Source organism: Amycolatopsis sp. NPDC049253 (assembly GCF_040678995.1).
GTDB lineage: Bacteria > Actinomycetota > Actinomycetes > Mycobacteriales > Pseudonocardiaceae > Amycolatopsis.
This window is the reverse complement of the sequence record NZ_JBFAQX010000039.1, coordinates 1-57,671: the sequence shown is the minus strand read 5'-3', so window position 1 is coordinate 57,671 and position 57,671 is coordinate 1. Positions and strand designations below refer to the sequence as shown.

The 57,671-nt window shown below is 70.8% G+C and carries 51 protein-coding genes (1 of these 51 running past the window's edge); 35 read left to right on the top strand and 16 right to left on the bottom strand.

All coding sequences use genetic code 11. The features are described 5' to 3' along the window. The 9 genes from AB0K15_RS43520 to AB0K15_RS43480 form a co-directional block, all read left to right on the top strand. On the top strand, positions 1-317 hold the 3' portion of the coding sequence (locus AB0K15_RS43520; RefSeq protein ID WP_364065665.1) for a VWA domain-containing protein. 799 nt of this gene lie to the left of the window's left edge; only the last 317 of its 1,116 coding nucleotides appear in the window; its start codon lies beyond the left edge, outside the window; its stop codon occupies positions 315-317. Then, positions 310-1,422 (top strand): XdhC/CoxI family protein, encoded by a 1,113-nt coding sequence (locus AB0K15_RS43515; RefSeq protein ID WP_364065662.1) that lies wholly within the window; start codon positions 310-312, stop codon positions 1,420-1,422. Before AB0K15_RS43520 ends, AB0K15_RS43515 begins: the two co-directional genes overlap by 8 nt. 382 nt (positions 1,423-1,804) lie before the next feature. After that, positions 1,805-2,320, top strand: coding sequence for a (2Fe-2S)-binding protein (locus AB0K15_RS43510; protein ID WP_364065659.1), 516 nt, complete (start codon positions 1,805-1,807; stop codon positions 2,318-2,320). Next, positions 2,320-4,758 (top strand): molybdopterin cofactor-binding domain-containing protein, encoded by a 2,439-nt coding sequence (locus AB0K15_RS43505; RefSeq protein WP_364065656.1) that lies wholly within the window; start codon positions 2,320-2,322, stop codon positions 4,756-4,758. Before AB0K15_RS43510 ends, AB0K15_RS43505 begins: the two co-directional genes overlap by 1 nt. Next, the gene (locus tag AB0K15_RS43500) at positions 4,755-5,609 is read left to right on the top strand and encodes a xanthine dehydrogenase family protein subunit M (RefSeq protein ID WP_364065653.1); all 855 of its coding nucleotides are present in this window, start codon (positions 4,755-4,757) and stop codon (positions 5,607-5,609) included. Before AB0K15_RS43505 ends, AB0K15_RS43500 begins: the two co-directional genes overlap by 4 nt. A 99-nt stretch (positions 5,610-5,708) precedes the next feature. Then, complete coding sequence (locus tag AB0K15_RS43495; RefSeq protein WP_364065650.1) at positions 5,709-6,491, top strand: SRPBCC family protein; 783 nt, start codon at positions 5,709-5,711, stop codon at positions 6,489-6,491. A gap of 546 nt (positions 6,492-7,037) precedes the next feature. Next, a complete protein-coding gene (locus tag AB0K15_RS43490; RefSeq protein WP_364065647.1) occupies positions 7,038-8,333 on the top strand; it encodes a GGDEF domain-containing protein in 1,296 nt (431 codons plus the stop codon). A 44-nt stretch (positions 8,334-8,377) separates the two neighbouring features. After that, entirely contained in the window at positions 8,378-9,436 is a 1,059-nt protein-coding gene (locus AB0K15_RS43485) for an NAD(P)-binding domain-containing protein (protein WP_364065644.1), read from the top strand. A gap of 73 nt (positions 9,437-9,509) precedes the next feature. Beyond that, positions 9,510-10,310: an alpha/beta fold hydrolase gene (locus tag AB0K15_RS43480; protein ID WP_364065638.1), complete on the top strand. Its 801-nt coding sequence runs from the start codon at positions 9,510-9,512 to the stop codon at positions 10,308-10,310. A gap of 42 nt (positions 10,311-10,352) precedes the next feature. Here the strand turns inward: AB0K15_RS43480 and AB0K15_RS43475 are convergent, their stop codons facing one another. Next, positions 10,353-11,069: a zinc-binding dehydrogenase gene (locus tag AB0K15_RS43475; protein ID WP_364065635.1), complete on the bottom strand. Its 717-nt coding sequence runs from the start codon at positions 11,067-11,069 to the stop codon at positions 10,353-10,355. 35 nt (positions 11,070-11,104) lie between these two features. Here AB0K15_RS43475 and AB0K15_RS43470 point away from each other — a divergent pair, with 35 nt between their 5' ends. The 3 genes from AB0K15_RS43470 to AB0K15_RS43460 are packed head-to-tail and all read left to right on the top strand — an operon-like array spanning position 11,105 to position 14,017. Next, a complete protein-coding gene (locus AB0K15_RS43470; RefSeq protein WP_364065724.1) occupies positions 11,105-11,563 on the top strand; it encodes a hypothetical protein in 459 nt (152 codons plus the stop codon). A 46-nt stretch (positions 11,564-11,609) separates the two neighbouring features. After that, positions 11,610-12,044, top strand: coding sequence for a MarR family transcriptional regulator (locus AB0K15_RS43465; RefSeq protein WP_364065632.1), 435 nt, complete (start codon positions 11,610-11,612; stop codon positions 12,042-12,044). Further along, positions 12,041-14,017, top strand: coding sequence for an MFS transporter (locus AB0K15_RS43460; RefSeq protein ID WP_364065629.1), 1,977 nt, complete (start codon positions 12,041-12,043; stop codon positions 14,015-14,017). Before AB0K15_RS43465 ends, AB0K15_RS43460 begins: the two co-directional genes overlap by 4 nt. On the opposite strand, the gene iolD is transcribed toward AB0K15_RS43460, so the two are convergent. From iolD to AB0K15_RS43420, 8 genes are read right to left on the bottom strand one after another with little or no spacing between them, the layout of a single operon-like run. Further along, on the bottom strand, positions 14,014-15,852 hold the full coding sequence (iolD, locus tag AB0K15_RS43455) for a 3D-(3,5/4)-trihydroxycyclohexane-1,2-dione acylhydrolase (decyclizing) (protein WP_364065626.1): 1,839 nt from the start codon (positions 15,850-15,852) through the stop codon (positions 14,014-14,016). The two genes, AB0K15_RS43460 and iolD, sit on opposite strands and share 4 nt — an antisense overlap. Then, positions 15,849-16,739, bottom strand: coding sequence for a 5-deoxy-glucuronate isomerase (gene iolB / locus AB0K15_RS43450; protein ID WP_364065623.1), 891 nt, complete (start codon positions 16,737-16,739; stop codon positions 15,849-15,851). Before iolB ends, iolD begins: the two co-directional genes overlap by 4 nt. After that, on the bottom strand, positions 16,736-17,632 hold the full coding sequence (locus tag AB0K15_RS43445) for an aldolase (RefSeq protein ID WP_364065620.1): 897 nt from the start codon (positions 17,630-17,632) through the stop codon (positions 16,736-16,738). The genes iolB and AB0K15_RS43445 overlap by 4 nt, the downstream gene beginning before the upstream one ends. Then, complete coding sequence (iolC, locus tag AB0K15_RS43440; protein WP_364065617.1) at positions 17,629-18,558, bottom strand: 5-dehydro-2-deoxygluconokinase; 930 nt, start codon at positions 18,556-18,558, stop codon at positions 17,629-17,631. Before iolC ends, AB0K15_RS43445 begins: the two co-directional genes overlap by 4 nt. Further along, complete coding sequence (locus AB0K15_RS43435; protein ID WP_364065614.1) at positions 18,555-19,337, bottom strand: ATP-binding cassette domain-containing protein; 783 nt, start codon at positions 19,335-19,337, stop codon at positions 18,555-18,557. Before AB0K15_RS43435 ends, iolC begins: the two co-directional genes overlap by 4 nt. Next, entirely contained in the window at positions 19,334-20,368 is a 1,035-nt protein-coding gene (locus AB0K15_RS43430; RefSeq protein ID WP_364065611.1) for an ABC transporter permease, read from the bottom strand. The genes AB0K15_RS43435 and AB0K15_RS43430 overlap by 4 nt, the downstream gene beginning before the upstream one ends. Next, the gene (locus AB0K15_RS43425; RefSeq protein ID WP_364065608.1) at positions 20,365-21,381 is read right to left on the bottom strand and encodes a substrate-binding domain-containing protein; all 1,017 of its coding nucleotides are present in this window, start codon (positions 21,379-21,381) and stop codon (positions 20,365-20,367) included. The genes AB0K15_RS43430 and AB0K15_RS43425 overlap by 4 nt, the downstream gene beginning before the upstream one ends. A 37-nt stretch (positions 21,382-21,418) precedes the next feature. Further along, complete coding sequence (locus AB0K15_RS43420) at positions 21,419-22,303, bottom strand: sugar phosphate isomerase/epimerase (RefSeq protein ID WP_364065605.1); 885 nt, start codon at positions 22,301-22,303, stop codon at positions 21,419-21,421. Positions 22,304-22,452: 149 nt separating this feature from the next. On the opposite strand from AB0K15_RS43420, the gene AB0K15_RS43415 reads away from it, so the two are divergent. Genes AB0K15_RS43415 through AB0K15_RS43405 form a run of 3 tightly spaced genes read left to right on the top strand, consistent with a single transcriptional unit; the run spans position 22,453 to position 25,974 of the window. After that, on the top strand, positions 22,453-23,451 hold the full coding sequence (locus AB0K15_RS43415; RefSeq protein ID WP_364065721.1) for a LacI family DNA-binding transcriptional regulator: 999 nt from the start codon (positions 22,453-22,455) through the stop codon (positions 23,449-23,451). A 9-nt stretch (positions 23,452-23,460) separates the two neighbouring features. Then, the gene (locus AB0K15_RS43410) at positions 23,461-24,945 is read left to right on the top strand and encodes a CoA-acylating methylmalonate-semialdehyde dehydrogenase (RefSeq protein ID WP_364065602.1); all 1,485 of its coding nucleotides are present in this window, start codon (positions 23,461-23,463) and stop codon (positions 24,943-24,945) included. A gap of 27 nt (positions 24,946-24,972) precedes the next feature. Further along, positions 24,973-25,974, top strand: a complete 1,002-nt coding sequence (locus AB0K15_RS43405; protein WP_364065599.1) for a Gfo/Idh/MocA family oxidoreductase — start codon at positions 24,973-24,975, stop codon at positions 25,972-25,974. Between the two features lie 255 nt (positions 25,975-26,229). Here the strand turns inward: AB0K15_RS43405 and AB0K15_RS43400 are convergent, their stop codons facing one another. Continuing rightward, the gene (locus AB0K15_RS43400) at positions 26,230-26,733 is read right to left on the bottom strand and encodes a GNAT family N-acetyltransferase (protein ID WP_364065596.1); all 504 of its coding nucleotides are present in this window, start codon (positions 26,731-26,733) and stop codon (positions 26,230-26,232) included. A 174-nt stretch (positions 26,734-26,907) separates the two neighbouring features. On the opposite strand from AB0K15_RS43400, the gene AB0K15_RS43395 reads away from it, so the two are divergent. Beyond that, positions 26,908-27,885, top strand: coding sequence for an aldo/keto reductase (locus tag AB0K15_RS43395; protein ID WP_364065593.1), 978 nt, complete (start codon positions 26,908-26,910; stop codon positions 27,883-27,885). A gap of 190 nt (positions 27,886-28,075) precedes the next feature. Further along, entirely contained in the window at positions 28,076-28,324 is a 249-nt protein-coding gene (locus AB0K15_RS43390) for a hypothetical protein (protein ID WP_364065590.1), read from the top strand. A gap of 6 nt (positions 28,325-28,330) precedes the next feature. Here the strand turns inward: AB0K15_RS43390 and asnB are convergent, their stop codons facing one another. After that, entirely contained in the window at positions 28,331-30,169 is a 1,839-nt protein-coding gene (asnB, locus tag AB0K15_RS43385) for an asparagine synthase (glutamine-hydrolyzing) (protein ID WP_364065587.1), read from the bottom strand. Positions 30,170-30,599: 430 nt separating this feature from the next. On the opposite strand from asnB, the gene kdpF reads away from it, so the two are divergent. Genes kdpF through AB0K15_RS43355 form a run of 6 tightly spaced genes read left to right on the top strand, consistent with a single transcriptional unit; the run spans position 30,600 to position 38,366 of the window. After that, positions 30,600-30,701 (top strand): K(+)-transporting ATPase subunit F, encoded by a 102-nt coding sequence (gene kdpF, locus AB0K15_RS43380; protein ID WP_364065584.1) that lies wholly within the window; start codon positions 30,600-30,602, stop codon positions 30,699-30,701. After that, positions 30,701-32,362 carry a potassium-transporting ATPase subunit KdpA gene (kdpA, locus tag AB0K15_RS43375; protein WP_364065581.1) on the top strand — a complete coding sequence of 554 codons (1,662 nt, stop codon included), beginning with the start codon at positions 30,701-30,703 and terminating at the stop codon, positions 32,360-32,362. The genes kdpF and kdpA overlap by 1 nt, the downstream gene beginning before the upstream one ends. Next, complete coding sequence (gene kdpB / locus AB0K15_RS43370) at positions 32,359-34,455, top strand: potassium-transporting ATPase subunit KdpB (RefSeq protein WP_364065578.1); 2,097 nt, start codon at positions 32,359-32,361, stop codon at positions 34,453-34,455. Before kdpA ends, kdpB begins: the two co-directional genes overlap by 4 nt. Positions 34,456-34,460: 5 nt before the next feature. Then, positions 34,461-35,072 (top strand): potassium-transporting ATPase subunit C, encoded by a 612-nt coding sequence (locus AB0K15_RS43365; RefSeq protein ID WP_364065575.1) that lies wholly within the window; start codon positions 34,461-34,463, stop codon positions 35,070-35,072. 4 nt (positions 35,073-35,076) lie between these two features. Next, positions 35,077-37,671, top strand: coding sequence for a sensor histidine kinase KdpD (locus AB0K15_RS43360; protein ID WP_364065572.1), 2,595 nt, complete (start codon positions 35,077-35,079; stop codon positions 37,669-37,671). Then, positions 37,668-38,366 (top strand): response regulator, encoded by a 699-nt coding sequence (locus AB0K15_RS43355; RefSeq protein WP_364065569.1) that lies wholly within the window; start codon positions 37,668-37,670, stop codon positions 38,364-38,366. Before AB0K15_RS43360 ends, AB0K15_RS43355 begins: the two co-directional genes overlap by 4 nt. 127 nt (positions 38,367-38,493) lie before the next feature. Here the strand turns inward: AB0K15_RS43355 and AB0K15_RS43350 are convergent, their stop codons facing one another. Beyond that, on the bottom strand, positions 38,494-39,162 hold the full coding sequence (locus AB0K15_RS43350) for a hypothetical protein (RefSeq protein WP_364065566.1): 669 nt from the start codon (positions 39,160-39,162) through the stop codon (positions 38,494-38,496). Positions 39,163-39,437: 275 nt separating this feature from the next. On the opposite strand from AB0K15_RS43350, the gene AB0K15_RS43345 reads away from it, so the two are divergent. Further along, on the top strand, positions 39,438-39,725 hold the full coding sequence (locus tag AB0K15_RS43345; protein ID WP_364065563.1) for an acylphosphatase: 288 nt from the start codon (positions 39,438-39,440) through the stop codon (positions 39,723-39,725). 189 nt (positions 39,726-39,914) lie between these two features. Continuing rightward, positions 39,915-43,517 (top strand): chromosome segregation protein SMC, encoded by a 3,603-nt coding sequence (gene smc / locus AB0K15_RS43340; protein ID WP_364065560.1) that lies wholly within the window; start codon positions 39,915-39,917, stop codon positions 43,515-43,517. A 63-nt stretch (positions 43,518-43,580) separates the two neighbouring features. Here smc and AB0K15_RS43335 read toward each other — a convergent pair whose 3' ends face one another. The 3 genes from AB0K15_RS43335 to AB0K15_RS43325 all read right to left on the bottom strand — a co-directional run bounded on the left by AB0K15_RS43335 (position 43,581) and on the right by AB0K15_RS43325 (position 47,097). Then, on the bottom strand, positions 43,581-44,192 hold the full coding sequence (locus tag AB0K15_RS43335) for a DUF3455 domain-containing protein (protein ID WP_364065557.1): 612 nt from the start codon (positions 44,190-44,192) through the stop codon (positions 43,581-43,583). A 120-nt stretch (positions 44,193-44,312) separates the two neighbouring features. Beyond that, positions 44,313-45,881 (bottom strand): sodium:solute symporter, encoded by a 1,569-nt coding sequence (locus AB0K15_RS43330; protein WP_364065554.1) that lies wholly within the window; start codon positions 45,879-45,881, stop codon positions 44,313-44,315. A 10-nt stretch (positions 45,882-45,891) separates the two neighbouring features. Beyond that, entirely contained in the window at positions 45,892-47,097 is a 1,206-nt protein-coding gene (locus AB0K15_RS43325; RefSeq protein WP_364065551.1) for an anhydro-N-acetylmuramic acid kinase, read from the bottom strand. 150 nt (positions 47,098-47,247) lie between these two features. Between AB0K15_RS43325 and ftsY the strand changes: the two genes are divergently transcribed. The 8 genes from ftsY (at position 47,248) to AB0K15_RS43285 (ending at position 53,793) form a co-directional block, all read left to right on the top strand. After that, positions 47,248-48,600, top strand: coding sequence for a signal recognition particle-docking protein FtsY (gene ftsY, locus AB0K15_RS43320; protein ID WP_364065548.1), 1,353 nt, complete (start codon positions 47,248-47,250; stop codon positions 48,598-48,600). 67 nt (positions 48,601-48,667) lie between these two features. Beyond that, positions 48,668-49,255, top strand: a complete 588-nt coding sequence (locus AB0K15_RS43315) for a hypothetical protein (RefSeq protein ID WP_364065545.1) — start codon at positions 48,668-48,670, stop codon at positions 49,253-49,255. After that, on the top strand, positions 49,255-50,652 hold the full coding sequence (locus AB0K15_RS43310) for a putative T7SS-secreted protein (RefSeq protein ID WP_364065542.1): 1,398 nt from the start codon (positions 49,255-49,257) through the stop codon (positions 50,650-50,652). The genes AB0K15_RS43315 and AB0K15_RS43310 overlap by 1 nt, the downstream gene beginning before the upstream one ends. 29 nt (positions 50,653-50,681) lie before the next feature. Beyond that, positions 50,682-51,182, top strand: a complete 501-nt coding sequence (locus tag AB0K15_RS43305) for a hypothetical protein (RefSeq protein ID WP_364065539.1) — start codon at positions 50,682-50,684, stop codon at positions 51,180-51,182. After that, complete coding sequence (locus tag AB0K15_RS43300; RefSeq protein ID WP_364065536.1) at positions 51,179-51,655, top strand: YbaB/EbfC family nucleoid-associated protein; 477 nt, start codon at positions 51,179-51,181, stop codon at positions 51,653-51,655. Before AB0K15_RS43305 ends, AB0K15_RS43300 begins: the two co-directional genes overlap by 4 nt. Before the next feature lie 228 nt (positions 51,656-51,883). After that, the gene (locus AB0K15_RS43295) at positions 51,884-52,186 is read left to right on the top strand and encodes a DUF4333 domain-containing protein (protein WP_364065533.1); all 303 of its coding nucleotides are present in this window, start codon (positions 51,884-51,886) and stop codon (positions 52,184-52,186) included. A 112-nt stretch (positions 52,187-52,298) separates the two neighbouring features. Then, a complete protein-coding gene (locus AB0K15_RS43290; protein ID WP_364065530.1) occupies positions 52,299-52,796 on the top strand; it encodes a GNAT family protein in 498 nt (165 codons plus the stop codon). 199 nt (positions 52,797-52,995) lie between these two features. Beyond that, a complete protein-coding gene (locus tag AB0K15_RS43285) occupies positions 52,996-53,793 on the top strand; it encodes a hypothetical protein (RefSeq protein ID WP_364065527.1) in 798 nt (265 codons plus the stop codon). Positions 53,794-53,795: 2 nt separating this feature from the next. On the opposite strand, the gene AB0K15_RS43280 is transcribed toward AB0K15_RS43285, so the two are convergent. Further along, a complete protein-coding gene (locus AB0K15_RS43280; protein WP_364065524.1) occupies positions 53,796-54,560 on the bottom strand; it encodes an IclR family transcriptional regulator in 765 nt (254 codons plus the stop codon). A gap of 120 nt (positions 54,561-54,680) precedes the next feature. On the opposite strand from AB0K15_RS43280, the gene aceB reads away from it, so the two are divergent. Both aceB and AB0K15_RS43270 read left to right on the top strand, forming a co-directional pair. Continuing rightward, positions 54,681-56,255, top strand: coding sequence for a malate synthase A (aceB, locus tag AB0K15_RS43275; RefSeq protein WP_364065519.1), 1,575 nt, complete (start codon positions 54,681-54,683; stop codon positions 56,253-56,255). Next, positions 56,255-57,451, top strand: coding sequence for an aldolase (locus AB0K15_RS43270; RefSeq protein ID WP_364065516.1), 1,197 nt, complete (start codon positions 56,255-56,257; stop codon positions 57,449-57,451). Before aceB ends, AB0K15_RS43270 begins: the two co-directional genes overlap by 1 nt. Positions 57,452-57,671: the final 220 nt, after the last annotated feature.

The window sequence follows — 57,671 nt, the reverse complement described above, 5'->3', positions numbered from 1 at the left end:
CCGGTGGCACACGCCTCGGCGAGACGCTGCGGGTGTTCCTCGACCGCTGGGGCCAGCGCGGGATCGCGCGCCGCTCCGTGGTCACCGTGTTCTCCGACGGGTGGGAGCGCGGCGACGTGACGCTGCTGTCCGAGCAGCTCGGCAGGCTGCGCCGGCTCGCGCACGCCATATTCTGGGTGAATCCGCACGCGGGGCGGGAGGGGTACGCTCCGGTCCAGTCGGGCATTGTGGCCGCCCTGCCCCACATCGACCGCTTGCTGGCCGGGCACAGCCTGGCGACTTTGGAACGACTGCTCGGGGAGATTGCCGATGCGTGACGTACTGGACGACGTGTACCGCCGCTGGCTGGCGGGCGAGACAGTGGGCCTGGGCACGGTCGTGGCCACGTTCTCGTCGGCGCCGCGATCACCGGGAGCGTCGATGGTGGTGGCGCCGGACGGCACCGTCGCCGGCAGCGTGTCCGGCGGGTGCGTCGAGGGTGCCGTGTACGAGCTGGCCCAGGAAGTGGTCGCCGACCGCAAGCCCGTGCTGCAGCGCTACGGCGTGACCGATGACGACGCCTTCGCCGTGGGCCTGACCTGCGGCGGGATCATCGACATCTACGTGGAGCACCTCGACCGCGAGTCGATGCCGGAGCTGGACCAGGTCGTGGCCTCGGTGCGCAGCGGCGAGCCCGTCGCCATCGTCACGATCGTCGAGCACGAGACGCCCGGGCTGATCGGCGAGCGCATGATCGTGTGGCCGGATCGCGTCGAGGGCTCGCTCGGCTCCTCGCGCATGGACGACGCCGTGGCCGACGACGCACGCGGCCTGCTGGCCAGCGGCCGCACCGGCACCCTGCGCTACGGACCGGACGGCCAGCGCCGCGGCGAGGGCATGGCCGTGTTCGTGAACTCGTTCGAACCGCCGCCGCGGCTGCTCGTGTTCGGCGCCATCGACTTCGCCGCCGCCATGGCGCGGATGGGCGCCTACCTCGGCTACCAGGTCACGGTGTGCGACGCGCGGCCCGTGTTCGCCACCAGCAGCCGTTTCCCCGACGCGCACGAGGTCGTGGTCGACTGGCCCCACCGCTACCTCGCCGCCGAGGCCGAGGCCGGCCGCATCGACAGCCGGACCGCGATCGCCGTGCTCACGCACGACCCGAAGTTCGACGTGCCGCTGCTGGAGATCGCGCTGCGGCTCGACGTCGGCTACGTGGGCGCCATGGGTTCCCGCAAGACCCACGACGACCGGTTCTCCCGCCTGCGCGAAGCCGGCATCACGGAATCCGAGCTGGAACGGCTTTCGTCGCCGATCGGCCTGGACCTGGGCGCACGCACGCCCGAGGAGACCGCGGTGTCGATCGCGGCGGAGATCATTTCGCTGCGCTGGAGCGGAACCGGACGGCGATTGACCGCTTTGTCCGGCCGGATCCACAACTGAGCGTTTTTCAAGAAGTCCCGCACGCCCGGCGTGCGGGACTTTTTGCTGAATACGCCGACTCGGCCCGCGGTGGGCGAATGGCCGGAAATCCCCAAGCCCAGGCGGAAGTCGACCATGTCGCGACCGTCCACCTGAGTCTCGGACGAGTTTTGCCGCCGGGTGGAAAAATCACCCTAACGGAGGTCCGCACCTGCGGAATGGGGCTGCATATAAGCGTGCAAATGCGGGAGCGTGGCCGGGATGTGCGACATCAGGACTTGTCCGCGCGCGAAAGGAGTAGCAGGCTCCCCTGTGAGGCCGATCACGATCGACCTTGGCCGTTCCCGAACCGGCCCGCCGGCCCCACCCGGGTCAGGCGGGCATTTGCTCTTGGAGGCCTTTGATGCGCATCACCGTCACCGTCGACGGCACGAAGTACACCGATGAGGTGGAGCCCCGCACACTTCTCGTTCATTACCTGCGGGAACGCGTCGGGAAGGTGGGCACGGTCGTCGGCTGCGACACGAGCAACTGCGGCGCGTGCACCGTCCACCTCGACGGCCACAGCGTGAAGTCCTGTTCCGTGCTCGCCGTCCAGGCCGACGGCAGCGAGGTCACCACCGTCGAAGGGCTCGCCCGCGACGGGCAGCTCCACCCCGTGCAGCAGGCGTTCCACGACAACCACGCCCTGCAGTGCGGGTTCTGCACGCCCGGCATGATCATGGCGTCGATCGACCTGCTGGCCGACAACCCCGACCCCGACGAGAAGGCCGTGCGCGAAGGCCTCGAGGGGAACCTCTGCCGGTGCACCGGCTACCAGAACATCGTGCGCGCCGTGCGCGACGCCGCGCAGCACATGAGCCCGGGCGCCGGACCCGAGGCCGAGCAGATCAAGCACGTCGGCGTGGGTGGTGAATGATGACCGCGACCATCGAGCCGGAGGTCGGGAAGTCCCGGCGCCGCAAGGAAGACGAGCGGCTCATCACCGGCCGCACCCGCTGGACCGACAACATCACGCTGCCGGGCATGCTGCACCTCGCCGTGCTGCGCAGCCCCATGGCGCACGCGAAGATCGTGTCGCTGGACGTTTCGGCGGCCAAGGACGCACCCGGTGTCGTCGCGGTCTTCACCGCGAAGGACCTGGACCCGGACGGGTCGATCGGCATGCCGTGCGCGTGGCCGATCACGCCCGACATGAAGTCGCCGCGCCGCCCCGTGCTGGCGGACGGCCAGGTCAACTTCGCCGGCGAAGGCATCGTCGTGGTCGCCGCGCGCTCCGCGGCCGAAGCCCATGACGCGCTCGAAGCGATCGAAATCGAGTACGAAGATCTGCCCGTCATCCTCGACATGGAGGCCGCGCTCGCCGAGGGCGCGCCGCTCGTGCACGAGGACCTGGGCACCAACGAGAGCGCGGTCTGGAAGTTCGACTCCGCCGAGGCGGGCACCGGCGGCAACGTCGAGGACGCCATCTCGTCGTCGGAGATCGTCGTCAAGCGCCGGTTCCGCCAGCAGCGGCTGATCCCGGCGTTCATGGAGCCGCGTGCGTGCGTGGTCGACCCCACTGGCGCGCAGCTGACGATGTGGTCGGCCACGCAGATCCCGCACATCCTGCGGGTGATGACGGCACTGACGCTGGGCCTGCCGGAGCACAAGGTGCGCGTGATCGCACCCGACGTCGGCGGCGGCTTCGGCGGCAAGATCGGCGTGCTGCCCGAGGAGATGATGAGCGTCCTCGTGGCGCAGAAGCTCGGGAAACCGGTGAAGTGGAACGAATCGCGGTCCGAGTCGATCCTCACCGCGCACCACGGGCGTGATCAGATCCAGGACATCACGATCTCCGCGAACGCCGACGGCACCGTCACCGGCCTCAAGGTCGAGCTGCTCGCCAACATGGGCGCCTACATCGGGCTCGTCGGGTCGGGTGTGCCGATCCTGGGCGCGTTCATGTTCAACGCGATCTACAAGTTCCCGGCCTACCACTTCGCGTGCACCAACGTGTTCACCACGACCACGCTCACCGACGCCTACCGGGGCGCCGGCCGCCCCGAGGCGACCTTCGCCGTAGAGCGGATCATGGACGAGCTCGCCGACGAACTCGGCATGGACCCGCTGGAGCTGCGCGAGAAGAACTGGATCAAGCACGAGGAGTTCCCGTTCACCACGGTGGCCGGGCTGACCTACGACTCGGGCAACTACGAGGCCGCCACCGCGAAGGCCAAGGAGCTCTTCGACTACGACGGCCTGCGGCGCGAGCAGCAGCAGCGGCGCGATTCGGGTGACCCGGTGCAGCTCGGCATCGGCATCTCCACGTTCACGGAGATGTGCGGCCTGGCGCCGTCGCGGGTGCTCGGCTCGCTGGACTACGGGGCCGGCGGCTGGGAGTACGCGCAGATGCGGGTGCTGCCCACGGGCAAGATCGAGGTGACCACCGGAGCCTCGGGCCACGGCCAGGGGCACGAGACGGCGTGGAGCCAGATCGTGGCCGACCAGCTGGGTGTGCCGTTCGAGGACGTCGAGGTGCTGCACGGCGACACGCAGTCGTCCCACAAGGGCATGGACACCTACGGCTCGCGTTCGCTGGTCGTAGGTGGCATCGCCATCGTGAAGGCGGCCGAGAAGGTCGTGGCGAAGGCGAAGCCGATCGCGGCGCACATGCTCGAATGCGCCGAGGAAGATCTGGAGTTCTCGAACGGCAAGTTCACGGTCAAGGGCACGGACTCGTCGACGACGATCCAGGATGTCGCTTTGGCCGTGTTCGCCGCGCACGATCTGCCCGACGGAGTCGAGCCCTCGCTCGACTCCGACGCCACGTTCGACCCGGAGAACTTCTCCTACCCCCACGGCACGCACCTGTGCGCCGCCGAGGTGGACACGGAGACGGGCCGGATCAACCTGCGCTCGTACGTGTGCGTGGACGACGTCGGTGTGGCGGTGAACCCGCTGATCGTGGAGGGCCAGGTGCACGGCGGGCTCGCGCAGGGCATCGCGCAGGCGCTGTTCGAGGAGGCCGTGCACGACGAGAGCGGCACGCTCACCACGGGCACGTTCGCCGACTACCTGCTGCCCTCGGCGGCCGATCTGCCTTCGTTCACGACGGCGCGCACCGAGACGCCGTCGACCACGAACCCGTTGGGTGCCAAGGGCGTCGGCGAGGCGGGCACGATCGCCTCGACGCCGGCCGTGGTCAACGCCGTGATCGACGCCGTGCGCCACTTCGGCGTGAACGACATCGAGATGCCGTTGACACCCATGCGTGTGTGGCATGCCGTGCAGCACGGAACCACCGCCGCCGGCGGAGTCGGCTCGGAGTCCGGCGGTGGCCTCGGTTCGATCGACGCCTCCGGAGGTGCCCAGTGATCCCGGCCCCGTTCGAGTACGTGGCTCCGTCCAGCGTGGACGAAGCCGTGCAGGCGCTCGCGGCCGCGGGCGAGGACGCGAAGGTGCTGGCGGGCGGGCAGAGCCTGCTGCCGGTGCTGCGGATGCGCCTGGCCGCGCCGACCACGCTCGTCGACCTGCGCAAGGTCGCCGAGCTGCGCGGCGTGCGCGAGGACGGCGGCGACCTCGTGATCGGCGCGATGACCACGCACTACGACGTGCAGCGCGACCCGCTGGTCGCCGAGCACGCCGCGCTGCTCAAGGCGGCGACCGACACCGTGGCCGACCCGCAGGTGCGCCACCGCGGCACCTTCGGCGGCGCCATCGCGCACGCCGACCCGGCGGGTGACCTGGCGGCCCCGGTGCTGGCGATGGACGCTTCGCTGGTGATCGCCGGCCCCGGCGGCCGGCGCACGGTCGCGGCGGCGGACTTCTTCCAGGACTTCTTCACCACGGCCCTGGCACCCGACGAGCTGCTCGTGGAGGTGCGCCTGCCCAAGCACACGGGCTGGCGCGCGCACTACGAGAAGTTCACCCGGGTGGCGCAGGCGTGGTCGATGGTCGCGGTCGCGGCCACCGTCCGCACCGAGGGTGGCGTGATCGAGGAGGCCCGCGTGGCGCTCACGAACATGGGCTCGACGCCCGTGCGCGCGGTCGCCGTGGAACAGGCGCTGGTGGGCGCTTCGGCCAACGCCGACGTGATCCGGGCGGCCGCGGCGCACGCCGCCGACGGCACGAGCCCGGCAGCGGACGGCAACTCCGACGTCGAGTACCGGCAGCACCTCGCGCGGGTGCTCACGGGCCGTGCCCTGACGGCTGCGGTCGGAGCCTGATTGCCGACGAGGCCCACCTTTCGGCCGTCGCGGCCGTAAGGTGGGCCTCATCGGTTCTTGGCTTTTGGTTCTTCGGTTCGAAGGAGAGGAGGTCGGCCCGTGCGGCTCGACCACGAATTCACCGTCCCCGCGCCTCTGGAGGAGGTCTGGCAGGCCGTCATCGACCCCGAGCGCGTCGCCCCGTGCATGCCCGGGGCAGCGCTCACCAAGGTGGAGGGCGACTCCTTCACGGGCACGGTGAAGGTCAAGCTGGGCCCGATCTCCCTGCTGTACAAGGGATCCGGCGAGTTTCTCGAAAAGGACGAAGCGGCCCGCAAGGTCGTCATCAAGGCCGCCGGCAAGGACTCCCGCGGCGGCGGCACCGCGGCGGCCACCGTGACCGTCACCCTCAGCTCGACCGCCGACGGCGGCACCCACGGTGACGTGGCCAGCGACATCGCCATCACGGGCCGCCCGGCGCAGTTCGGCCGCGGCCTGATCTCGGAGGTGGGCGGCAAACTGCTGGACACCTTCGCGGGCAACCTGGCCGAATCGCTGCGCACGGACTCCGGGGCGGGTGCCGCGCCCGGTTCGGCCGCGGCGTCCGCCGGCTCGGGCTCGGTGTCGACCGCGCCGGCGACTGCGGCCGCCCCGGCCACCGAGGCCGCCGCGAAGGGTGACCTCGCCGAACAATCCGCCGCCGACAGCGCCGAGGCCGGCTCGTCGGCCTCGAAGCCCCAGCTCCGCAGCGTCCCCTCCGGCGGCTCGACCGGCGAAACCGAAGCCATCGACCTCCTGGACTACGCGGGCCAGTCCGTGGCCAAGCGCCTCATCCCGGTCGCCGCGGGCGCCGCGGTGCTGTTCGTGGTCTTCATGATCATCCGGGCCCTGCGCCGCCGCTGACCCACTCGCGCCGGCGGGTCCGCGGTCGCCCCGCGCGTCCCGCCGGCGATCTCTTCCCGGGCGGCAGGCACGCCGGCAAGCCTCATCCGGCGTGCCGTGGGGTTGCGCCGCGCCCCCCGCCGGACGACAAACCCTGCCCTCCCAAGGGGCGTGCCCATGTCCATGCTATCGGCCCAACCCCGACAAACCTGGCGAAAGCGGCGCGGAGCGCCTGGTTGTCCACAACTCGGCTGGGCTGTGGACAACCAGGGCGCCAGCGCGCGGAATCTGGCCGAACGGTCGGCCGCGAGCCCGGCGGACCGGGGGTCCAGAACCTGGCGAAGCACCCGGCCGAGCGGTTGGGCAGGCAAGTCGGCGCGGCGCCCGCCCGAACTGGCAACCCAGCCAAGCGCCCGGCCACAGCGTCACCCGACCCGGAAATTGCCCACCCGCTCTACTTTCGCCATGTCCGCGGGGCAGAGGACCTCCGGGAATTCCCCCGGTCCGGCGACGGCGGAGGGTTGACCGGCTACTCTGGGCCACCTCGTCGGCCGAAGGGGCGTCACGATGCTGGGTGCGGGTCCCCGGGGTGTCCGGGGTGCGCTGGCGGCGTGGCGGGAGTGGGACGGCCTGCCGTCGCGGTGGGGGATGTGGGTGGCGGCGCGGCGGAGGTGGATCGCGTACGCCGTGGTGTGTGAGCTCGCCGCCGTGGCGGCCGTGGCGGTCGGGTTCGCGACCACGTTCGGCGGCCGGGTCCAGCTCGGGTGGTTCGCGGCGCTCGTCGTGCTCGGCATCGCGCAGGCGGAGATGTCGCGGCGGATCGAGCGGCTGCGGCGGTGGATGAGCGGCCAGACGCACATCAACGTCACGTCCGTCTGGTACCTCGCGGGCGCTTTCCTGTTGCCGCCGGCTTGGGTGGCGTTGCTGGCGCTCGTGCTCTACCTGCACCTGTGGCTGAGGGTCTGGCGCAGCGTGCGTACGCGGCCCGCGCACCGGTTCCTCGCCAGCATGGCGTGGGCGATGCTCAGCTGTTTCGCGGCGTCCTCCGTGCTCACCGTCGACCACCTCAACGACGCGACCCTCAACACCGGGCACGGCGTGCTCGCCCTCGTCGCGGCGGCGGCCGTGTTCGAGGTGGTCAACATGGCGCTCGTCGCCGCCGGGATCTACCTCTACACGGGCAGCCGCCAGGCCGCGGACCTCGTCGGCACGTGGGAGGACAACGCCTTCGAGATCGCGACGCTGTGCCTCGGCGGCCTCGCCGCGCTCGCGCTCGTGGCGCAACCTGTGCTCGTCGTCTTCGTGGTGGCGCCGCTGCTCCTGCTGCACCGCTACCTGCTCCTGAAGCAGCAGCTGCAGGTCGCCGCGGTCACGGACGAGAAGACCGGGCTGCTCAACACCGCCGGCTGGCACGACCTCGCCACGCGCGAGTTCACGCGGGCCCGGCGAAGGGGACCGGGCAGCGAGTTCGCCGTCCTGATGATCGACCTCGACCACTTCAAGCGCATCAACGACACCTACGGCCACCTCACCGGCGACGAGGTCCTCGCCGCCGTCGCCGTGGCGATCGCGGACGCCGTGCGCCAGAGCGACACCGTCGGGCGCTTCGGCGGCGAGGAGTTCGTGGTGCTGCTGCCGGCCACCGGAGGCACGCCAGTACTCGCCATCGCCGAGCGCGTGCGCGTCGCGGTGGGGGAGCTGAGCGTGGTGGTCGGCGGGACGGTGCGGGTCAGCGGTCTGTCGGTGTCCGTCGGGGTCGCCGGGTACCCCGAGGCGGGCGACACGCTCGACCAGGTGCTGCGCTCGGCCGACGCCGCCCTCTACCGAGCCAAGGACGCCGGGCGCAACCGCGTCGCCGTGTGAGTCACCGCTCGAAATAGGTGCTCGGCCAAGTTGTTGAACGTTTTATGAGTGCGGATCACGAGACCGACGTCGTGGTGATCGGGGCGGGACAGGCGGGGCTGTCGGCGGCGTACCACCTGCGCCGCGCGGGCCTGGCCAACGAGCGCGGCTTCGTGGTCCTCGACCACGGCAAACGCCCCGGCGGCGCGTGGCAGTACCGCTGGCCCTCACTCGTCGTCGGCAAGGTCCACGGCATCCACGACCTGCCCGGCATGGCCTTCGGCACGCCCGACACGACCAAGCCCGCCAGCGAGGTCGTGTCCGAGTACTTCGGCCGTTTCGAGAAGACCTTCGACCTCCCCGTGCACCGCCCGGTCGACGTCACGGCCGTGCGCAAGACCGGCGACCGACTGCTGGTCGAGACCCCCGCCGAGACGTGGGCCGCGCGCGCCGTGGTGAGCGCGACGGGCACGTGGGACCGCCCGTTCTGGCCGCACTACCCGGGGCAGGAGACGTTCGCCGGCCGCCAGCTGCACACCGCCGACTACACCGGCGCCGGGGAGTTCCGCGGCCGCCGCGTGGTCGTGGTCGGCGGCGGGACCTCGGCCGTGCAGCTGTTGATGGAGATCGGGCCCGTCGCGAAGTCCACGACCTGGGTCACGCGCCGTCCGCCGATCTGGCGCGACCAGGACTTCACCGAGGACTGGGGCCGCAAGGCCGTGGCGAAGGTGGAGCAGCGGGTGCGCGAGGGGCTGCCGCCGCAGAGCGTCGTGAGCGTCACCGACCTCGCCGTGACGCCCGAGGTGCGCGCCGCGGAGGCCGCCGGGTACCTCGACCGCAAGCCGATGTTCGACCACCTCGTGCCGGAAGGTGTCGTCTGGGCCGACGGCACCTTCGAATCCGCGGACATCATTCTCTGGGCCACCGGCTTCCGCGCCTCGATCGACCACCTCGCACCCCTGCACCTGCGCGCGCCCGGTGGCGGCATCCGCATGGACGGCACGCGCGTGGTCGCCGAACCGCGCCTGCACCTCGTGGGTTACGGACCCTCGGCCAGCACCGTCGGCGCCAACCGCGCCGGGCGCGCCGCCGTGCAGGAGATCCGCCGGTACCTCGGCCTCTGAACTCGACAACTCCATACGACGTAAAGTATCGTCGCCGCCAATCGTTTACGACGTAAAGAGAGAGGGGGCCGACATGGTCACGCTGCCCGGCGGAGCCACGATCGACGTCGAGGTGCACGGCGACGGGCCGGCGTTGCTGCTGCCCGTGAACCCGCGCCCGCTGGAAGGCGCGCAGGCCGAGTCCGTGCGCCAGTGGGGCGGCGACCCCGCGCTGGGCCGCTCGCTCATCGACGGCCTCGTCGGCTTCCGCGTGATCGCCTTCGATTACGAGGGTCACACCCTCGCCCACCCGCGCCCGGAAACCTTTACCCCGGACGAAATCTCGGCCGACCTGCTGGCGATCGCGTCAGCCGTGAACGCCGAACGCTTCGCCTACTACGGCTACTCCTGGCTCGCCCTCGCCGGCCTGCAGCTCGCCCTGCGCACCGACCGCCTCACCGCGCTGGTGATGGGCGGCTACCCGCCGCTCGACGGCCCGTACGACGCGATGCTCGCCGTCACCCGGGCGACGCACGCGATGCCCCGCACCGAAGGCGGCGACGCGACGCCGGGCGACTGGGACTCCGTCGGCTTCACGATGTCCATGGCGCAGACGCGCCAGTTCGTCACGCTTTACGAGGCCCTGCAAGGCTTCGACGACCACGCGGTGCACTTGACGTGTTCCCGCCTGTGCTTCGCGGGTACCGAAGACCGCATCGAATACGGCGAACGCTGGGGTGGCGTCACGGTCGACATCGCGGGTCCGCTCGTGCGCAATCGCGCGGTGCTGGAACGCGACGGCTGGATCGTCGAGCTGCTCGACGGTCTCGACCACATGTCCGCCATGCAGGCCAAGGCCGTGCTCCCGATGATCTCGGCCGTCATGTCAAGCTGAGTCTCCGCCGGCCGGAGTTCTCGCGCGGGTGTCCGGTGGTGGTCACGCGCCGGGCGTCAGGACGATCCGGCCGGCCGGCTCACGGCGTTCCATCCGCTCGTGTGCGGTGACGGCCTCGGCGAACGGCAGCACGTCGATCTCGGTCTCACCGAGTCCGGCGGCGACCGCCGCCAGAGCCGCCTCCAGTGCCGGCCGCACGACTTGCGGGTGAGCGGGCAGATAGGCGCCCGCATTGAAACCGGCCACGGTGGTGCCCGTCAGCCACAGCTGGTTGGTGTCGACCTGGTGAGCCCAGTCGCCACTGGCATTTCCCGCCACGAGCACCCTGCCGCCCGCCTTGAGCAGAGCCAGGCTGTGGGTCCGGACGTCGCCGCCGACCGGGTCGACGATCACGTCGAACTTCTCCCCGCCCAGCGCGTCGGGCAGACCGGCGGAATCGACGATGGTGTCGTAGGGCAGCTTGGTCACGGCGGCCGCGGCGAGCTTGCGGCTGCGGACGGTGCCCACGACGCGGGCGGCGCCGAGCCGGCGCGCGATGCCGGGGAACGCCGCGGAGAACCCGCCCAGTGCACCCTGGACCAGGACGCTCTCGCCCTCGGCGAGGTGGGCGACGTGGGTCAGTGCCACGTGGGCCATCGCCGCGTTCGGCACGACCGCGACCGCGACGGCGGGGTCGATGCCGTAGCGCCGCGTCGAGGCCACGAGCGCCGCGTCCGCGACGTAGACCGAGGCGTAGCCGCCGGCGCCGGTGGCCGACATCGAGACGACCGGCTCACTACGCGAACAAGGAGGAACTGCTGCTGGAGCTGGCCGAACGCGGGTGGAGGCAATGGTGTGACGCCGTCACCGCTGCCGTTCGCGACCGAGCCGGACTGGGGCCGCACCAGGTCGCGGCCGTTCTCGCCGACACCATCTCGGCGTTGTCGGTGTTCTGCGACCTGCTCGGCCACGTGGCCCTGCACCTCGAAGGCGACGTCGACCTCGAACGGGCCCGCATCTACAAGACCAACGCGTTCGCCGCCGCCGGCAGGATCGTCGACGCGTTGGATCGGGCGGGCACCATGACCGCCGGGCAGCTCCGGAACCTCATCACCACGGCGATCTCTCTCGCGGCCGCCCTGTGGCAGGCCTCGCACCCGACGCCGACGCTGGCGGCGCTGTACGAGCAGGAACCGAGCTGGGCGCATGTCGCCCTCGACTTCGAACCCCAGCTCGGCCTGCTTCTGCGCGCGACGGCCGCGGGGCTGGCGTAGATCAAGAAAATAGACAGCCAAGGCTGATCAGTATAGGCTGTCTATCGTGACCGACCAGAGTTCTCCCGATGCCGTGGCCCAGCGGCTGCGGATCGTCTTCGGCCGGCTGCGGCGAAGGTTGCAGGACGCGTCCTCCGTGCGTGGCCTGAGCGCGCCGCAGGCGTCGGCGCTGGCTCGGCTGGCGATTTCCGAACCGTCGTCGGCCAGCCAGCTGGCGGGCGCGGAGCGGGTCCGGCCGCAGTCGATGGCCAAAACGGTCGCGGCGCTGCACGAGCAGGGCCTGATCCGGCGTGAGGCCGACGCCGAGGACGCGCGACGCCAGCTGCTCTTCCTGACCGACGAAGGCCGCGCCGTCGCTCAAGGGGCCCGTGCCACCAGGGAAGAGTGGCTGGCCAACGCGTTCGAGCAGCGCTTCACCGAGGCCGAGCGCCAGGTCCTGGACCAGGCGCTGACCTTGCTGGAGCGCGTGGTCGAAGAATGAGCGCACCCGTGAAGCCGCGCGAGCGGTCCGGCACGGGCGACGGGTTCGACCGCAAGCTCATCGCACCACTCGTTTCCGGTGCGATCCTGAACCCGATCAACTCCACGATCGTCTCGGTCGCGCTGGTGCCGATCGGCGTCGCGTTCGGTGCGCCGCCCGCGGAGACGGCGTGGCTGATCTCCGCGCTGTACCTCGCGACGGCGGTCGGCCAGCCCGTGGTCGGGCGCCTGATCGACATCTACGGCCCGCGCCGGCTGTTCCTCCCCGCGACGGCACTGGTCGGGGTCGCGGGCGTGATCGGTGCCCTGGCCCCGAACCTGGCGGTGCTGATCGTCGCCCGCGTGATCCTCGGCTTCGGCACCTGCGCCGGGTATCCCGCGGCGATGCGGCTGATCCGCGACGAGGGCCGCCGCACGGGCAAGGACAGCCCCGCCGGCGTGCTCACCATCCTGGCGATCGCTACGCAGACGATCGCCGTGATCGGCCCGCCGCTGGGCGGGCTGCTGATCGGGCTCGGCGGCTGGCGCGCCACGCTGGCGGTCAACATTCCCATCGCGATCGTGGCGTTCGTGCTCGGCCGGCTGCGCTTCCCGCGCGACGAACGCGCCCCGGGCAAGCTGAACCTCGACTTCCCCGGCATGACCTTGTTCGCGACGACGCTGGTCGCGCTCCTGCTGTTCCTGATGAACCCCGACGCCGGCTCGTGGTACCTGCTCGTGATCACCGTGCTCGCCGCGGCGGCCTTCACGGTGCACGAGCTGCGCCACCCCAGGCCGTTCATCGATCTGCGCGTGCTCGGCGGCAACGTCCCGCTGCTGCTCACGTACGGCCGCGCCTTGCTCGCGTACGTCGTGTCCTACAGCTTCGTCTACGGCTTCACCCAGTGGCTCGAGGACGGCCGCGGACTGTCGGCGAGCACCACGGGCCTGCTCACGCTGCCGATGTTCGCCGCCGGCATCGTCGTCTCGGCGCTCACCGGACGCCGGCAAGGCTTGCGCGGCAAGCTGTTCGTCGCCGCGGTCGCGCAGCTCGCCGCGTGCGTGCTGCTGCTGGCCCTGGGGCCGGCCAGTCCGTTGTGGACGATCGTCGGGATCGTGCTGATCTTCGGCATCCCGCAAGGGCTCAACAGCCTCGCGCTGCAGAACGCGGTGTACCGGCAGGCGAACCCCGACGACGTCGGCGCGTCCGCGGGTCTGCTGCGCACCTTCGGCTACCTCGGCGCCATCGTCTCCTCCGCCGCCCAAGGCGGTTTCTTCGGCCAACGGGCCGATACTGGCGGCCTCCATCACCTGGCGTGGTTCCTGGTGGTCGCGAGCGTCGTCTTCCTGCTCGTCAACGTCCTCGACCGGACGCTGGCGCGATCCACCCCTGGAGAAAGGCACCCGGAAATGACCGAACAGCTCGACCCGGCCCGCACCGCCCTGCTCGTCATGGATTACCAGGCCGGCATCGTGAGCCGCGTCGCCGACGACGAGGCGCTGGTCGATCGCGTCGGCACCGCGATCTCGGACGTGCGCGCCCACGGCGGCCACGTCGGCTGGGTCCGCGTCGGCTTCGACGACGCCGAGTTCGACGCCATCCCGTCCACCAGCGTGTTCGCGCGCATGGTGACACCCGAAAGCCGCGCGGTGATGCACGCCGACGCCCCGGCCACCCAGATCGACGAGCGGCTCAGCCCGCAGCCGCAGGACGTCTCGGTGCGCAAGATCCGCGTCGGCGCGTTCACCACCACCGACCTCGACACCCAGCTGCGCGGGCGCGACGTCGACACCCTCGTGCTGGCCGGCATCAGCACCAGCGGCGTGGTGCTCAGCACCGTGCGCGAGGCGATGGACCGCGACTACCGCATCCTCGTGCTCGACGACGCCAGCGCCGACCCCGAGCCCGGCACCCACGAGTTCCTCACCGGCACGATCTTCCCGAAGTTCGCCACCGTCCTCGACGTCGACGCGCTGGCGAAGCTCTGGGCCTAGCGGCTCAGGTAGCGGACCTGCCCGGGCTTCGCGGCGTCGAAGTCCGGGCGGCCCGCCAGGTGCTCGGGCACGCCGACCTCCCACCACGCGCCGGCTTCCGTCCACGCCGCGGGCAGCGTGCGCACCACGACCACCGCGGGCCGGCGCTCGGTGACGGCGGCCGCGCGCGCCTGGGCGTAGGCGTCGCGAAGATCGTCGACCGACGAAGCCGAGAACACCACGCAGCCCAGGGACTCCGCGTGGCGCGCGAAATCGACGCGGGGCGGCTCGGCGTGGGAGGTCCGGCAGTCGGCGTAGAAGTTGTTGAACGGCTTGCCGCCCTGGCCCTGCTGCAGGCGCGCGATCACGGCGTACCCGTCGTTGTCGCAGACCACCGCGACGAGCGGGTGGCCCGCGAACGCGGCGGAGAACAAGTCGGAGTTGAGCATCAGGTACGAGCCGTCGCCGAGCAGGGTCGTCACGAGGCCGCCGTCGTGGGCGATCGCGGCGCCCCACGCGCCGGAGAGCTCGTAACCCATGCACGAGAAGCCGTACTCCACGTCCATGCTCACCTCGCCGGACCCGCGCCAGCCGCCGATCAGCTCACCGGGCAGCCCGCCGGACGCGGTCATCACGTAGTCGCGGGGCTCGGACAGGTCGTTGACCACGCCGACGACCTGCGCGTAGCTGGGGATCTCCGAGGCGGCAGAACGCAAGGAGTCGATGTGCGCGTCCCACTTGACGCGTTCCTCGGCGGCCTGGGCGGTCCACTGTGGATCGACGCGCCAGCTTTCCAGCTGTGCGGCCAGATCGTCGAGCCCGGCGTAGGCGTCGCCCACGACGGCCAGCGCGCCGTGCTTCACCGCGTCGAACGCGGCCGCGTTGAGCGTGACCAGCCGCATCTCGGGCGAGAACACCGTCCACGACGCGGTGGTGAAGTCCTGCAGGCGAGTACCCACCGCGAACACCACGTCGGCCGACGCGGCGACGGCGTTCGCCGACGAGGACCCGGTGATGCCCAGCGGTCCCGCGTACAGCGGATGGGTGTGCGGCACGAGCGTCCGCCCAGCCGTGGTCTCCGTGACGGGAATCCCGTGCCGCTCGGCGAACTCCAGCGCGCGGCGGCCCGCACCCGAGTAGCGCACGCCGCCACCCAGCACCAGCAGCGGACGCCGGGCCGCGCGCAGCACGCCGGCCGCCTCGGTCACCGCGCGCCGGTCCGGGCGCGGGCGCGGCAGCCGGTGCGTCACGGGCTCGAAGAGCGTCGGCGGGAAGTCGAACGTCTCGGCCTGCACGTCCTGCGGCAGCGCCAGCGTCACCGGCCCGCAGTCGGCCGGGTCGGTGAGCACGCGCACGACCTGCGGCAACGTCGCGAGCAGCTGTTCCGGGCGCGTGATGCGGTCGAAGTAGCGGCTCACGGCGCGGAAAGCGTCGTTGACCGTCGCCGTGCCGTCGTGGAACGGCTCGATCTGCTGCAGCACCGGGTCGGGCGCGCGGTTGACGAACGTGTCGCCCGGCAGCAGCAGCACCGGCAGCCGGTTGGCGTGCGCGACGCCCGCGGCCGTCACCATGTTGAGCGCGCCCGGGCCGATCGACGACGTCACCACGCCGACCTGCCGGCGTTGCGCCGCCTTCGCGTAGCCGACGGCCGCGAGCGCCATGCCCTGCTCGGTGTGCCCGCGCCAGACCGGGATCTCGTCGCGGTGCTCTTCCAGCGCCGTGCCGAGGCCGAGGACGTTGCCGTGGCCGAAGATCGCGAAGACACCGGGGAACAGCGGCACCTCGCGCCCGTCGAGCGTTTCGGACCGCTGCGCGAGCAGCCAGCGCACCAACGCCTGCGCCGTCGTCAGCTTCATCGGACGCGCCCCTCGTAATCGGTGACGGGACAGCGCGGATCCGGCTCCTGCGACGCCCAGGTGTCGCGGACCCAGCCGTGCGCGGGGTCGTCGCAGAACGCCATCGAACGCTCTTCGGCGGGCCCGGCCAGCACATTCAGGTAGTACATCGGGTAACCCGGCGCCGCGACGCACGGGCCGTGGTAGCCGCGCGGGATCAGGAACACGTCGCCGTCGCGCACGGCCACGTCCTCGTCCAGCTCGCCGTCGGCGGTGTAGGTGCGGTGCAGGCCGAAGCCCTCGCGTGAGGGCGTGACGCCGTCGCGCCCGGCGATGCGGAAGTAGTAGATCTCCTCGTTCACGACCTCGCACTCGCTCACCTCGTCGTGCTTGTGCGGCGGATACGAAGACCAGTTGCCGTCGGGCGTGATGAGCTCGCACGCGTTGAGCTTGTCCGCGTGGTCCCACACGCCGGGCACGCCGAAGTTGGTGACCTGCCTGCTCGCCTGGCCCGAACCGCGGACCTCCACGGGCACGTCCTCGGCCGCGCCGTACCGGGGTTCCAGCCGGCGCTCGCAGCGGGCCATCGGCAGCGCGACCTCGGCGCCGGTGGGCGAGGTCAGCTCGACCTCGGCGTCGCGCGGCACATAGACGAAGTCCGTGACGCGCGAGAACACGGAATCGCGGCCGTCGAGCTCGAACTCCTCGTCGTCGACGCGCACGGTGAGCGAGCCGGACAGCGGCAGCACGAACGCCTCGAACTCGCCGGTTTCGATCATCCGGGGCAGCCGGCGGCCGACCTTGAGCACCCGCAGCCCGGTGTGGGACCAGCCGGCCGCTTCGGGCGTCAGCAGAATCGGGTCGGAGTCGTCGGTCAGTGTCCCGTGTGGACGGTGCAGTGCGCTCACTTCGCGGCCTCCAGGATCTTCGCGGCAGCTGCCACGGCGGACCCGACGTCGCCGTCGGGCGGGTAGAGCAGGGTCCGGCCCACCACGAGGCCGCGTACCACGTCGTGCCGCAGGGAGCGGCCCCACGACGCCAGGTCGGCGGCGGGGTCGCCCGAGGGCACCCCGCCCAGGATGACCACCGGCAGCGTCGTGGCGCCGAGCACGGCGGTGTCGTCCGTCGACGGCAGCTTGAGCCAGGTGTGTGCCGACGTCACGCCGATGCCCGAGGCCACCGTGACGGCCCGGGCCAGCGCGGCGGCGTCCTTCTGCAGCACCAGCCGGCCTTCGGCCCGGGCGTACGGCAGCGGCTCGACCATCGCGACGAGGCCGTAGGACGCGAGCTCCGTGACGGCGTCGGCGCAGGCCTGCAGCGTCGGCACGGTACCGGGGTCGTCGTCGACGAGCCGCAGCAGCATCTTGCCGCCGTCGAGCCGGCAGTCGACGAGCGACGCGGCGTGGTAGCCGGTGAAGCGGTCGTCGATCTCCCAGTCGGCGCCGGCCAGGCCGCCGCGGTTCATCGAGCCGATCACGACCTTGTCGTGCAGCGCGTCGAGCAGCAGCAGCTCCTCGACGACGTCGGGCGTGGCGAGCAGCCCGTCGACGGCAGGGTTGGCCAGCGCCACCAGCAGCCGTTCGAGCAACGACCGGCGGTCGGCCATCGCGAGCGGATCACCGCCCACACCGAGTGCGCCGCGGGCCGGGTGGTCGGCGGCCACGAGGAACAGGGTTCCCTTGTCCGACAACAGGTTCTCCCGCCGCCGCCGTGACGCGTACGCCCGTCGCACCGCATCCGGGTCGGTGGCCCGCACGCGCAGCAGCTCGCTCCAGCGTTCGTCGGTCAGCAACGGCGTCACAGCAGCTCCTCGATCTCGGCGGCGGTCGGCATCGCGTCGGCGCACGCGAGCCGCGCCGCGACCAGCGCGCCGGCCGCGTTCGCGTACTCCGCGAGACGCACCGGCTCCCAGCCCGACAGCAACCCGTGCACGAGGGCGCCGCCGAAGCCGTCGCCCGCGCCGAGGCCGCACACCACCTCGACGCGCTGCGGCTTCACCGTCGCGCGGCCCTCGGGGGTCGCGACGAGCACGCCTTCCGCGCCCTTCTTGATCACCGCGAGGCGCACGCCACGGGCGAGCATCCGGTCCGCGGCCTCCTCCGGGTCCGCCGTGCCCACGGCCACCTCGACTTCCGCGCGGTTGCCGACGGCGACCGTCACGTGGTCGAGCATCCAGCCGATCTCCGCGCGCGCGGCCTGGACGTCCGGCCAGAACATCGGCCGGTAGTCGAGGTCCACCACGGTGTGCTGCCGCCGGCCGCGCGCCTCGAGGATCTTGCGCTGCGTCGTGCGCGCGGGCTCGGTGGAGACGCCCGTGCCTGTGACCCACAGCAGCGGGACCTCACGCACGACGTCCCACGGCACGTCGGCGTCGGTCAGCGTGAGGTCGGGCGCGATGGGGGAGCGGTAGAACAGCAGCGGCGGGTCGGCCGGCGGGTTCAGCTCGCAGAACACCACCGGCGTCTGCAGGTCCGGCGAGGTGCCCACGAACTCCGGCGAGACGCCGAAGCCCGTGAGCGCCTGGCGCACGTAGCCGCCGAACCCGTCGGGCCCCACCTTCGTGAGCACGGCGGTGCGGCGGCCGAGCCGCGCGGCGGCGACCGCGACGTTGGTCGCGGTGCCGCCGAGCGACTTGGCGAACGTGGCGACCTCGGCCAACGGCACGCCGCTCTGCTCGGGGTAGAGGTCCACCCCGACCCGGCCGATGGTCAGCGCCTCGAGACTCACGTCTCCACCGCGCGCAGCTCGTGCTCCAGGGCCGCCAGCTCGGCACCGCCCGCCATCTGCCGAGTGAGCTCGGAGATGCCGATCTCGGACTTCTCGTACGACCCGAGCGCGGCACCCCGCTTGAGCAGCAGGAACCGGTCGGCCACCGGGTAGGCGTGGTGCGGGTTGTGCGTGATCAGCACGACGCCGAGGCCGCGGTCGCGCGCCTGCGCCACGTACTTGAGCACGACCCCGGCCTGCTTCACGCCGAGGGCCGCCGTGGGTTCGTCGAGGATCAGCACCTTCGCGCCGAAGTGCACGGCCCGGGCGATGGCCACGCACTGGCGTTCCCCGCCGGAGAGCGTGCCGACGGGCTGCTCGACGTCGCGCAGGTCGATGCCCATGTCGGCCAGCGCCTGTTTGGTGGTCTCGCGGCCCTTCTTCCGGTCGAGCATCCGGAACGGGCCGAACCCGGTCGTCGGCTCGGAGCCGAGGAAGAAGTTGCGCCACACGCTCATCAGCGGCACCACCGCGAGGTCCTGGTACACCGTGGCGATGCCGCGGTCCAGCGCCTCGCGGGGCGAGGTGAACCGCACGGACTCGCCCTCGACCAGGAACTCGCCGCGATCGTGCTGGTGCACGCCGGCCAGGATCTTGATCAACGTGGACTTCCCGGCGCCGTTGTCGCCGAGCACGCAGGTGACCTCGCCCGCGTTGACCACTGTGGACACATCGCGCAGCGCCACGACGCTGCCGTACATCTTGCCGACGTCCTTGACCTCGATCAGGGGAGCGTTCATCGCCGGACCCTTTCCGCGCGTCGCCGGAAGGCGTTGTTGACCAGGACCGCGGCCAGCAGCATGATCCCGAGGAACAGCATGAACCAGTCGCTGTCCCACCCGGCGAACACGATGCCCTGGCGCGCCATGCCGAAGATGAGGGCGCCGATCGCGGCGCCCACGGCCGAGCCGTAGCCGCCGGTGAGCAGGCAGCCGCCGATCACCGCGGCGATGATGTACTGGAACTCCAGCCCGATGCCCTGGTTGGCCTGCACGCTCGCGAACCGCAGGATGTTGATCGAGCCGACGAGCCACGCCGCGAGCGCCGTGCCCATGAACAACAGGATCTTCGTGCGCACCACCGGCACGCCGACCGCGCGCGAGCTGGCCGCCGAGCCGCCGACGGCGAAGATCCAGTTGCCGAAGCGGGTGCGCGACAGCAGCCACGCGGCCACCGCCGTCACCCCGATCCACCACACGATGGAGATCTGGAACGGCGTGCCCCCGATGTTCACGGTGGAGGCGAACACGAACCCGGCCGACGCGTAGCCGTCGGTCGAGCGCATGCCCGAGACCTGCACGGTTCCGGTGACCAGCCGCGTCACGCCGAGGTTCAGTCCCTGCAACGCGAGGAACGTGCCGAGCGTGACGATGAAGCTCGGCAGGCCCGTTTTCATCACGAGCCAGCCGTTGAACGCGCCCACGACGAGCGCGAACACCAGCGAGGCCAGCAGGGCGAGCCACACGTTCCAGCCCGCCTGGGTCGCGAGGATCGCGGTGACCAGCGAGGTCGACGCCGTCATCACACCCGCCGACAGGTCGAACTCTCCGCCGATCATGAGCAGCGAGACGGCCACGGCCATGATGCCGAGCGTCGCCGCGTCGTCGAGCCAGGTCGCGGCGCCGCTGGCGCTGAAGAACTTTTCGGTGACGAGGGAGAAGAAGAGGAAGACGACAGCCGCGCCGAGCAGGGCGCCGATCTCCGGCCGGACCACCAGCCGGTCCATGAGCGTCGGTTTCACGAGCCGTTCGTCGAGCGTGGTGGTGGTCATCGGGTGCCCCTTTGCACGTACTGGCCGACCTTGTCCACAGTGGATTTGTCGACCAGGTCGGGGCCGGTGAGCACCGGCTTGCCGCCGCCGACGATGTTCGCGTTGTCGCGGTAGAGCTTGAGGAACATGACCGGCAGGTAGCCCTGCTCGTACTGCTGCTGGTCGACGGCGAAGAGCACGTCGCCCGACTTGATGGCGGCCACCACGTCGGAGTTCAGGTCGAACGTGCCGACCTGCGCCTTCGAGCCCACCGACTTGATCGCGCTCACGGCGCGGGCGGCGACCTGCGAGTTCAGCGTGAGCACGGCGTCGATCGACGGATCGGTCTGCACGGCGCCGCGGATGCGCGACTCGGCGTCGGTGGGGTTGGAGATGTCCACCTGCAGCGTCTGCACGTCGCCGCCGAAGCCGCTCTTCGCGCCGTCGCAGCGCTGGGCCTGGCCGACGTTGCCGGCCTCGTGGATCACGCAGAGCAGCTTCTTCTTGCCGAGGTCCTTGAACTTCTTGCCGGCTTCCTGGCCCGCGATGGACTCGTTCTGGCCCACGTGGGTGAGCGCGCCATACGCCGCGCTCTTGTCTTCGCCGGAGTTGATGGTGATGACCGGGATCCCGGCGCGCACCGCCGCCTCGATCGAGGGCTGCAGGGCTTCGGGGTTGGCCATCGAGACGACCAGGCCCCCGATCTGCTGGGCGACGGCGTTGTCGATCAGCTTGGCCTGCGCTCCCGGGTCACCGTCGGACGCGTATTCGACCTGTACGCCCAGGTCCTTGCCCGCCTGCTCGGCGCCGTTCTTGACCACATTCCAGAACGCGTCGCCCGCGGTGCCGTGGGTGATCACGGCGACCTTCAGCGGCCCGGACTCGATCGGCGCCGCGGCGGGGGCCGTGGCCTTCGGCTCGGCTGCGGGCCCGGTGCACGCCGACAGCAGCAGACCGGTGGTCAGCAGCCCCGCCACGACCCGGGCGGCCCTCGAGCGCGGTTTCGGCACCCCGCGCCTCAAGCGATGGGACATCGTCGTCTCTCCTCGCTTCGTCTTCCTCGTTGTCTTCTCAGCCGGCCAGGCGGCCGACGATCGTCCCGAGGCAGGCCAGGCTCGTCGCCACGTCCCGCTTCGGCAGGTCCACGGGGCTGCGCTCGTCGAGCGCCGTGTCCTGCTCCAGCACGTACCAGCCGTCGTAGCCCGCTTCGTGCACGAAGCGAACCATGGCTTCGATGTCCACGTCACCCTCACCGAGCGGGACGTACAGACCTTTGCCCACCGCCTCGGTGTACCCGACGGTGCCCTTGCGGACGGCTTCGGCCAGCTCACCGCGCACGTCCTTGAGGTGCAGGTGCCCGATCCGGTCCGGGTACCGCCGGGCCAGCTCGACGGGGTCGGTACCACCGATCAGCAGGTGACCGGTGTCGAGGCAGAGCGGCAGGTCGGAGTCGGCGAGGAACCGTTCGACTTCGGCCCGCGTCTCGGCGTGGGTGCCGACGTGGGGGTGCAGCACGGTCTTGAGACCGTGGCCCGCCGCGACGTCGCGGACGCGGCCGGCGGTGCTGATCAGGGTGGCCCACTCGGCGTCGGTGAGAGCGGGCCGTTCGTCGTAGCCGTCGAGGCCGGTCGCGGCGGCGAGCACCAGCACCTCGGCCCCGCACGCGGCGAAGAGCGCCGCGGAGTCCTCGGCTTCGGCGAGCGCGGCCTCCGGATTCTCGTGCAGTACCACGGCGAGGAAACCGCCGATGAGGTCGAGGCCGTGGCCGCCGAGGAGCTTCTTCAGCGCGGCCGGGTCGCGCGGCAGGTACCCGGGCGGGCCGAGCTCGGTGGCGGTGATGCCGAGCTCCGCCATCTCCCCGAGCACGGTCGGCGCGTCGAGGACCCGGCCCCAGCCCGGCACTTCGCACACCCCCCAGGAGATCGGTGCGGCGGCGACGCGGATGGTGGCGGTCATGGGAACCCTCTCCGTGCGGTGACCCTTGGCGTTGGCCCGTTCGGTGCGCGTTGGAGCGCTCTATTGATTAGAGCGCTCTAAGCTTGTAGCGTCGGCCACACTCGAGTCAAGGGCCGGTTTCCGGCCGGTTCCGGCGGAGAGGCAAGCGAATCGTGAAGCCCACCATGGAGGACGTCGCCGCGCGGGCGGGGGTTTCCCGTGCGCTCGTGTCCCTCGTGATGCGCAACGCGCCGAATGTTTCGGCGTTGCGCCGGGAAGCGGTGCTGAAGGCGGCGGAGGAGCTGGGCTACTCGCCGCACGTGATGGCGCGCTCGCTCGCCAGCCGCACGTCGACGGTGCTCGGCGTGATGGTGAACGACCTGCGCAACGCGTTTTTCGCCGACGTGGTCGAGGGTCTCGACGCGGCGGCACAGGCGGCCGGGTTCGATCTCATCCTCAACACCGGTGGACGCGTGCCCTCGCGGGAGAGCGCGGCGTTGCGCAGCCTGCTGTCCTTCCGGCCGGCGGGGCTGATCCTGCTCTCGCCGGTCGTGCCCGCGTCGGCGATCGAAGCCGCGGCCCGCCAGTGTCCCGTCGTGCTCGTGTCGCGGACTTCGCGCGCGGCCGGGGTCGACACCGTGAACGACGACGGCGAAGCGGGGTCGGCGCTGGCCGTCGAGCACCTCGCAGGCCTGGGCCATCGCCGGATCGCGCACCTCGACGGCGGGGGAGCGGCCGGTGCCGCCGCGCGTCGCCGGGGGTTCCGGCGGGCGATGACGGCGCACGGGCTCGAGCCGATCGTGGTGCGCAGTGAGCACACGGACACCGCCGGCGAGAAGGCCGTGCTGGAGCTGCTGAGCACGTACGACCGGGCCGACCTGCCCACCGGATTGGTGGCGGGCAACGACTTCAACGCCGTGGGCGCGATCTCCGCGTTGGAGGACAACGGGTTGCGCGTCCCCGGTGACGTGTCGGTGGTCGGCTACGACAACACGTCGCTGGCTTCGCTGCGGCACGTCTCACTGACCACCGTGGACCAGCCGCGCACCGAAATGGGCCGACTGGCTTTCGAAGCCTTGCTGGAGCGCGTGCGCGGCGAACGCACGACGCCGGTCCGGCACCTGTTGCACCCCTCCCTGGTGGTCCGCTCGACCACCGCTCGTCGCTAGGAGCTTCTCGTGACCGAACTCGTCCAGCACTGGATCGACGGCGCCCGCACGGCCGGCGTCTCGACCTGTCGTGGCGACGTCTTCCAGCCGGCCACCGGCGAGGTGGCCCGCCAGGTCGTGCTCGCCGGTCAGTCCGATGTGGACGCCGCGGTCGCGTCGGCGGTCAAGGCCTCGCGCGACTGGGCCGACAGCTCGCTGGCGCAGCGCACGAAGATCATGTTCGCGTTCCGCCAGCTGGTGGACGCCCATCGCGACGAGCTGGCCGCGCTGATCACCGCCGAGCACGGCAAGGTGCTCTCCGACGCCGCGGGCGAGGTGCAGCGCGGGCTGGAGGTGGTGGAGTTCGCCTGCGGCATCGCGCAGGTCCTCAAGGGCGAGCACTCCGAGCAGGTCTCGCGGGGGATCGACGCGTACTCGCTGCGGCAGCCGCTGGGCGTGGTCGCCGGGATCACGCCGTTCAACTTCCCGGTGATGGTGCCGATGTGGATGTTCCCGGTGGCGATCGCGTGCGGGAACACGTTCGTGCTCAAGCCTTCCGACCGCGATCCGTCGGCGTCGATCCGGCTGGCGGAGCTGTTCTCCGAGGCCGGGCTGCCGCCGGGCGTGCTCAACGTGGTGCAGGGCGACGCCGAGGCGGTGAACTCGCTGCTGACGCACCCTGACGTCGCCGGGGTGTCGTTCGTGGGCTCGACGCCGATCGCGCGGCACGTGTACGAGACGGCGACGGCGGCGGGCAAGCGCGTGCAGGCGCTCGGCGGGGCGAAGAACCACATGGTGGTGCTGCCGGACGCCGACGTGGCGGGTGCGGCCGACGCCGCGGTGTCCGCCGGGTACGGCAGCGCGGGGGAGCGGTGCATGGCGATCTCGGTGGTCGTCGCGGTGGGGGACACGGCCGATGAGCTGGTGGCCGAGATCGCGTCGCGGACCCGTGCGCTGGTCACCGGGCCGGGGGTGGAGGCTTCGTCCCAGATGGGGCCGGTCGTGACCGCGGCCGCGCGGGACCGGATTGTGTCCTATGTGGACGCAGGAGAGCGGGCCGGTGCCTCGGTGGTCGTCGACGGCCGTGGTCTCGCGGCTCGTGCGGACGGCTTCTGGGTCGGCCCGACGCTGCTCGACCACGTGACGCCGGACATGACCGTGTACACCGACGAGATCTTCGGGCCGGTGCTGTCGGTGGTGCGCGCCGACACGTTCGAGGCGGCGCTGAACCTGGTCAACGCCAACCCGTACGGCAACGGCACCGCCGTCTTCACCACCGACGGCCTGGCCGCGCGCGAGTTCGAGCGGCGCGTCACCGTCGGGATGGTCGGCATCAACGTGCCCATTCCCGTGCCGATGGCCTACTACTCCTTCGGCGGCTGGAAGGACTCCCTCTTCGGCGACACGCACGTGCACGGTGCCGAGGGCGTGCGCTTCTACACCCGCACGAAGGCCGTGACGTCGCGCTGGCCGCGGCAGCCGCACGGCGTCGACCTCGGTTTTCCCACGCACTGATTCTTCCGACGAGCAGGAGGCTTCACGATGAGGTTGGGACTGGCGGGCACCGGCCGGATCGGCACCGCCCACGCCGAAACGCTCAAGGGCTTCGACGAGGTCTCCTCGGTGGTCGTCGCCGACGTCGACGCCGCGCGCGCCCGGGCCGCGGCCGCAAAACTCGGCGTCGAGGCCGCTTCCGGGATCGAGGAGCTGTTCGAGGCGGGCCTGGACGCCCTGGTGGTCACCGCGGCCACCGACGCTCACCCGAGCCTGATCGTGAAGGCCGTCGACGCGGGTCTCCCGGTGTTCTGCGAAAAGCCGGTGGCCGCGGACATCGCCGGCACGCTGGCGGTCATCGACCACATCGCGGGCTCTTCCGTACCCGTCCAGATCGGCTTCCAGCGCCGCTTCGACGCCGGCTACCAGGCCGCCCGCACCGCCGTCACTTCGGGTGAACTGGGCTGGCTCCACACCGTCCGCGCGACCACCCTGGACCCGGAACCGCCCCCCGCCGACTACGTTCCCCACTCCGGCGGTCTCTTCCGCGACTGCGGCGTGCACGACTTCGACATCGTCCGCTGGGTCACCGGCCGCGAAGTCACCGAGGTCTACGCGCTGGGCGCCAACCGCGGCGCGCAGTTCTTCGTCGACGCAGGCGACGTCGACACCGCCGCGGTGGTGCTGACCCTGGACGACGGCACTCTCGCGACGGTCTCGCTGACCCGCTACAACGGCGCGGGCTACGACGTGCGTTTCGAGGCCCTCGGATCTCGGTCCGGTGTGGTGGTGGGTCTGGATGACCGCTCGCCGCTGAACTCCGTGGAGCCCGGGGTGACCCCGTTGCCAGGGCCGGCTTATCCCGGCTTCATGGAGCGGTTCCGGCCGGCTTACGTGGCCGAGCTGAAGGCTTTCCTGGACGTGGCGGCCGGCCGGGCGCCCAGCCCCGCGGGTGCCGAGGACGCGCTGGCGGCCTTCTACATCGCCGAGGCGTGCGAGCTCTCGCGGCGGGAACGGCGCCCCGTGCACGTGAGCGAGGTTCGCCGGTAGTTCAGGCTTGCCGCGGGACGGCTCTGGACGGGGCAGCCCGCGGCAAGTCGGTCGGGATCTCGAAGACCGGACTACCGATGTGGCCTCCGGTTGTGGAGTGGGGTCGTCCAGGAACCACGTGGTCGGCGGAGCCTTCGTGCCGTGGGCTTGTACACGGGCTCGCGGCCTTCGTTCGTCATGCCTTGTTCGCAGGGCCGTGGTCCGCCTCCCCCGCGTCCGGGAGGCGGGCCACGGCTCGTCTTTCGGGCCGGCCGGTCAGAGTTCGAGGCTGGCGTCCACGTCGGCGCCGTGCACGTCGAGGTCCGCGCCGGTGCCGGTGAGCAAGCGGCGGGCCGCTGCGTTGTCCACGGTGGTCGAGGCGATGAACCTCGCCGCGCCACCGTCGCGCGCGGCTTCGAGCAGCACGTCCGTCACGCGCTTGCCGATGCCGCGCCCGCGCACCGAACGGCCCAGCCACACGCCGGCCTCGACCTCGACGGCCGAGGGCCCGTGCACGGGCTGCAGGCGCGCGGCTCCGGCCGCGCGGCCGTCGACCTCGACGAGCCACGTGGTTTCGATCGCGGTGTCCGGGTCGAGGCAGCGCCGCCGGTGGAACGCGAGAAACGCCTCGCGCCGCTCGGGCGTCCAGCCCGGCGGGCCCTCCACCGGAGGCATCACCTCGAGGGGGTCGGCGTCGGCGACCGCGGCCTCGAGCAGCCGGCCCAGGGCCGGCTCGTCGAGGGGGGTCAGCACGATCTCGGAATCGGAGGCTCCGGTCACGCGGCAAAGCTTGGCACGAGGATCTTGGCCGCGCGACCTGGTAATACGGCTTACCAACGTGGTGGTCAACGGGCAACGTGACGACTGTCCAGTGTGGAAAGACTCCACGGCATCGAGCCTCGTCGCTAGGGTGGTCGGCGTTCGGTGTCTTCGAGAGAACAGGAGCGGCCTTCGATGGAGTACGTCCGGCTGGGCTCGACCGGCCTGCAGGTCTCGCGTGTGATCCTCGGCTGCATGAGCTACGGCGCACCCGACCGGGGCGGCCACGAGTGGTCCCTCGACCTCGACGATGCGCGGCCGTTCTTCCGCGAGGCGGTGGAAGCGGGCATCACCACGTTCGACACCGCCAACACCTATTCCGACGGGTCCAGCGAAGAGATCACCGGCAAACTCCTCGGTGAGTTCACGCGACGCGACGAGATCGTGATCGCCACCAAGGTCTACAACCGCATGGGCCCGGGCCCCAACGGCGCCGGCCTCTCACGCGGCGCCATCATGACCCAGATCGACGCCAGCCTGCGCCGTCTCGGCACCGACTACGTGGACCTCTACCAGATCCACCGCTACGACGAGAACACCCCGATCGAGGAAACCATGGAGGCCCTGCACGACCTCGTGCGCGCCGGCAAGGTGCGCTACCTGGGCGCCTCCTCCATGTGGGCGTGGCAGTTCGCGCAGGCCCAGTACGTCGCCGACCTCGGCGGCTGGACCCGGTTCGTCTCCATGCAGGACCAGTACAACCTCATCCAGCGCGAGGAAGAACGCGAGATGCACCCGTTCTGCCTCGACCAGGGTGTCGGCGTGCTGCCGTGGAGCCCGCTGGCGCGCGGGCGGCTGACGCGTGATTGGGACGAATCGACCAAGCGCAGTGAAAACGACCGGTTCGCCGAGCGGCTCTACTCGCAGGCGGAAGAGTCCGACCGCCGCGTTTCGTCGGCGGTGGCGGAGATCGCCGCGGATCGTGGGGTTTCGCGCGCCCAGGTCGCGTTGGCGTGGATGCTGCACAAGCCGGCGGTCACGGCGCCGATCTTCGGTGCGACGAAGCCCGGGCACGTGGCCGACGCCGTGGCGGCAGTGGAGCTGGGGCTCACGGAGAAGGAGCTGGCGCGGCTGGAGGAGCACTACGTGCCGCACGTTCCGGCGGGTTTCTGAGTTCTGGCCGAACGGCATCGGCGTCAGATGGCCGACGCCGATGCCGTTGATTCGTGGTCCGCCTCCCCGACGGGGGGGCGGACCCACGGCCTGGCTGCACTCCGCCCATGGCCAAGTTTCTCGCGGTCCTCAACGGCGTGGCCGACGAAGCCGACAAAGCCGGGTTCACCGACGCGCAGCGCGCGAGTTCATGGCGGCGTCGGCGGCCTGGGCCCGGAAGAACGAGCGGGCGATCGTCGATCCCGGCGCGCCGCTGTTCCGCAAGAAGCGGGTGACGGCAGCCGGCATCGAGGACTTCACCGATTCCAAGACCGCCTACACGATCGTGGAAGCCGAGTCGCACGGGGAAGCGGCTCGGCTCTTCCTCGACCACCCGCACCTCGCTCTGCTGCACGGAAACTCGATCGAGGTCATCGAGTGCCCGGCGATCCCCGGCTAGGTCGCCTCAGTCCAGCTGCAGCTCGGGTGAGTACATGTCGAACCAGTGGTAGAGGTCCAACGCGCGGTCCATCCCCACCCGCTGCGTCGGCTCGATCGTGACCGGGTCCACTTCGGACACCTCCGTCAGCCACTCGCGGCTCACGAGCTGGAACACCGGATTGTCGCGCTCCGCCAGGACTTCCTTCACCTGCTGCTGCAACGCGGCGGGGTAGCCGGGGTCCTGGGTGGACGGGTACGGGCTCTTCACGCGGTCGCGCACCGAGTCCGGCAGCACGTGCTTGGTCGCGTGGCGCAGGAGGCTCTTCTCGCGGCCGTCGAAGGTCTTGAGCGACCACGGCGTGTTGTACACGTACTCCACGAGCCGGTGGTCGCAGAACGGCACGCGCACCTCCAGGCCCACGGCCATCGACGCGCGGTCCTTGCGGTCGAGCAGCATCCGCACGAAGCGGCTCAGGTGGAGGTTGCAGATGGTGCGCATGCGCGCGTCCTGCTCCGACTCGCCGTCGAGGTGCTCGACCTTGTCCACGGCGGTGCGGTACTGGTCGGCCACGTAGTCGCCGAGGCTCAGGTGCGTGGCGACCTCGGGGCGCAGCAACGCTTCCCGCTCCGTCATCAGGCCCGAGCGGAAAGCCAGCCACGGGAACGTGTCGGCGTGCACCGACTCGTCGTGGAACCAGCGGTAGCCGCCGAACACCTCGTCGGCCGACTCACCCGACAGGGCCACGGTGGACTCGCCGCGGATCGCCTTGAACAGCAGGTACAGCGACGTGTCCATGTCACCGAGACCGGCCGGGATGTCGCGCGCCCGCAGCACGGTGCGGCGCACTTCCGGGTCGGACAGCTCACCCGGGTTGAGCACCACGTCCTGGTGCGCCGAGCCGACGAGCTTCGCGACGTCGCGGATGAACGGCGAGTCCGGGGTGCCGCGCATCTCGTCCGGCTGGAAGTTCTCCTCCTGGCCGAGGAAATCGACCGAGAACGTGCGCAGCTGCTCACCCTGCTCGGCCAGCCGCGCGGCCGCGAGACCCGTGACGGCGCTGGAGTCGAGCCCGCCCGAGAGCAGCACGCACCGCGGCACGTCGGCCACGAGCTGGCGGTTGACGATGTCGGTCATCAGCTCGCGCACGCGCGCGACGGTCGTCTCCTGGTCGTCCGTGTGCTGCTTCGCGTCGAGCTTCCAGTACGTGCGGGTGCGGATGCCTTCCTTCGACACCGTGACGACGGTGCCCGGCTCGACCTCGCTCATGCCCTTCCACAGCGACCAGCCGGGGCGTTTGGTGAACGCCATCAGCTCGCGCAGGCCGTCGCTGTCCACGACGCGCTTCGCCAGCGGGTTGGCCAGGATCGCCTTGGGCTCCGAGCCGAACAGCACGCCGTCGCGCGTCGGGTAGTAGTAGAACGGCTTGATCCCCATGCGGTCGCGGATCATCACGAGCTTCTGGTCGCGCTCGTCCCAGATCGCGAACGCGTACATGCCGTTCAGGTGGTCGACGACCGCGTCGCCCCACTGCAGGTACCCGTGGAGCACGACCTCGGTGTCGCTGTCGGTCTCCCACGTGTGCCCCAGCTTCGTGAGTTCTTCACGAAGTTCGGCGAAGTTGTAGGCCTCGCCGCTATAGACCATGGAGATCTCGCCGTTGGGCGTGCGCACGCTCATGGGCTGGCGGCCGCCCGGCAGGTCGATGATCGCGAGCCTGCGGTGCCCGAGCGCGACGTTGCGGCGCACCCACGTGCCACGGTCGTCTGGGCCGCGGCACGCCATCGTCTCCGTCATCGCGTCGACGATCTCCTGCCGTTGCGACAGGTCAGAGTCGTAGGAAACCCAGCCGGCGATTCCGCACATCCGCGTCCCTCCGTGACTTTGCTTAGGTAATACAACTATTGGAAACACTGGTGTAACACAGCCGGGTGGGGCATGTCTGCCCGAATTGCACGCTCCGTCGTAGATCCACTACTTATTGTGGTGTGAGTCACTCACCAACTACTTGGCGTCACCGATCAAGGTCAACCGAACGCCACGAGGTACCAGGCGAACGGCGGTGGCGGGGGTCACCCGCCGTCAAGAACGCGTAAATGGCCCAGGGGGGCGCGTCAAGGAGGCGTCAGACCGTCTCCATCACGCAGCGCTACGACCGCACAGTTGCGACGTCCAACGGTCACCCGCCCCGGGTGACCTGTCTTGAGAGGTGCCTTGTGGCCGACTTGTTGTACGCCTTGCTGCTGCTCGGCGTGTTCGTGGTCCTCGCCTTGACGCTGCGCGGGATGGAGAAGCTGTGAGCGACACGGGCACCGTGGCCAACGTCGTCGGCGGTCTGCTGGCGCTGGGCCTGATCATCTACCTGTTCATCGCACTGGTGAGGCCGGAGAAGTTCTGATGAGTGATGTCGGCGCCGGCCTCCTGCAGGTCGGTCTACTGCTGGTCGCCCTGGCGGTGGTCTACAAACCGCTCGGCGACTACATGGCCCGGGTCTTCTCGACCGAGAAACACTGGCGGGTCGAGAAGGTCTTCTACAAGGTCGTCCGCGTGAACCCGGACTCCGAGCAGCACTGGAAGACGTACGCGTCCGGGGTGCTCGGGTTCTCGTTCGTGTCGATCATCCTGCTGTACCTGCTGCAGCGCCTGCAGTCGGTGCTGCCGTGGAACTTCGGCCGCGGGGCGGTATCGCCGTCGGTCGCGTTCAACACGGCGGTGAGCTTCGTGACCAATACGAACTGGCAGTCCTACGTTCCCGAGACGACTATGGGCCACTTCGTGCAGATGACCGGCCTCACCGTCCAGAACTTCGTGTCGGCGGCCGTCGGCCTCGCTGTCGCGATCGCGGTGACGCGCGGGTTCATCCGGTCCAAGACCGACCGCCTCGGCAACTTCTGGGTGGACCTGACACGCGGCACGTTCCGCGTGCTGCTGCCGATCGCCTTCGTCTTCGCGATCGTGCTCATCGCGCTCGGTGTGGTGCAGAGCCTGCACTCCGGCGTCGCGGTGACGAACCCCGACGGCAGCCAGAGCACCATCGCGCTGGCGCCGGCGGCGAGCCAGGAGTCGATCAAGGAACTCGGCACCAACGGTGGCGGCATCCTGAACGCGAACTCCGCGCACCCGTTCGAGAACCCCAACGTGTGGACCAACCTGATCGAGCTCTTCCTGATCCTGATGATCCCGGTGAGTCTCACCCGCACCTTCGGGCAACTGGTCGGCAACAAGAAGCAGGGCTACGTCCTGCTGTCGGTGATGGGCGCGCTGTGGGGCGCCATGCTCGCGCTGATCTGGAGCTCGGAGGCGCTGACCAACAGCCCCGCAGCGCTGGCCGCCGGGGCGAATATGGAAGGCAAGGAGCAGCGCTTCGGCCTGAGTATCACCTCACTCTTCGCCGATACGACCACCGGCACCTCCACGGGTGCGGTCAACGGCGCCCACGACAGCCTCTCGGGCCTCGGCGGCGGTGGGCCGCTGCTCAACATGCTGTTCGGCGAGATTTCGCCGGGCGGTGTCGGCACCGGTCTCTACGGCATTCTCGTGATGGCCGTGATCGCGATGTTCCTGGCCGGTCTGATGGTCGGGCGCACTCCGGAGTACCTGGGCAAGAAGCTCGGCAAGCGCGAGGTCACCGCGGCGGCGATCTCGATGCTCGCGATGCCGACCGTGGTGCTCATCGGCGCCGGGATCGCACTGGCGATGCCCGACACGTCGAGCGCGTTGGGCAACCCCGGCGCCCACGGTCTGTCGGAAGTCCTCTACGGCTACGCCTCGACCGGCAACAACAACGGCAGCGCCTTCGGCGGCCTGACCGCCACGAGCAACTGGTTCCAGTCCTCGTTCGCCGTCGCGATGCTGCTCGGCCGGTTCGTCCCGATCATCGCGGTCCTCTGCCTGGCCGGTTCGCTGGCCAAGCAGAAGCAGGTCCCCGAGACCGCCGGCACCCTGCCCACCACCGGGCCGCTGTTCGCCACGATGCTCACCGGAACCATCGTCCTCGTCGCGGCCCTCACTTTCGTCCCGGCGCTCGCGCTCGGGCCCGTTGCGGAGGCGTTGGCATGACAGTCACCGAAACCCCACGAAGTCCCCTGGAAGACCAGCAGCACCACGCGGAGAACGCGGGCCGCGTCGGGGCGGGCGCGTTCAACGCGCGCCAGCTCTGGCTCTCGATGCCCGAGGCGCTGCGCAAGCTCAACCCGAAGCATCAGCTGAAGAACCCCGTGATGTTCGTGGTGTGGGCCGGTTCGGCGCTCACCACGGTGTTCGCGATCGTCGAGCCGAGCGTGTTCGCGATCCTCGTCGCGGTGTGGCTGTGGCTGACCGTGCTGTTCGCGAACCTCGCCGAGGCCGTCGCCGAAGGGCGCGGCAAGGCGCAGGCCGAGTCGCTGCGCAGGTCCAAGAAGGAGACGGTCGCGCGGCGGCTGACCGAGGACGGCTCCGAGGAGAGCGTGCCCGGTGTCGACCTGCGCGTCGGCGACCTGGTGGTCGTCGAGGCCGGGCAGATCATCCCCGGCGACGGTGACGTCGTCGAGGGCATCGCGACCGTCGACGAGTCGGCCATCACGGGCGAGTCGGCCCCGGTCATCCGCGAGTCGGGCGGCGACCGCTCGGCGGTGACCGGCGGTACCACAGTGCTGTCCGACCGGATCGTCGTGAAGATCACGACCAAGCCCGGTGAGTCCTTCGTGGACCGCATGATCGCGTTGGTGGAAGGCGCTTCCCGGCAGAAGACGCCCAACGAGATCGCGCTGACGATCCTGCTCTCGACCCTGACCATCATCTTCCTGCTCGCCGTGGTGGCGCTGCAGCCGATGGCCGGGTACTCGGGCAAGGAGCAGTCGGTGATCGTGCTGACGGCGCTGCTCGTCTGCCTGATCCCGACCACGATCGGCGCGCTGCTGAGCGCCATCGGCATCGCGGGCATGGACCGGCTGGTGCAGCGCAACGTGCTGGCCACGTCCGGGCGCGCGGTGGAAGCCGCGGGCGACGTCTCGACGCTGCTGCTCGACAAGACCGGCACGATCACCTTCGGCAACCGCAAGGCCACCGAGCTGATCCCCGTCGGCGAGTCCACCACCGACGACCTGGCCCGCGCGGCCCGGCTGTCCAGCCTCGCCGACGGCACGCCCGAGGGCCGCAGCATCGTCGAGCTGATCGCGGCGAACCACGGCCTGCCCGAGAAGGCCGGCGACGACGAGAAGCTCGCCGAGTTCGTGCCCTTCACGGCGCAGACGCGGATGAGCGGCGTAGACCTCGGCGACCGCGAGGTCCGCAAGGGCGCCACCTCGGCCGTGCGCCAGTGGGTGCGCGAGCGTGGTGGCGAGATGCCTGACGAGACCGAGCGGATCGTCGACGAGATCAGCCAGCAGGGCGGCACGCCGCTGGTGGTCGCCGAGGCGGCCGGCGGACGCGCGTTCGTGCGTGGCGTGATCCGGCTGTCCGACGTGGTCAAGCCCGGCATGAAGGAACGGTTCCAGGAACTGCGGTCGATGGGCATCAAGACGGTGATGATCACGGGTGACAACCCGCTCACCGCCAAGGCCATCGCCGAGGACGCGGGCGTCGACGACTACCTCGCCGAGGCCAAGCCCGAGGACAAGATGGCGCTCATCAAGAAGGAGCAGGAGGGCGGGCGGCTCGTCGCGATGACGGGTGACGGCACGAACGACGCTCCCGCGCTGGCGCAGTCGGACGTCGGCGTCGCGATGAACACGGGCACGTCGGCCGCGAAGGAGGCCGGCAACATGGTCGACCTCGACTCGAACCCGACCAAGCTCATCGAGATCGTGGAGATCGGCAAGCAGCTGCTCATCACGCGCGGTGCGCTCACCACGTTCAGCGTCGCCAACGACCTCGCGAAGTACTTCGCCATCCTGCCCGCGATGTTCACGTCCATCTTCGCCCAGCTGGGCGCGCTGAACATCATGCACCTGGCGACGCCCCAGTCGGCCATTCTCTCGGCCGTCATCTTCAACGCACTGATCATCGTCGCCCTGATCCCGCTGGCCCTGCGGGGCGTGCGGTACCGGCCGTCGTCGGCTTCCGCGCTGCTGCGCCGGAACCTGCTGATCTACGGCCTCGGCGGCATCGTGAGCCCGTTCCTCGGGATCTGGGTGATCGACCTGATCGTGCGCCACATCCCTGGAATCGGGTGAATCTGATGAACTCATTGGTGAAGCAGACCTGGGCGGGCCTGCGCGTCATCATCGCGCTGACCGTGCTGCTCGGGCTGATCTACCCGCTCTCCGTGTGGGCGATCGGGCGGATCCCGGGCCTGGAGTCGAACGCGGAAGGCTCGGTCGTCACGCAGAACGGGCAGGCCGTGGGGTCGTCGCTGATCGGGATCGACCCGGTCGCGGCCGACCCGGCGCACGACCCCTGGTTCCACAACCGGCCCTCGGCGTTGTCGAAGGACGCGCTGGGTCCCGCCGACCCGTCCACCTCGGGCGCGTCGAACAAGGGCCCGTTCAACGAGGACCTCGTGAAGACCATCACCGAGCGCAAGGACGCCATCGCGAAGCGGGAGAACGTCACCCCGGCCCAGGTGCCGCCCGACGCCGTGACCGCTTCCGGTTCCGGCCTCGACCCGTCGATCAGCGTCGCGTACGCCGACCTGCAGATCCCGCGCGTCGCGAAGAACACGGGGCTGAGCGAGGACAAGGTGCGTCAGCTGGTGGAGGCGAACACCTCCGGTGCCGGGATCGGTGTGCCCGGGGTGAACGTGCTGCTGCTCAACTTGGCCGTGCATTCTGCCGCGCCGGGAGCACACTGACAACGTGAGCACACCGAGTACGACCCCGAAGCCGCGCCGAGGAGAACTGCGGATCTACCTCGGCGCGGCTCCGGGCGTGGGCAAGACTTTCGCCATGCTGGGCGAGGCCCGCCGCCGCCTGGAGCGCGGGACCGACGTCGTGGTGGGCCTCGTGGAGACCCACGGCCGCCAGAAGACCGCCGACCTGCTCGACGGCCTCGAGATCGTGCCGCGGCGCACGGTCAGCCACCGCGGGCACGAGTTCGCCGAGATGGACCTCGAAGCGATCCTGAAGCGCGCGCCCGAGGTCGTCGTCATCGACGAGCTGGCGCACACGAACGTGCCCGGCGCGCGCCACGACAAGCGCTGGCAGGACGTCGAGGAACTGCTCGAGTCGGGGATCGACGTGCTGTCCACGGTCAACGTGCAGCACCTGCAGAGCCTCAACGACGTCGTCGAGCGCATCACCGGCGTCACGCAGCAGGAGACCGTGCCCGACGAGGTCGTGCGCAAGGCCGAGCAGCTGGAGCTCGTGGACATCACGCCGGAGGCGCTGCGGCGCCGGCTCGCGCACGGCAACGTCTACCCGGCCGAGCGCATCGACGCCGCGCTGGGCAACTATTTCCGTCCCGGCAACCTCACTGCGCTGCGCGAGCTGGCGCTGCTGTGGGTCGCCGACCAGGTCGACGTCGCCCTGCAGCGCTACCGGGCCGAGCAGAAGATCACCGACACGTGGGAGGCGCGCGAGCGCGTCGTCGTGTCCATCACCGGCGGACCCGAGAGCGAGACGCTCATCCGGCGCGCGAGCCGGATCGCCACGCGCGCCGGCGCGGAGCTGCAGGTGGTGCACATCCTGCGCGGCGACGGGCTGTCCGGTCTGGGACCCACGGCCATGGCCCGCAGCCGCACGCTGGCGGAGGAGGTCGGGGCCACGTTCCACGCCGTCGTCGGCGACGACGTGCCTACCGCGTTGCTGGACTTCGCGCGCGGGGTCAACGCCACGCAGCTCGTGATCGGCACGTCCCGCCGCTCGCGGGTGGCGCGGCTGTTCGACGAGGGCATCGGCGCGGCCGTGGTGCAGCAGTCCGGCTCGATCGACGTGCACATGGTCACGCACTCCTACGCCGGCGGCCGGCTGCGGGCACGGCTCGGCGCGAGCCCGCTGGCGCCGTCGCGGCTCGTGCTGGGCTGGCTGCTGAGCCTGGCGCTGCCGATCCTCGCGACCGGCTTGGGCGTGCTGCTGCGCGACACCGTCGAGTTCTCCACCGACGTGATCCTCTACGTGCTCGCGACGGTGATCGTCGCGCTCGTCGGCGGGCTCGGCCCGGCGGTGATCGCGGCCGTGTTCGGCGCGGGCCTGCTCAACTTCTTCTTCACGCCACCGCTGTACACGCTCAACGTGCACAGCCCGCAGAACGTGGTCACGCTGGTGGCGATGATCGTGGTCGCCGTGCTGGTGGCCCTCGTCGTCGCCTCGGCGGCCCGGCGCGGCAGCCAGGCCGCGCGGGCGCGGACGGAAGCGGCGCTGCTGGCGTCCTACGCGCGCACGGTGCTGACGAACCCGAACCCCATCGAGCGGCTGCTGGAGAAGGTGCGGGAGAACTTCGGCCTGACGTCGGTCACGCTGCTGGAGAAGAAGAACGGCGGGTGGCAGAAGGTCGCGATCGCCGGGCAGTTCCCGTGCGCCGACCCGGACGAGGCCGACGTGGACATCGCGGTGACCGCCGACGTCCACCTGACCCTGCGCGGCCGGGCGTTGCCGGCGGCCGACCGGCGCGTGCTGGAGGCCGTGGCCGGGCAGGCGCTGCTCGCGCTGCGCCAGCAGCGGATGGCCGCGGCCGCGGCGGAGGCCGAGCGCAAGGCCGAGGCGACGGAGCTGCGCACCACGCTGCTCTCGGCCGTCGGCCACGACCTGCGCACGCCGCTGACGTCCATCAAGGCGGCGATCGGCAGCCTGCGCGCGCCGGACCTGTCACTGTCCGAGGAGGACACCGCGGAGCTGCAGGAGACCATCGAGCTCTCGGCCGACCGGCTCGCCGGGCTCATCGACAACCTGCTCGACTCCTCCCGCCTGGCCACCGGTGCGGTCACGCCGCACCTGCGGCCGGTGGGCTACGACGAGGTGGTGGCCCACGCACTGTCCAACGTGGACAACTCGCGCGACGTGAAGGTGGGCGTGGACGTGAGCCTGCCTTCGGTGCTGGCCGATCCGGGCTTGCTCGAACGGGTGATCGCCAACGTCCTCGACAACGCCCTGCGCCACGGTGGCGGCGTGGTCTCGGCTCGGGCCAGCGCGCACTCCGAGTACGTGGAGCTGCGGATCGTGGACCACGGCCGTGGCTTGAAGAAAGGCACGGCGGACTCGGCGTTCGCGCCGTTCCAGCGGCTCGGCGGCGACCGCGACTCGACCCCCGGCGTGGGGCTCGGGCTGTCGGTCGCCAAGGGCTTCATCGAGGCGATGGGCGGCAGCATCCGGGCCGAGGACACGCCGGGCGGCGGTCTCACCGTGGTGATTTCGCTGCCCGCCTACACCGGGCAGAATCCGGAGAAGGACCTCCTCAAGATCGACGAGGCCGCCGGCTCAGTCGCTGACGAGGCCGTGGAGGGAGTAAGCACGTGAGTCCCGACAAGGCGGCCACCGTGCTGGTGGTCGACGACGAACCGCAGATCGTGCGCGCGCTGCGGATCAACCTCAACGCCCGCGGGTACAAGGTGATCACGGCGCACGACGGCACCGCGGCGCTCAAGGCCGTGGCCGAGACCAAACCCGACGTGGTGGTGCTCGACCTCGGGCTGCCCGACCTCGACGGCACGGAGGTGATCGCCGGCCTGCGCGGCTGGACCACGGTGCCGATCATCGTGCTCTCGGCGCGGGGCGACTCGGCCGACAAGGTCCAGGCGCTCGACGCGGGCGCCGACGACTACGTGACCAAACCGTTCGGCATGGACGAGCTGCTCGCCCGGCTGCGGGCCGCCGTGCGGCGGTCCACTGTGGCCGGTTCCGACGGCGCGGAAGCCGTGGTGGACACAGGTTCCTTCACGATCGACCTGGCGGCGAAGAAGGTCCGGCGCGACGGGCGCGAGGTGCACCTGACCAAGACCGAGTGGGGTGTGCTGGAGCTGCTGGTGCGCAACCGCGGCCGGCTGGTGGCGCAGAAGCAGTTGCTGCACGAGGTGTGGGGCCCGTCGTACGAGACGGAGTCGCACTACCTGCGCGTGTACCTGGCGCAGCTGCGGCGGAAGCTGGAGCCGGAGCCCTCACGCCCGCGGCACCTGCTGACGGAACCCGGGATGGGGTACCGCTTCGAGGTCTGAACCCTGCGGCCCGCACCTCCCTGTGGCGTGGGGTCTCCCTCCATGCCCCATTCCACGCACCGAACGCCACATGGGGGTGGTTTGAACACGACGATGGCCGCCCCGCGGGGCGGCCATCGTCGTGTTGTCAGCTGGTGGGACCGGTCGGGTCGGTCGTGCGGACGTCCGTGGAGGACGACACCGGCGGCGAACTCGGCGGCTCGCCACTGCTGCTCGAACCCCCGCCACCGGTGGGGTCGCCCGACGTCGGGGACGAAGGCGGAGGGCTGGACGGCGGGCTGCTGGGCGACGACGGGTCGCTGGACTTCGTCGGCGACGACGGCGGCGGGTCGCTGCGCGGCGTCGTCGTCGGGCTGACCGTGTTGCCGCCGGTGGGGTGCTGCCCCGGGTTGCCCGGCTGACCGGGCGGGTTGTTCGGCGGCGGGATGACCACGGTGGTGGTCGGCACGCCGTCGGCGCCCGTGGAGACCACGGTCGCCGGGGTCGAGGGGATCGACGTCGGGTCGCCCGGGGTCGGCTGGCCGGAAACGGTCATCGGCGCGCCCGGCACGGCGTTGCCCGGCACGACCTGCGAGCTGCCCGGCAGGGTGCCCTGGCCGCCGCCGGGGACGGTGGTGGACGTGGCGGTGGTGCTGCCCGGGCCCGCCAGTTCGGCGACCGCGGCGAAGGCCGTGGCGACCACGAGGCCGCTCACCCCGAGGATGGCGTAGCCGGCCCGGTTCATCACGCCGCTCGCGGCCTTCGGTGGTGCGACGGAGATGCGTGAGCTCGGATCCGGCCCGTCGGGACGGGACATGCAGGCTCCTTACATGCGGTTCATCGCTGTACAGGTCGGGGCAGTCAGGACGACGCCGTCCCCCGGCTTCGTCGGGTGCCCGTGCGTTCGGGCACCACTTCCCGGCGTCGGAAGTCGTGGCGTGGTTCGGTCCGGCTCCCCGGAGTGGTTCGGGGGATCGGGGCGCCGGACGCGGACCCCGGCCGGGAGGTTATCACCGCCTGTGACCCATTCGCGCAGGTACGGGGCCTGCCCCGTCACTGTCCGCAGCGGATGGCGTGGGGCAGGATGGACGCGTGAGTGAGGAAGAAACACACATCCGGCTGGCGGCGTGGGTCCACGGCCGAGTCCAGGGGGTCGGTTTCCGCTGGTGGACCCGGAGCCGCGCGCTGGAGCTCGGCCTGGTCGGCTTCGCCCGCAACTTGCCCGACGGCCGTGTCGAGGTGGTAGCGGAGGGTGGTCGAGACCACTGTGAGCGGTTGTTGTCCGCCCTGAGGTCGGGAGAATCACCCGGAAGTGTGGATCACGTCGTCGAGCGCTGGAGCCCGGCCAAGGGCGGCCTGACGGGCTTCGCCGAGCGCTGAGCGGCAGCGCCGGGGGCACTGAGCCGCCCGGGTGACCGCTGTGACGGGTGGGACACAAGGGGTTGCCGGTGCGCCGCGTTCTGTGCTAGGCGCGCCGGGAGAAGGCAGCCTCCCGCGATCACGGCGGGTGCCCAGGTAGCCTTGGCGGACTGTAGAGCCAGTATCCGCGGCCGGAAGGGTCAGCACCACGTGCACCTGAAAAGCTTGACGCTGAAGGGTTTCAAGTCCTTCGCCTCGGCCACCACGCTGCGGTTCGAACCGGGGATCACGTGCGTGGTCGGCCCCAACGGTTCGGGCAAGTCCAACGTCCTCGACGCGCTGCGCTGGGTCATGGGCACCCAGGGCGCGAAAGACCTGCGCGGCGGCAAGATGGAAGACGTCATCTTCGCCGGCACCGCGGGCCGCGCCCCGCTGGGCCGCGCCGAGGTCACGCTCACCATCGACAACTCCGACGGCGCGCTGCCGATCGAGTACACCGAGGTCTCCATCACGCGCCGCATGTTCCGCGACGGCGCGAGCGAGTACGAGATCAACGGCGACCGCTGCCGCCTGATGGACGTGCAGGAACTGCTTTCGGACTCCGGTATCGGCCGCGAGATGCACGTCATCGTCGGGCAGGGCCAGCTGTCGGCGATCCTCGAGTCGAAGCCCGAAGAGCGCCGCGCCTTCATCGAGGAGGCCGCGGGCGTCCTCAAGCACCGCAAGCGCAAGGAACAGACCCTGCGCAAGCTCGCGAACATGCAGGGCAACCTCGACCGCCTCGGCGACCTCACCACCGAGCTGCGCCGCCAGCTCAAGCCGCTGGGCAAGCAGGCCGAGATCGCGCGCAAGGCCCAGTCGGTGCAGTCCGAGCTGCGGGACTCCCGGCTGCGCCTGCTGGCCGACGACCTGGTGACCCAGCGCGACGCCATCGCCCGTGAAGAGGCCGACGAGCGCACCGCCCGCCAGCGCCGCACCGAGGTGGAGCAGGCGCTGGAGGTCGTGGCCGCCGAGGAGACGGAGCTGGAGGCCTCGCTCGCCGAGGACGCGCCGAAGCTGCAGACCGCGCAGGAGACCTGGTACAAGCTCTCCGCGCTGGCCGAGCGCCTGCGCGGCACCGTGCGCCTCGCCGTGGAGCGCCAGCGCCACCTGTCCTCCGACGTCTCGGCCCCGACGGGCGGGCGCGACCCGGAGGAGCTGCTGGCCGAGGCCGAGCAGGTCGCCGAGCGCGAGCAGGAGCTCAACGAGGCCGTGATGGAGGCCCGGGAGCTGCTGGCCGAGACCGTGCTGCGGCGCGAGGACCTCGAACAGCGCGTGCAGGCCGCCGAACGCGCCCACTGGGCCGCGGTGCGGGCGATCGCCGACCGCCGCGAGGGCATGGCGAAGCTGACCGGCCAGGTCGAGGCGCTGCGCAGCAAGAACGGCGCCACCGCCGACGAGATCGACCGCCTGTCGGTGTCGCTGCAGGAGTCCGCCGAGCGCGCGGAGATCGCGCTGGAGGAGCTCGAAGAGGCCAAGGCCGAGGGCGGGGTCGAGGAGTCCGACGACGCCGACCTGATGCAGCGTCACGACCGGGCGGTCGAGGCCAACAACGCGGCCAAGGCCCGCGTCGAAGAGCTGGTGAAGGCCGAGCGCTCCGCCGAACGCGAGATCGCGTCGGAGCGGGCGCGCGTCGAGGCGCTCTCGATGGGCCTCAAGCGCAAGGACGGGGCCGGCGCGCTGCTGGGCGCGTCGCACGAGCTGCCGGGCCTGCTGGGCTCGGTCGCCGCGCTGCTCACGGTGGAGCCGGGCCACGAGGTGGCGCTGGCGGCCGCGCTCGGGCCGGTGGCCGACGCCGTGGCCGTGGCGGGTGGCGAGCAGGCGCTGACCGCGCTGAAGTACTTGAAGGAAACCGATTCCGGCCGCGCCGGCATCGTGCTGGGCGGCTACGGATCCACTGTGGACACCTCGGGCTGGCCGATGCTGCCCTACGGCGCCCGCTGGGCCCGTGAGGTCGTGTCCGCGCCCGAGCAGCTGCGCCCGGCCGTGGAACAGGCGCTGGACAAGCTGGCGCTGGTGGACGGTCTGGACGCCGCGCGTCAGCTGGTGGCGAGCCACCCGGAAGTGCGTGCGGTGACGCGCGAGGGCGACGTCTTCGGCGCCCGCTGGGTCGCCGGTGGTTCGGCCGCGCGCGAGAGCGTGATCGAGGTCCAGGCCGCCGTCGACGAGGCGGGCGAGCGGCTGCGCACGGCCGAGCGCGCGCTGGAGCGCCACACGGCCGAGCTGGAAGGCGCCCGCGCCGAGCAGCAGGCCCGGCGCGAGGAGGTCGGCCAGGCCAAGGACGCGCTCGGCGACGCGAAGGTCCGCAAGGCGCGTTCGTCGGAGCGGCTGAACCGGCTGCAGCAGGCCGCGCGGTCGGCGCAGGCCGAGGTCGAGCGCCTCGCCGGGCAGCGCGCCAAGGTGGAACAGAGCCGCGAGCAGGCGCTGGAGCAGCTGGCGGAGCTGGAGGAGCGGCTCGCCGCCGTCGCCGAGCAGCCGGTGGAGGACGACCCCGACACGGCCGAGCGCGACGAGGCCGTGGAGCAGCTGACCGTCGTCCGCCAGGAGGAGATGGAGGCGCGGCTCGCGCAGCGCACCTCCGAGGAGCGGGCGCGCAGCATCGCCGGGCGCGCCGAGTCGCTGCGCCGCGCGGCCCGTGCCGAGCAAGAGGCCCGGGAACGCGCGGCCAAGGCCCGCGAGGCGCGAGAGCGGGGTGCCGCGGTCGCCAACGCCGTGGTCAACGCCGGTGAGCTCGCGCTGGAACGCATCGAGCACTCAGTGCAGCGCGCGGCCGCCGAGCGCGACGAAGCTCAGGCACAGCGCCAGACCCGCGAGACCGCGCTCACCGCGGTGCGTGCCAAGGTCCGCGAGCTGTCCGGCGAGCTCGAAAAGCTGACCGACGCCGTGCACCGCGACGAGGTGCTGCGTGCCGAGCAGCGGCTGCGGCTGGAGACCCTCGAAGCCAAGATCGCCGAGGACTTCGGCATCGGCCTCACCGACCTGGTCCAGGAGTACGGCCCCGACGTGCCGGTGCCGCCGAGCGCGGGTGAGATGGCCGAGTACGAGGCGGCCAAGGAGCGCGGCGAGGACGTGACCATGCCGCCGCCGATGCCGTACGACCGCGACACGCAGGCCCGCCGCGCCAAGCGCGCGGAGAAGGACCTGACGCTGCTGGGCAAGGTCAACCCGCTGGCGCTGGAGGAGTTCGCGGCGCTGGAGGAGCGCTACAAGTTCCTCTCGACCCAGCTCGAGGACCTCAAGGACACGCGCAAGGACCTCGAAGCCGTGATCCGGCAGGTCGACGAGAAGATCCTTGAGGTCTTCGCCTCGGCCTACGCCGACGTGGCACGCGAGTTCGAAACCGTGTTCAGCGTGCTGTTCCCCGGTGGTGAGGGCCGCATGGTGCTCACCGAGCCCAATGACCTGCTCGCCACCGGCGTCGACGTCGAGGCGCGCCCGCCGGGCAAGAAGGTGAAGCGGCTGTCGCTGCTCTCGGGTGGCGAGAAGTCGCTGGTGGCCGTGGGCATGCTGGTGGCCATCTTCCGCGCCCGCCCCTCACCCTTCTACGTGATGGACGAGGTCGAGGCGGCGCTCGACGACACCAACATGCGCCGGCTGATCGGGCTGCTGGAGCAGCTGCGCGACTCGTCGCAGCTGATCATCATCACCCACCAGAAGCCGACCATGGAGATCGCCGACGCGCTCTACGGCGTGAGCATGCAGGGCGACGGCATCACGAAGGTGATCTCGCAGCGCCTGCGTGCCGAAGACGAGGAGCCAGTGCCCGCGGGCTGACTCCGGACGTGCGAAAAGGGGCTTTCCCGGGTGACCGGGGGAGCCCCTTTCCCGTTGTTGCTTTCAGTTCGCGGCCCAGAACGCGTACTCGGCCGAGTACGGCGTGGCGGTCTGCTGGCCCGTGGTGCACGCGCCCTTCGGGGCGAGGCCGCCCTTGGTGGCCAGCCGCTGCACGTAGGTGACGGTGCCGAACACGCCCTTGCCGGTGTCCTGGTCGGACTTGAGCAGGAGTTCGGGGATCGCGTCGGTGTGCTGCACGGCCTTGCCGGGCACGGCGGTGGCGGCGACCGTGCTGCCGTCCACAGTGGACGTCCACACCGGTCCCTTGCTGTGCAGGGCCACGGCCTTGCCGTTGTCCGACATGATGGCCGCGGGCTGGATCAGGGTCCACGCGCCGTCGGTGCAGCTGTAGATCTGCACGCCCTCGCCGTGGAAGGTGGCCACGCGCTTGTTGCCCGGCGGCACCTGCACCTGCGCGGGGGCCGCGATCACCTCGGGGCTGCCGTCCTGCGTCCCGGCCTGGTCCTGCGTCTGCGTTCCGGCCTGGGCTCCGGCCACCGCCTTCGCCGGCGCGCCCGGGTCGGCCGCCGCTGCCCCGGAGGCCGACGAACACGCCGTCGCACCGCCCAGGAGGATCATCGAACCCGCCGCCAGTGCCAGAGAAATCCGCTTCATCGTCCCCGCCTGATCCGGGCCCGCCATCCGGTGGCGGGCGCTCGTCAGGTGCACGAGCGCCCACCCCGGGACGGTTCACCCGATCGGGGAAATTTTCCCGACGGGGTGATCAACCGCCGATCAGACGGTGACTTCCGCCTTCGGTGCGTCAACCTCGATGGCGTTCGGGTCGGCGTCGCGGTGACGCAGCGCGAGCAGCCCGCCCACGACCATCGTGATCACCACGCCGACGAACGTGTACCAGTACGTGGCCAGCGGCACGAGCGTCTTCGTGGCCGCACCGAACTGGATGTGCACGGCCGTGGTCGCCTTGTCGAACTTGACGAACAGGATCAGGAACGCCATGCCCACGACCGAGCACGCGAACGCGACCACCGCGTCGGACTGGCGTGCCTTCTTCACGATCAGGCCGAGGAAGAACGAGCCCAGCAGCGCGCCGTAGGTGTAGCCGACGATGCCGAGGCCCTGCTGGATCACCGGGTCCTTGGAGTTGGTGAACAGCGACGCGAAGATCGCGAACACGACGGCCCAGATCAGCGTCCACATGCGACCGTGGCGCAGCAGCTTCGAGTCCTCCACCGAGCGGTGGGTGAAGCGCTGGTAGAGGTCGGCGATGGTCGAAGTGGACAGGGCGTTGAGCGCCGAGGCCAGCGCGCCCATCGTGGACGCGAGGATGCCGGCGATGAGCAGGCCGGCCAGGCCCACGGGCAGGTCGTTGACGATGAAGTTGGAGAACACGTCGTCGCCGGACATCTTCCCCGCCGCGACCGCGGTGGCCGTCGCACCCGTCTTGCCGCCCGTGTAGACCCACAGCATCGCGCCGACCACCAGGAACAACGCGAACTGCACGAACACCACGAGCGACGAGCCGATCAGCGCGCGCTGGCCGTCGCGCAGGCTCTTGGTCGACAGCAGCCGCCCGACGATCAGCTGGTCCGCGCCGTGCGAGGCCATCGACAGGAACGCGCCGCCGACCACGGCGCCGATGAACGCGTACGGGCTGGTGATGATGTTGGACGTGAAGTCGGTGAGCTGGAAGCGGCCCTGGCTCGCGGCGATCGACGTCCAGCCGTCCGGCAGCTTGGTCGAGAGGAACACGACCGCGCCGATCGCGCCGAGGACGTAGAGCGACCACTGGATCACGTCGACCCAGATCACCGACTTGATGCCGCCGACGAACGCGTAGATGAGCGTGAGCGCCGTCAGCAGCACCACGATGTGCCAGTACGACGTGTGGATGCCGTAGTGGTCGAGGATCGCCTTGATCGGGATGGCACCGGCGAACAGCCGCAGGCCCTCGGCGAGCAGGCGAGTGATCACGAACGTGACCGACGCCGTGCCCTGCAGCCCGCGCCCGAAGCGGCGGCCGAGGAACTCGTACGCGCTCACGTAGTTGCCGCGGAAGTAGCGGGGCAGCAGTACGAACGCGGCGACGATGCGGCCGAGGATGTAGCCGAACGCCACCTCGAGGAAGAGGAACTCGCTGCCGAAGACCAGGCCCGGCGTCGAGATCACGGTGAGCGTGGACGTCTCGGTGGCCACGACCGACAGCGTGACGGCCCACCAGGGCATGCTGCGTTCGCCGACGAAGTAGTCGTTCGCGGACTTCTGTCTGCGGCCGACCAGCACGCCGATGATCGGCATCGCCGCCAGGTACACGATGACGATCACCAGATCGACTGGGTTCATGGGGATTCTCCTACCGTCGTGCGCCAACTTCCGTGACCCGCAAGCGGTCCACGGTGCCCCCCAGTGGGGCCGGAAGGTTCAGGGGGTGTGCTCCGGGCGTGAGCGCGCCGAGCAGGCGAGGCCCGCGCGCGCCGGTCGCCGAAGGCAGCGTGGCCGGCACGCCGCACCAGCTCAGCCAGCCGAGCAACGCGGTCAGGTACGCCTCTTTGCCCGCGCCGGGCAGGCCGAGGTCGTCGCTGGTGCGCAGGGCGACGCCGGGGAGACTGCGGGCCAGCGCCGCCATCACGGCGGGGTTGCGCATGCCGCCGCCGGACACGACGAGCGTCGCCGCGTGGTGGCGCCGGCATTCGGCGGCGACGGTCGCGGCGGTGAGCTCGGTGAGCGTCGCCAGGAGGTCTTCGGGGGTGAGCGGCGGCAGGCCGGCGAGGGCGGCGTCGAGGTAGGCGCCGTGGAAGTGCTCCTTGCCGGTGGACTTCGGCGGTGCGGCGGCGAAGTACGGGTCGGCGAGCAGCCGGTCGAGCAGGTCGCGGCGGACGGTGCCGGCCAGCGCGAGCTTCCCGTCGACGTCGGCGTGCTGCTCGCCGCCGGTCACGCGGGTGGCGGCGAGGTCGAGCAACGCGTTGGCGGGGCCGGTGTCGTAGGCCAGCACAGTGTCGCTCTCCCCGACCACCGTGATGTTGGCGATGCCGCCGAGGTTGAGCGCGGCCACGGCCTCGCCCGTCTCTTCGGCGAGGCCGCGCAGCCACAACGCGTCGAGCGTGCTGGCGAGCGGTGCGCCCTGGCCGCCCGCGGTGATGTCGCGGATGCGCAGGTCGGCGACGACGGGCGTGCCCGTGCGTTCGGCGATCCACGCGGGCTGGCCCAGCTGGAGCGTGCCGAGCGCCACGCCGTTGTCCACCCAGTGGTAGACGGTCTGGCCGAGCGAGGCGATCACGTCCACGGGCCCGTGCTCGGCGATGCCCTGCGCGGCGGCTTCGGCGAAGGCCTGCCCGACGCGGGTGTCGAGCACGGTGAGGGCTTCGGCGCTGCTCGGGTTGGGCGGCAGCGCGGCCAGCACGGCTTCGCGGGTTTCCGCGGTGAAGGACACGTCGAGCTCGCCGAGCGGGGTGAGGACCACGGTGCCGTCTTCGGCGTGCAGCTCGGCGACGGCGACGTCGATGCCGTCGACCGAAGTCCCCGAAAGGAGGCCGAGGACGCGGAAGCCGTGGGTTTTCATCCGGAGTGGTTTAGCCGGGGTGAAGCGGCGACGCAAGGCGCCTCGTGAAGTCTTGGCCGAATCGGAACTCTGCGTGTGATCCGTTGGCCTGAAGGCAGTAGCTCGGTGGGGTGTCCGGGGGAGCCGGGGAGCGGATGACAGGATGGGTGTGTGTCGAGCACCTGGTTCTGGATCGTCATCGTCGCCGTCGTCGTCCTGGTCGCCGTGCTGGTGTCCGGGCTGCTCATCGCACGTCGGCGGCGGATCAGCCTCGAGGAGACGCGCAAGGTCGAGGAGAAGCCGAAGGGCGGCGGGTACACCGCGTCCGGCGGCATCACCTTCGCGCCCGGGGGTGAGGCCGACGCTGTGGCCGCGCCGGTGGAACCGGCGGAACACCCGGTCGAGGACCGCCCGGAGGTCGACGGCCAGCCCGCCGTGGGCGACGACGCCGCGGTGCCGCGCGACTCCGACCAGCGCACGATGCGCGACGTCAAGCTGCCCGAGCCCGAGCCCGAATCGGCAGGCCCCGCGGCCGCGCCGGTCGAGGGCACGGTGGAACCGATCGAGCCGGTCCTCCCGATCGAGGAGATCGACCCCGCGACCGGCCGCCTGGAGCGCCTGCGCGGACGGCTGTCGAAGTCGCGCTCGATGTTCGGCCAGAGCCTGCTGGGCCTGCTCGGCGCCGGTGACCTCGACGAGGACTCGTGGCAGGACGTCGAGGATTCGCTGCTCGTCGCCGACCTCGGTGCGGCCACCACGACCCAGATCGTCGAACGCCTGCGTGACGAGCTTTCGCGCCGCGCGGTGCGCACGCCCGCCGAAGCGCGCGAAGTGCTGCGCGAGGTCCTGACCGCTTCGCTGTCCACGGACGGCATCCGCGCCGTGCGCGCGCTGCCGCACGAGGTCGACGGCCAGAAGCAGCCCGCCGTCGTGCTCGTCGCCGGCGTGAACGGGACCGGCAAGACCACCACCACCGGCAAGCTCGCGCGCGTGCTCGTCTCGCAGGGCTCCACCGTGGTGCTCGGCGCGGCCGACACCTTCCGCGCCGCGGCCGCCGACCAGCTCCAGACCTGGGGCGAACGCGTCGGCGCGTCGGTCGTGCGCGGCAAGGAGGGCGCCGACCCCGCGGCCGTCGCGTTCGACGCAGTGAAGCGCGGCATCGACGAAGGCGCCGACGCGGTCCTCGTCGACACCGCCGGCCGCCTCCACACCAAGACCGGCCTCATGGACGAGCTCGGCAAGGTCAAGCGCGTCGTCGAGAAGCAGGCGAAGGTCGACGAGGTCCTGCTGGTGCTCGACGCCACCACGGGCCAGAACGGCCTCGCCCAGGCCCGCGTGTTCTCCGAGGTCATCGACGTCACGGGCATCGTCCTCACCAAGCTCGACGGCACCGCCAAGGGCGGCATCGTCTTCCAGGTCCAGAAGGAGCTCGGGGTGCCGGTGAAGCTCGTCGGCCTCGGCGAGGGGCCGGACGACCTGGCGCCGTTCGAGCCCGGCGCGTTCGTGGACGCCCTCCTCGGCTGAGACACGATTCGCTCGTTGAGGTGATCAACGGGCGAAGAGCGCAGAACCCCCGCCGGTCTCTGCCACGGTGATCACGTCGTGGCAGCCGGACGAGGGGTTCGCGGGGATGACGGGCGGGTTCGACGCCGTAACGGAGGAGCTCGAACGCGCCGCCGACACCATCGGTGACGTGGTCGGCGGCGCCGCGGGCCTGCTGTGGCAGGGGCCGAGCGGCGACTACGGCCACGCCGGCGTGCAGGCCGGCTGGGGCGGCTTCATCGCGGACATCGCGTCCGTCGTCGAAGGACTCACCGGCAAGGCCCACGGCCACGGTGAGGACCTGCGCACGGCGGCGGTCCGCTACGCGGGCGCCGACGACACCGCGAGCGACGCGATCGTGAAGACCGCGGCGAAGGCGTTCGGCGAGCACGGCGGATCGTCCGGCGTCGGCATTTTCGGCCCGCTCGGCGGCGCTCTCGCCCGGGCCACCGAGGAAGAGAAGGTGGGCCCCGCGTGGACCGGCGGCGGGACCGGGCGCATCAGCGGGTCGATCGACGAGCTCCCGCCGGACGTGATGAGCCCCGAGCGCTCCCGGGAGCTGTTCCCCGGGCCGAAGTCCGAGGTGGCAGGCCCTGATCCCGTCGCAGAGGCGGACCGCGAAGGGCCGGTGTTCTGATGGCCGCCGAGCTGGGGGAGACGACCGACCCGAAGGAACTCGTCCCCGGGGAACCGCGGTTCATCTCGGGAGACCTGAAGGACCTCGTCCGCAACATCCAGAGGATGGCCGCGATCTCCGACGGCCTCTCCGGCGTCGACGCGAAGCAGTGGACCGGCGAGGCGAGTGACCGGTTCCGCGAGACGTTCGGCCAGGAACCGAAGAGGTGGTTCGACACCATCGGCGTGCTGGGTACCGGTGCCAACGCCCTGGCCGACTACGGCGACGCACTCACCCAGAGCCAGTCCGAGGCCCAGCGGGCGATCGAGCTGTACACCCAGGGCCAGGCGGCGACGCGCGCCGCATCGACGCAGTGGACCGTGCAGGCCTACCGAGCACTAACCTCCGGCGCGCAGGTTCCGCCCTTCGCTGACCCGGGCCAGTCCGCGACGCAGGAGGCCGAGCGGATCCTGCGGGCCGCCCGGGCCGCGCTCGAAGAGGCCGGCGGTGAGACGGCGAAGAAGCTCGGCTTCAAGAAGCAGGACGACGGCAGCTATTCGAAGGATCTCAAGAAATTCGGTGCCGACCGGCGCCAGAAGTGGGATCCGGACAAGAAGCAGTGGGTCGACACCGACGAAGACGAGAAGGGCTGGGCCGCGGGCAAAGGCGGCAAGGGACGCAGCTTCGAAGCCGAGTGGGGTTCACAGTCCGACGGCATGCTCACCGACAAACTCGGCGGCCTGCTGGAAAAGCTCGGCATCGACACGTCGGAAAGCACCGTGTCGGCCTCGGCGAGCGTCGATCTGGTCGACGGTTCGCTCGACGGCAAGTTCGGTGACGGGACCTTCGGCGGCAGCGGCAAGATCGAGGGCGCGGCGCTGGGGGCCCGTGCCGAGGCGCACGCGGGGGCTTCGGCGCTGGGCCTGACCGCGGGCGCGTCGGCCGAGGCGTATTTGGCCAAGGGCAGCGCACAAGGCGAAATTCACTACGGTGACCACGTTGCGGTGAAGGGCGATGCCTCGGCGGAAGTCGGGGCCAAGGCGTCCGCCCAGGGCTCCCTCGGCTGGTCCGGGATGCAGGGCAGCGTCGAGGGGTTCGCAGGCGGCCGGATCGAAGGCAACGCGAGCGCCGAGGTCGCCGGTGTCACCGCCGGTGCGCACGGCGAAGCGTGGGCCGGTATCGGGGCCGAGGCGAGCGGCCAGTTCGGCATGGGCGACGACGGGAAGTTCCACGTCGGTGCTTCGGTCGGTGTGGCCCTGGGTATCGGTGGCAAGGTCGGGTTCGACCTCAGCATCGATCCGGGTGAGGTCGTCGACACCGTGCAGGACGTGGCCGGTGACGTCGCCGACGTGGCGTCCGACGTCGGGCACGGCATCGAGAACGCGGCGGGCGCCGTCGGCGACTTCCTCGGCTTCTGACCAGAACCAGCAGATTTGGAGCAGAAACAGTGGCAGGCACCCTCCCCGTCCCGATCGTGTTCGAGCTGCCGGACGGGTGGCGATCGGTTCCGCCCGACGAGGTCGGCACGCCGGACGCGGCGTTCGTCGCGCTGAACCCCGCGTCGGCTCGCGAGGGGTTCACGGCGAACGTCACGATCACCGGCGAGCTGCGTGAGGACGATGTCGCGCTCACCGCCGTCGGCGACGAGGCCGTGGAGAAGCTGCGCGCGGCCGGCGCCCAGGGCGTGCGGCTCGGGCGGCGCAACGAGGTCGGCTCGGCGGAGAACCCGGGTCTCACGCAGGCGGTGAAGCTGACCGTCGGGCTCAAGGGCAAGCAGGTGGACCTCGTGCAGTTCCAGGTGTTCCTGGTGATGCGCGACCAGCGGGATCCGCAGCGGCGCGCGGTGCTGCACGTGGTGCTGTCGGCCTTGCTGGAGAACCAGTTCGAGCACGTGATCGACGACTTCCAGAAGTTCCTCGCCACGATCAAACCGGAGCAGGCGGCATGAACGACACCGCGCGGCAGCTGCTGGCCCGCATCGAAGCGATCGACGCGGCCGCGGCCGGCAACCGCCTCCGAGCCGAGGCGTACCAACGGGTCGCCGACGAACTCAAAGACGCCATGGGCACCGCGACCTCGCCGGACGGCGTCGTGACGGTCGTGGCCGGACCGGGTGGCGCGATCGCGTCCGTGACCTTCGGCGAACGCGCCCGCGAGACCGATCCCGCCGTGCTGTCGGCGGACGTCATGCGCGCGATCGGCGAAGCGCAGGCCGCGGCGGCGCGGCTGCAGGCCGAGGTCGTGCGCCGTGGCCTCGGCAGCACCGAGTTCCTCGACCGGGTGCTCGCCTCCGACGAGCAGCTCTTCGGTGCTCCTCGCCCGACCTCGGTCGCTCCGCCACCGCGTCCGCCGGTTCGCGAGGCACCGCCGGAGGGCGAGTTCGACGACTTCTCCGTGTACGACCAGGAATCGACCCGGTGAGTATCGCTCTCATCCTCGTGATCGTCATCGGCGGCACGCTCTTGATCGCGGCCGCGGTGAAGTGGTCTGTCGTGGACGCGCTGTTCGCTCCGGCCGATGTGTTCGCCCGGCCGCCCGAAGCGTCCGAGGCGCGCGAGATCGTGAGCGGGACGCACCCGCGGGCGCCCGTTCGAGTTCACCTTTCCCCGTTCCGTCTGGGCCCAGAGGAGGCAAACAGTGTTGCGTCGGGTGGTTGTCGCAGTGTGCGGTATCGCGTTGGTGGCCGGGTGTTCCGCGCACGTGGAGGTGCAGCGGAAGGTGGCGAAGGCCGATCTGGAGAAGGGGATCGCCGACGCGTTGCAGAGGTCGATCGGGCAGCGACCGGACTCGATCACCTGCCCCGGCCCGATCGACGCGAAGGTCGGGCAGCAGATGCGCTGTGAACTGGCTGACGGTGACACCAAGTACGGCCTCACGGCGACGGTCAACACCGTGAACGGCAGCGACGTCCGCTACTCCGTGAAGGTCGACGACCACGTCATCGGCAATTGAGGTGACACACCGGCCCGTGCGGGCGCACACTCCGGCCATGGATTGACGCCCGCGTGGACCGCCCGTTTCCCCTCGTCACCCCGAACACCCCCAGACGAGAGGAGACTCGGTCATGATCATCGAAGGCCCGCGCGTCCGCCTGCGTCCGCTCACGCGTGACGATCGGCAGCGCGCCCAGGAAATTCTGTCCACGCCCGAAGTGGCGCGGTGGTGGGGCGAAGCCGTGCACGAGGTCGAAAGCCTCCTCGAGGAGGAAGCCGGCTTCTCCAGCTACGCCATCGAGCTCGACGGTGACGTCGTCGGCCTCATCCAGAGCTCCGAGGAGCTCGACCCGCAGTACCGCCACGCCGGCATCGACATCGCCGTCGCCCCGACCCACCACGGCCGCGGCCTGGGCACGGAGGCCATCCGCGTGCTCGCCGCCCACTTGTTCGCTCAGGGCCACCACCGCCTGACGATCGACCCGGCCGCCGCCAACGCGAAGGCCGTGCACGTGTACACCAACCTCGGCTTCCGGCCCGTCGGCCTGCTGCGCCAGTACGAACGCGGCCCCGACGGCACGTTTCACGACGGTCTGCTGATGGACCTGCTGAAAGGTGAGCTCAGGTAACCGCGCTGCTGTAACCGGTCACGGTCGGTCTTCGACTCATCGCTGAGTGAACAGCCAGGTACGTCGACTCGGTTCGGAGGAGCGTGAATGGCCGACGAAGCGTTAGTTGCCGAAGGGCACCCTCGTCGCGATCGGAGTGAGGAGGCCGGGCCTCCCCGGAATCGGTGTCGCCGAACTTCCGGCGCATCAGCCTCGGCGAATGAAGCCGAACCGGCGTCTGCCGTGGCTCCGGATCGGGATTTTTGCGCTCGCGATGATGTTGCTTGTCGCAGCGTGCCTGGCGCTGCTCATGGGCAGCGGCGAGACGACGTTCCTGGTTCCGGCGGCGGTCGCAGTCCTGCTCTTCTTTCTGCTGTCCAGAACCGAGCAGTCATCTGGCTTCGACGCCCACGCCGCCGAGATCCGGAAACGGGTGGACGACGGCTCGACGACGATGCACCTCAGCCTTACGGGCGAAGGCACCACGGTGAACATCGCGCCGGCGCTCGGCCCGGATCCCGCGACGATGAGGGCATCTGCTTCGCTGGAGAAGCAAGAAGCGATTCTTCGCGAGATCTACACACGGGGGCTCGCGCAGGCGAAGATCAGCTTTCGAGTGAGCATCGTATTCGCCTCGATCGGCGCGTCGCTGCTTCTCCTCGGCATCGGTTTGGCCGTTGTCAACGCGAATTCCGGCGGTGATCAGTACGCCGGCATCGTCGCTGGCGTCGCCGGCGTGGTCACCAATCTGACCTTGGGCGTCTTTTTCGTGCAGTCGAACCGGGCAAGAACGAACATGGGAAGCCAGGGCGTGCTGATGCGTGAGGAGAGCCAGGAAGATCGGCGGCTCAACGCTGCTCGCGAGCTTGCCGGCGCGATCAGCGATGAGGCGCTGCGCAACCAGGTCCGAGCGATGCTTTCAAAGACACTCTTGACCGGGTCGGCGGAGCAAACCGCGGACGCATTCAACCGCGCATTCGACCAGCCGCCCCCACCACCCGGACCTGTTGAAAGGTGAGCTCAGGTAACCGGCAGCTGCTGCGAAAGCCGGTCGGCGATCTTCTGCACCACGGGCGCGATGCTCGCCACCGCGTCCGCGGTCAGCCGGCCGGACGGGCCGGACACGGACACTGCCGCGGGCACCGGCATGCCGGGCACCGCGACGGCGATGCAGCGGACCCCGAGCTCCTGCTCGGCCTCGTCCAATGCGTAGCCCTGGGAGGCGATGCGCGTGAGCTCCGCGGCGAGCGCGGAAGGGTCCGTGAAGGTGTGTTCGGTGTACGCGGGCATGCCCGTGCGCGCCAGGAGTGCCGCGACGTCGTCGGCGGGCAGCTGCGCGAGCATCGCCTTGCCGACCCCGGTGCCGTGGGGCAGCAGGCGCCGGCCGACTTCCGTGAACATGCGCATGGAGTGCTTCGAGGGCACCTGGGCCACGTACACGACCTCGTCGCGCTCCAGCACGGCGAGGTTGGCCGTCTCGCCGACCTCCTCCACGAGCTCGACCAGCAGCGGCCGCGCCCACGAGCCGAACTGCATGCTGGCGTTCTCGCCGAGGCGGATGAGCCGCGCGCCGAGGGCGTAGCGGCGGTTGGTGTTCTGCCGGACGTACCCGAGGTCCACGAGGGTGCGGATCAGCCGGTGAATGGTCGGCATCGGCAGCCCCGACAGGGTCGCGAGCTCCGACAGGCTGGCCTCCCCACCCGTGTCCGCGAGGTGCTCCAGCAGCTCGAACGCACGCTGCAGGGACTGGACGCCGCCGTCCCGTCCGCCTTTCTCAGCTGCCACCGGTGGTCCTCCTCACAGGTCCTGTTCACCCGAGCGTTTGAGCTTCCGCTATGCAGAAACTATAGTCCGTCAGGTAAAAACCGTAGGGACGTTATCCAAGAACGACTCGGGGTGTTTCGCATGTCTGAAGTCCAGGTCCTCGGCGGCTCGGTGGAGCGCGGCGACGAGATCCTGACGCCGGAAGCCCTCGCCTTCCTGGCGGGGCTCCACGACGCCTTCGCGGCGCGCCGGGACGAGCTGCTCGTGGCCCGCGGCAAGCGCCGCGAAGAGGCCCGCAAGACCGGCCGGCTCGACTTCCTGCCGGAGACGAAGGAGATCCGCGAAGGCGACTGGAAGGTCGCCGAGGCGCCGCCGGCGCTGCGCGACCGCCGCGTGGAGATCACCGGCCCCACCGACCGCAAGATGACCATCAACGCCCTCAACTCCGGCGCCAAGGTGTGGCTCGCCGACTTCGAGGACGCCAACACGCCGCACTGGGCCAACGTCGTGTCCGGCCAGGTCAACCTGTCCGACGCCATCCGCGAGACCATCACGCTGGAGAGCGGCGGCAAGAGCTACGCGCTGAAGGCCGACGTCGAGCACGCCACCATCGTGGTCCGCCCGCGCGGCTGGCACCTCGACGAGCGCAACCTCACCTTCGGCGGCCGCCAGGGCGTCGGCGCGCTGGTCGACTTCGGCCTCTACTTCTTCCACAACGCGGCCGAGTTGCTCAAGCGCGGCAAGGGCCCGTACTTCTACCTGCCGAAGATGGAGAGCCACCTCGAGGCGCGGCTGTGGAACGACGTGTTCACCCACGCCGAGAAGACCCTCGGCATCGAGCACGGCACCGTCCGCGCCACCGTGCTGATCGAGACGATCCCGGCCGCGTTCGAGATGGAGGAGATCCTCTACGAGCTGCGTGAGCACGCCTCGGGCCTCAACGCCGGCCGCTGGGACTACCTGTTCAGCGTGATCAAGTACTTCCGCGACGCCGGTGAGAAGTTCGTGCTGCCGGACCGCAACTCGGTGACCATGACCGCGCCGTTCATGCGCGCCTACACCGAACTGCTCGTGCACACCTGCCACAGCCGCGGCGCGTTCGCGATCGGCGGCATGGCGGCGTTCATCCCGAGCAAGGACCCGAAGGTCAACGAGGGCGCGTTCGAGAAGGTCCACGCCGACAAGGCGCGTGAGGCCGCAGACGGCTTCGACGGTTCCTGGGTCGCGCACCCCGGCATGGTCGCCCTCTGCAAGGAGGAGTTCGACAAGGTCCTCGGCGACAGGCCGAACCAGCTCGAGCGCACCCGCGACGAGGTCAGCGTCACGGCCGACCAGCTCCTGGACGTCGCCTCGACGCCGGGCAGCGCCACCGCGGCCGGCCTGCGCGCCGCCGTCGAGGTCGGCATCCGCTACATCGCCTCCTGGCTGAGCGGCAACGGCGCGGCGGCCATCCACAACCTCATGGAGGACGCGGCCACGGCCGAGATCTCCCGTTCGCAGGTGTGGCAGTGGGTCAAGAACGGCACGCAGCTCGACACCGGCGACAAGGTCACCGCGGAGCTGGTGCGCGGCGTGCTGGCCGAGGTCCGCGGCGAGCTGTCGGCCGAGGTCAAGGAAGAAGTGCTCACCCCGGCCGTCGAGCTGTTCGAGCAGGTCGCGCTGGCCGACGAGTTCCCGGACTTCCTCACGCTCCCGGCCTACGAGCACATCAAGTAATGCGGGACGGCAGGCTCACCGAGGACGTCTACGCCGCCGCCGACGCGCGCCTGGCCGAGGCCGACGCGCGCGTCGCGGCGCTGTACCCCGGTGAGCCGCCGGGTCGCCGGCCCGTGCACACCGTGTACGTGCCGGCGTCCCAGTACCGCACCCGCCTGGTCGCCGACTGGGGCAAGCAGGCCATGCGGGTGTTCGTCGAGCGCGGTGACGTGCTCGGCCTCGACGCGGACGTCGCCGAGCGCGTGCGCGCGAAGCTGCTCACCGAGCCGATCGAGGACCTGCGAATCGACTTCGAGGACGGCTACGGCAACCCGGGCGACGAAGCCGAGGACGCCGCCGCCCTGGCCGCCGGCCAGACGCTCGCGACCACAGGCGGCACCCCGTTCGTCGGCATCCGGTTCAAGAGCTTCGAGCCCGCCACCCGCCGGCGCGGCATCCGTACCCTGGACCTGTTCCTGAACGGCTTGCTCGGCAACGGCGACCTGCCCGACGGTTTCGTGGTCACCCTGCCGAAGGTCACCGCCGTCGAGCAGGTCGAGGTCGCCGCCGACGTGCTCGGGCAGCTGGAGGTCGCCTACGGCCTGGCCGAAGGCACCCTGCGTTTCGAGGTCCAGATCGAGACCGCGCAGTCCATCCTCGCCCACGACGGCACCGTGTCGGTCGCGCGGATCATCCAAGCCGCCGCCGGCCGCTGCTCGGGCCTGCACTACGGCACCTACGACTACAGCGCGGGCCTCGGCATCGGCGCCGCCTACCAGAGCATGGCCCACCCGGCCGCCGACTTCGCCAAGCACCTCATGCAGGTCGCCGCCTCCGGCACCGGCGTCCGCCTCTCCGACGGCTCCACCAACCGCCTGCCCATCGGCGACGACCTCCCCGGCGCCTGGGCCGAACATCTGCGCCTGGTCCGCCGCTCCCTGGAAAACGGCTTCTACCAGGGCTGGGACCTGCACCCGAACCAGCTGCCGACCCGCTTCGCCGCCACCTACGCCTTCTACCGCGAAGGCTTCCCCACCGCCGCCAAGCGCCTCAGCGACTACGCCTCCCAAACCTCGAACGGCGTCCTCGACGAACCCGCCACCGCCGCCGCCCTCGCCCACTACCTCCTGGGCGGCCTCCACTGCGGCGCCCTGGAAGCAACCGAACTCCCCTTCGACGCCGCAACCCTCGACCGCTACGCCCGCCGCCTGGCCTGACCCACCCAACGCGACCGCACCCCCAACGCGGCCTTCGTTGCGCCCACCGCACCGAACGCCACACCGGGGCGCTCAGCCACCACCCCACCGCCGCCCGCCCACCCAACTCACGACGCACCCAGGCCGCGCTCAGCCACCACCCCACCGCCGCCCGCCCACCCAACTCACGACGCACCCAGGCCGCGCTCAGCCACCACCCCACCGCCGCCCGCCCACCCAA

Coding starts and splice junctions, on each gene's coding strand:
- AB0K15_RS43310 (WP_364065542.1), top strand. CDS start 49,255: ATGGCCGCCGAGCTGGGGGAGACGACCGACCCGAAGGAACTCGTCCCC.
- kdpB (WP_364065578.1), top strand. CDS start 32,359: ATGACAGTCACCGAAACCCCACGAAGTCCCCTGGAAGACCAGCAGCAC.
- AB0K15_RS43270 (WP_364065516.1), top strand. CDS start 56,255: ATGCGGGACGGCAGGCTCACCGAGGACGTCTACGCCGCCGCCGACGCG.
- AB0K15_RS43505 (WP_364065656.1), top strand. CDS start 2,320: ATGACCGCGACCATCGAGCCGGAGGTCGGGAAGTCCCGGCGCCGCAAG.
- AB0K15_RS43325 (WP_364065551.1), bottom strand. CDS start 47,097: ATGAAAACCCACGGCTTCCGCGTCCTCGGCCTCCTTTCGGGGACTTCG.
- aceB (WP_364065519.1), top strand. CDS start 54,681: ATGTCTGAAGTCCAGGTCCTCGGCGGCTCGGTGGAGCGCGGCGACGAG.
- AB0K15_RS43290 (WP_364065530.1), top strand. CDS start 52,299: ATGATCATCGAAGGCCCGCGCGTCCGCCTGCGTCCGCTCACGCGTGAC.
- AB0K15_RS43480 (WP_364065638.1), top strand. CDS start 9,510: ATGGTCACGCTGCCCGGCGGAGCCACGATCGACGTCGAGGTGCACGGC.
- AB0K15_RS43350 (WP_364065566.1), bottom strand. CDS start 39,162: ATGTCCCGTCCCGACGGGCCGGATCCGAGCTCACGCATCTCCGTCGCA.
- AB0K15_RS43485 (WP_364065644.1), top strand. CDS start 8,378: ATGAGTGCGGATCACGAGACCGACGTCGTGGTGATCGGGGCGGGACAG.
- AB0K15_RS43490 (WP_364065647.1), top strand. CDS start 7,038: ATGCTGGGTGCGGGTCCCCGGGGTGTCCGGGGTGCGCTGGCGGCGTGG.
- AB0K15_RS43365 (WP_364065575.1), top strand. CDS start 34,461: ATGAACTCATTGGTGAAGCAGACCTGGGCGGGCCTGCGCGTCATCATC.
- AB0K15_RS43435 (WP_364065614.1), bottom strand. CDS start 19,337: ATGAACGCTCCCCTGATCGAGGTCAAGGACGTCGGCAAGATGTACGGC.
- AB0K15_RS43420 (WP_364065605.1), bottom strand. CDS start 22,303: ATGACCGCCACCATCCGCGTCGCCGCCGCACCGATCTCCTGGGGGGTG.
- AB0K15_RS43335 (WP_364065557.1), bottom strand. CDS start 44,192: ATGAAGCGGATTTCTCTGGCACTGGCGGCGGGTTCGATGATCCTCCTG.
- AB0K15_RS43405 (WP_364065599.1), top strand. CDS start 24,973: ATGAGGTTGGGACTGGCGGGCACCGGCCGGATCGGCACCGCCCACGCC.
- iolD (WP_364065626.1), bottom strand. CDS start 15,852: ATGAAGCTGACGACGGCGCAGGCGTTGGTGCGCTGGCTGCTCGCGCAG.
- kdpA (WP_364065581.1), top strand. CDS start 30,701: ATGAGTGATGTCGGCGCCGGCCTCCTGCAGGTCGGTCTACTGCTGGTC.
- AB0K15_RS43460 (WP_364065629.1), top strand. CDS start 12,041: ATGAGCGCACCCGTGAAGCCGCGCGAGCGGTCCGGCACGGGCGACGGG.
- AB0K15_RS43475 (WP_364065635.1), bottom strand. CDS start 11,069: ATGTCGGCCACCGGCGCCGGCGGCTACGCCTCGGTCTACGTCGCGGAC.
- AB0K15_RS43330 (WP_364065554.1), bottom strand. CDS start 45,881: ATGAACCCAGTCGATCTGGTGATCGTCATCGTGTACCTGGCGGCGATG.
- asnB (WP_364065587.1), bottom strand. CDS start 30,169: ATGTGCGGAATCGCCGGCTGGGTTTCCTACGACTCTGACCTGTCGCAA.
- AB0K15_RS43285 (WP_364065527.1), top strand. CDS start 52,996: ATGAAGCCGAACCGGCGTCTGCCGTGGCTCCGGATCGGGATTTTTGCG.
- AB0K15_RS43510 (WP_364065659.1), top strand. CDS start 1,805: ATGCGCATCACCGTCACCGTCGACGGCACGAAGTACACCGATGAGGTG.
- AB0K15_RS43300 (WP_364065536.1), top strand. CDS start 51,179: ATGAACGACACCGCGCGGCAGCTGCTGGCCCGCATCGAAGCGATCGAC.
- AB0K15_RS43395 (WP_364065593.1), top strand. CDS start 26,908: ATGGAGTACGTCCGGCTGGGCTCGACCGGCCTGCAGGTCTCGCGTGTG.
- AB0K15_RS43425 (WP_364065608.1), bottom strand. CDS start 21,381: ATGTCCCATCGCTTGAGGCGCGGGGTGCCGAAACCGCGCTCGAGGGCC.
- AB0K15_RS43430 (WP_364065611.1), bottom strand. CDS start 20,368: ATGACCACCACCACGCTCGACGAACGGCTCGTGAAACCGACGCTCATG.
- AB0K15_RS43515 (WP_364065662.1), top strand. CDS start 310: ATGCGTGACGTACTGGACGACGTGTACCGCCGCTGGCTGGCGGGCGAG.
- AB0K15_RS43390 (WP_364065590.1), top strand. CDS start 28,076: ATGGCGGCGTCGGCGGCCTGGGCCCGGAAGAACGAGCGGGCGATCGTC.